The sequence below is a fragment of the Mannheimia sp. ZY171111 genome, from assembly GCF_017750945.1.
Lineage (GTDB): Bacteria > Pseudomonadota > Gammaproteobacteria > Enterobacterales > Pasteurellaceae > Mannheimia > Mannheimia pernigra.
On the sequence record NZ_CP046532.1, the window covers coordinates 865069 to 922739 of the forward strand.

At 40.9% G+C, this 57671-nt stretch carries 50 protein-coding genes, 6 tRNA genes and 3 rRNA genes (2 of these 59 only partly in view); 25 read left to right on the forward strand and 34 right to left on the reverse strand.

Features of this window, described 5'->3' with window-relative positions; translation table 11 throughout:
- Window positions 1–482 carry the 5' portion of a 1,4-dihydroxy-2-naphthoyl-CoA synthase gene (gene menB, locus GM698_RS04100; RefSeq protein WP_176812143.1) on the reverse strand. 376 nt of this gene lie to the left of the window's left edge, so the window shows 482 of its 858 coding nt (coding positions 1–482); its start codon is at window positions 480–482; its stop codon lies beyond the left edge, outside the window.
- A 179-nt stretch (window positions 483–661) separates the two neighbouring features.
- Between menB and GM698_RS04105 the strand changes: the two genes are divergently transcribed.
- From GM698_RS04105 to trpS, 6 genes are all read left to right on the forward strand, one after another.
- A complete protein-coding gene (locus GM698_RS04105) occupies window positions 662–1213 on the forward strand; it encodes an NADPH-dependent FMN reductase (protein WP_176807650.1) in 552 nt (183 codons plus the stop codon).
- A 524-nt stretch (window positions 1214–1737) separates the two neighbouring features.
- Window positions 1738–2373, forward strand: a complete 636-nt coding sequence (gene rppH / locus GM698_RS04110; RefSeq protein ID WP_176809555.1) for an RNA pyrophosphohydrolase — start codon at window positions 1738–1740, stop codon at window positions 2371–2373.
- Complete coding sequence (locus GM698_RS04115; RefSeq protein ID WP_176807652.1) at window positions 2373–3161, forward strand: sulfite exporter TauE/SafE family protein; 789 nt, start codon at window positions 2373–2375, stop codon at window positions 3159–3161. Before rppH ends, GM698_RS04115 begins: the two co-directional genes overlap by 1 nt.
- A 7-nt stretch (window positions 3162–3168) precedes the next feature.
- Window positions 3169–3966 (forward strand): prolipoprotein diacylglyceryl transferase, encoded by a 798-nt coding sequence (gene lgt, locus GM698_RS04120; RefSeq protein WP_176809554.1) that lies wholly within the window; start codon window positions 3169–3171, stop codon window positions 3964–3966.
- Between the two features lie 69 nt (window positions 3967–4035).
- Window positions 4036–4704 carry a phosphoglycolate phosphatase gene (locus tag GM698_RS04125; RefSeq protein WP_209289698.1) on the forward strand — a complete coding sequence of 223 codons (669 nt, stop codon included), beginning with the start codon at window positions 4036–4038 and terminating at the stop codon, window positions 4702–4704.
- Window positions 4705–4758: 54 nt separating this feature from the next.
- A complete protein-coding gene (gene trpS / locus GM698_RS04130; RefSeq protein WP_209289699.1) occupies window positions 4759–5790 on the forward strand; it encodes a tryptophan--tRNA ligase in 1032 nt (343 codons plus the stop codon).
- Between the two features lie 88 nt (window positions 5791–5878).
- Here trpS and GM698_RS04135 read toward each other — a convergent pair whose 3' ends face one another.
- A complete protein-coding gene (locus tag GM698_RS04135) occupies window positions 5879–6634 on the reverse strand; it encodes a M48 family metallopeptidase (RefSeq protein WP_209289700.1) in 756 nt (251 codons plus the stop codon).
- 55 nt (window positions 6635–6689) lie between these two features.
- Window positions 6690–7217 (reverse strand): inorganic diphosphatase, encoded by a 528-nt coding sequence (gene ppa / locus GM698_RS04140; protein WP_159628958.1) that lies wholly within the window; start codon window positions 7215–7217, stop codon window positions 6690–6692.
- A gap of 215 nt (window positions 7218–7432) precedes the next feature.
- Between ppa and GM698_RS04145 the strand changes: the two genes are divergently transcribed.
- From GM698_RS04145 to lpxH, 8 genes are all read left to right on the forward strand, one after another.
- Window positions 7433–7508: transfer RNA gene (locus tag GM698_RS04145), tRNA-Lys, on the forward strand.
- Window positions 7509–7531: 23 nt separating this feature from the next.
- A tRNA-Lys gene (locus tag GM698_RS04150) sits at window positions 7532–7607 on the forward strand.
- Between the two features lie 88 nt (window positions 7608–7695).
- Entirely contained in the window at window positions 7696–8745 is a 1050-nt protein-coding gene (gene mltG / locus GM698_RS04155; protein WP_176807657.1) for an endolytic transglycosylase MltG, read from the forward strand.
- 10 nt (window positions 8746–8755) lie between these two features.
- Window positions 8756–9376: a dTMP kinase gene (gene tmk, locus GM698_RS04160; RefSeq protein WP_209289701.1), complete on the forward strand. Its 621-nt coding sequence runs from the start codon at window positions 8756–8758 to the stop codon at window positions 9374–9376.
- Window positions 9376–10353: a DNA polymerase III subunit delta' gene (locus GM698_RS04165; protein WP_209289702.1), complete on the forward strand. Its 978-nt coding sequence runs from the start codon at window positions 9376–9378 to the stop codon at window positions 10351–10353. Before tmk ends, GM698_RS04165 begins: the two co-directional genes overlap by 1 nt.
- Before the next feature lie 16 nt (window positions 10354–10369).
- Window positions 10370–11158: a TatD family hydrolase gene (locus tag GM698_RS04170; RefSeq protein WP_176812138.1), complete on the forward strand. Its 789-nt coding sequence runs from the start codon at window positions 10370–10372 to the stop codon at window positions 11156–11158.
- Window positions 11159–11168: 10 nt separating this feature from the next.
- Window positions 11169–11690: a DUF1523 family protein gene (locus tag GM698_RS04175; protein ID WP_176812137.1), complete on the forward strand. Its 522-nt coding sequence runs from the start codon at window positions 11169–11171 to the stop codon at window positions 11688–11690.
- A 75-nt stretch (window positions 11691–11765) separates the two neighbouring features.
- On the forward strand, window positions 11766–12467 hold the full coding sequence (gene lpxH, locus GM698_RS04180) for a UDP-2,3-diacylglucosamine diphosphatase (protein WP_176807661.1): 702 nt from the start codon (window positions 11766–11768) through the stop codon (window positions 12465–12467).
- Window positions 12468–12661: 194 nt separating this feature from the next.
- Here the strand turns inward: lpxH and rrf are convergent.
- From rrf to GM698_RS04215, 7 genes are all read right to left on the reverse strand, one after another.
- A 5S ribosomal RNA gene (gene rrf, locus GM698_RS04185) occupies window positions 12662–12777 on the reverse strand.
- A gap of 185 nt (window positions 12778–12962) precedes the next feature.
- Window positions 12963–15863: ribosomal RNA gene (locus GM698_RS04190) — 23S ribosomal RNA — on the reverse strand.
- Window positions 15864–16080: 217 nt separating this feature from the next.
- Window positions 16081–16156: transfer RNA gene (locus GM698_RS04195), tRNA-Glu, on the reverse strand.
- Between the two features lie 199 nt (window positions 16157–16355).
- Window positions 16356–17896 (reverse strand): 16S ribosomal RNA (locus GM698_RS04200).
- The 16S, 23S and 5S rRNA genes sit together here with 4 tRNA genes alongside, the layout of an rRNA operon.
- A 195-nt stretch (window positions 17897–18091) precedes the next feature.
- Window positions 18092–18168 (reverse strand) — tRNA-Pro (locus GM698_RS04205).
- A gap of 27 nt (window positions 18169–18195) precedes the next feature.
- A tRNA-His gene (locus GM698_RS04210) sits at window positions 18196–18271 on the reverse strand.
- Window positions 18272–18299: 28 nt separating this feature from the next.
- Window positions 18300–18376, reverse strand: a tRNA-Arg gene (locus tag GM698_RS04215).
- Window positions 18377–18765: 389 nt separating this feature from the next.
- On the opposite strand from GM698_RS04215, the gene glnA reads away from it, so the two are divergent.
- The gene (glnA, locus tag GM698_RS04220; protein WP_159628951.1) at window positions 18766–20187 is read left to right on the forward strand and encodes a type I glutamate--ammonia ligase; all 1422 of its coding nucleotides are present in this window, start codon (window positions 18766–18768) and stop codon (window positions 20185–20187) included.
- 105 nt (window positions 20188–20292) lie between these two features.
- Here the strand turns inward: glnA and wecA are convergent, their stop codons facing one another.
- Complete coding sequence (gene wecA / locus GM698_RS04225) at window positions 20293–21375, reverse strand: UDP-N-acetylglucosamine--undecaprenyl-phosphate N-acetylglucosaminephosphotransferase (RefSeq protein ID WP_159628950.1); 1083 nt, start codon at window positions 21373–21375, stop codon at window positions 20293–20295.
- Between the two features lie 141 nt (window positions 21376–21516).
- Between wecA and hemL the strand changes: the two genes are divergently transcribed.
- The 3 genes from hemL (at window position 21517) to GM698_RS10675 (ending at window position 24620) form a co-directional block, all read left to right on the forward strand.
- Window positions 21517–22797, forward strand: a complete 1281-nt coding sequence (hemL, locus tag GM698_RS04230; protein ID WP_209289703.1) for a glutamate-1-semialdehyde 2,1-aminomutase — start codon at window positions 21517–21519, stop codon at window positions 22795–22797.
- Window positions 22798–23034: 237 nt separating this feature from the next.
- A complete protein-coding gene (locus GM698_RS10670; protein WP_209289704.1) occupies window positions 23035–23766 on the forward strand; it encodes a TIGR04141 family sporadically distributed protein in 732 nt (243 codons plus the stop codon).
- Window positions 23757–24620 (forward strand): DUF6119 family protein, encoded by an 864-nt coding sequence (locus GM698_RS10675; RefSeq protein ID WP_209289705.1) that lies wholly within the window; start codon window positions 23757–23759, stop codon window positions 24618–24620. Before GM698_RS10670 ends, GM698_RS10675 begins: the two co-directional genes overlap by 10 nt.
- 57 nt (window positions 24621–24677) lie before the next feature.
- Here GM698_RS10675 and rpoC read toward each other — a convergent pair whose 3' ends face one another.
- The 4 genes from rpoC to GM698_RS04260 all read right to left on the reverse strand — a co-directional run bounded on the left by rpoC (window position 24678) and on the right by GM698_RS04260 (window position 34242).
- Window positions 24678–28961 (reverse strand): DNA-directed RNA polymerase subunit beta', encoded by a 4284-nt coding sequence (rpoC, locus tag GM698_RS04245; RefSeq protein ID WP_209289782.1) that lies wholly within the window; start codon window positions 28959–28961, stop codon window positions 24678–24680.
- A gap of 174 nt (window positions 28962–29135) precedes the next feature.
- Complete coding sequence (gene rpoB, locus GM698_RS04250) at window positions 29136–33161, reverse strand: DNA-directed RNA polymerase subunit beta (RefSeq protein WP_176812133.1); 4026 nt, start codon at window positions 33159–33161, stop codon at window positions 29136–29138.
- 326 nt (window positions 33162–33487) lie between these two features.
- Window positions 33488–33790 (reverse strand): hypothetical protein, encoded by a 303-nt coding sequence (locus GM698_RS04255; RefSeq protein ID WP_176812132.1) that lies wholly within the window; start codon window positions 33788–33790, stop codon window positions 33488–33490.
- 14 nt (window positions 33791–33804) lie between these two features.
- Window positions 33805–34242, reverse strand: a complete 438-nt coding sequence (locus GM698_RS04260) for a hypothetical protein (RefSeq protein ID WP_176812131.1) — start codon at window positions 34240–34242, stop codon at window positions 33805–33807.
- A gap of 214 nt (window positions 34243–34456) precedes the next feature.
- On the opposite strand from GM698_RS04260, the gene GM698_RS04265 reads away from it, so the two are divergent.
- Complete coding sequence (locus GM698_RS04265) at window positions 34457–34717, forward strand: helix-turn-helix domain-containing protein (protein WP_176807923.1); 261 nt, start codon at window positions 34457–34459, stop codon at window positions 34715–34717.
- Between the two features lie 176 nt (window positions 34718–34893).
- Here the strand turns inward: GM698_RS04265 and GM698_RS04270 are convergent, their stop codons facing one another.
- The 9 genes from GM698_RS04270 to dprA form a co-directional block, all read right to left on the reverse strand.
- The gene (locus tag GM698_RS04270) at window positions 34894–35298 is read right to left on the reverse strand and encodes a type II toxin-antitoxin system VapC family toxin (RefSeq protein WP_176809344.1); all 405 of its coding nucleotides are present in this window, start codon (window positions 35296–35298) and stop codon (window positions 34894–34896) included.
- Window positions 35295–35534 carry an antitoxin gene (locus GM698_RS04275; protein WP_025235144.1) on the reverse strand — a complete coding sequence of 80 codons (240 nt, stop codon included), beginning with the start codon at window positions 35532–35534 and terminating at the stop codon, window positions 35295–35297. The genes GM698_RS04270 and GM698_RS04275 overlap by 4 nt, the downstream gene beginning before the upstream one ends.
- 254 nt (window positions 35535–35788) lie before the next feature.
- Window positions 35789–36154, reverse strand: coding sequence for a 50S ribosomal protein L7/L12 (gene rplL, locus GM698_RS04280; protein ID WP_005621166.1), 366 nt, complete (start codon window positions 36152–36154; stop codon window positions 35789–35791).
- A gap of 58 nt (window positions 36155–36212) precedes the next feature.
- Entirely contained in the window at window positions 36213–36704 is a 492-nt protein-coding gene (gene rplJ / locus GM698_RS04285) for a 50S ribosomal protein L10 (protein ID WP_159628947.1), read from the reverse strand.
- A 279-nt stretch (window positions 36705–36983) separates the two neighbouring features.
- The gene (rplA, locus tag GM698_RS04290) at window positions 36984–37673 is read right to left on the reverse strand and encodes a 50S ribosomal protein L1 (RefSeq protein ID WP_176807921.1); all 690 of its coding nucleotides are present in this window, start codon (window positions 37671–37673) and stop codon (window positions 36984–36986) included.
- A gap of 4 nt (window positions 37674–37677) precedes the next feature.
- The gene (rplK, locus tag GM698_RS04295) at window positions 37678–38106 is read right to left on the reverse strand and encodes a 50S ribosomal protein L11 (protein WP_159628945.1); all 429 of its coding nucleotides are present in this window, start codon (window positions 38104–38106) and stop codon (window positions 37678–37680) included.
- 145 nt (window positions 38107–38251) lie between these two features.
- Window positions 38252–38815, reverse strand: a complete 564-nt coding sequence (nusG, locus tag GM698_RS04300) for a transcription termination/antitermination protein NusG (RefSeq protein WP_176807920.1) — start codon at window positions 38813–38815, stop codon at window positions 38252–38254.
- A 1-nt stretch (window position 38816) separates the two neighbouring features.
- Window positions 38817–39230 carry a preprotein translocase subunit SecE gene (gene secE, locus GM698_RS04305; RefSeq protein ID WP_176807919.1) on the reverse strand — a complete coding sequence of 138 codons (414 nt, stop codon included), beginning with the start codon at window positions 39228–39230 and terminating at the stop codon, window positions 38817–38819.
- A 122-nt stretch (window positions 39231–39352) separates the two neighbouring features.
- Complete coding sequence (gene dprA, locus GM698_RS04310) at window positions 39353–40492, reverse strand: DNA-processing protein DprA (RefSeq protein ID WP_209289706.1); 1140 nt, start codon at window positions 40490–40492, stop codon at window positions 39353–39355.
- Between the two features lie 88 nt (window positions 40493–40580).
- Between dprA and def the strand changes: the two genes are divergently transcribed.
- The 3 genes from def to GM698_RS04325 are packed head-to-tail and all read left to right on the forward strand — an operon-like array spanning window position 40581 to window position 42364.
- Window positions 40581–41120 (forward strand): peptide deformylase, encoded by a 540-nt coding sequence (def, locus tag GM698_RS04315; protein ID WP_176807913.1) that lies wholly within the window; start codon window positions 40581–40583, stop codon window positions 41118–41120.
- Between the two features lie 39 nt (window positions 41121–41159).
- Window positions 41160–42086 (forward strand): ADP-glyceromanno-heptose 6-epimerase, encoded by a 927-nt coding sequence (rfaD, locus tag GM698_RS04320; protein WP_176809347.1) that lies wholly within the window; start codon window positions 41160–41162, stop codon window positions 42084–42086.
- A 35-nt stretch (window positions 42087–42121) separates the two neighbouring features.
- Window positions 42122–42364 (forward strand): PTS transporter subunit EIIB, encoded by a 243-nt coding sequence (locus GM698_RS04325; RefSeq protein WP_159628937.1) that lies wholly within the window; start codon window positions 42122–42124, stop codon window positions 42362–42364.
- Between the two features lie 47 nt (window positions 42365–42411).
- Here GM698_RS04325 and GM698_RS04330 read toward each other — a convergent pair whose 3' ends face one another.
- From GM698_RS04330 to iolC, 4 genes are all read right to left on the reverse strand, one after another.
- Window positions 42412–43233 (reverse strand): MurR/RpiR family transcriptional regulator, encoded by an 822-nt coding sequence (locus tag GM698_RS04330; RefSeq protein ID WP_176807911.1) that lies wholly within the window; start codon window positions 43231–43233, stop codon window positions 42412–42414.
- 137 nt (window positions 43234–43370) lie between these two features.
- Complete coding sequence (locus tag GM698_RS04335) at window positions 43371–44711, reverse strand: PTS sugar transporter subunit IIC (RefSeq protein ID WP_159628935.1); 1341 nt, start codon at window positions 44709–44711, stop codon at window positions 43371–43373.
- A 2-nt stretch (window positions 44712–44713) separates the two neighbouring features.
- On the reverse strand, window positions 44714–46054 hold the full coding sequence (locus GM698_RS04340) for an alpha-L-fucosidase (protein WP_209289707.1): 1341 nt from the start codon (window positions 46052–46054) through the stop codon (window positions 44714–44716).
- Between the two features lie 257 nt (window positions 46055–46311).
- Window positions 46312–48228, reverse strand: coding sequence for a 5-dehydro-2-deoxygluconokinase (iolC, locus tag GM698_RS04345; protein ID WP_209289708.1), 1917 nt, complete (start codon window positions 48226–48228; stop codon window positions 46312–46314).
- Between the two features lie 263 nt (window positions 48229–48491).
- Between iolC and iolD the strand changes: the two genes are divergently transcribed.
- The 3 genes from iolD to iolG all read left to right on the forward strand — a co-directional run bounded on the left by iolD (window position 48492) and on the right by iolG (window position 52457).
- A complete protein-coding gene (iolD, locus tag GM698_RS04350; RefSeq protein WP_176812126.1) occupies window positions 48492–50426 on the forward strand; it encodes a 3D-(3,5/4)-trihydroxycyclohexane-1,2-dione acylhydrolase (decyclizing) in 1935 nt (644 codons plus the stop codon).
- A 122-nt stretch (window positions 50427–50548) separates the two neighbouring features.
- Window positions 50549–51445, forward strand: a complete 897-nt coding sequence (iolE, locus tag GM698_RS04355; RefSeq protein ID WP_176807907.1) for a myo-inosose-2 dehydratase — start codon at window positions 50549–50551, stop codon at window positions 51443–51445.
- Window position 51446: 1 nt separating this feature from the next.
- Window positions 51447–52457 (forward strand): inositol 2-dehydrogenase, encoded by a 1011-nt coding sequence (gene iolG, locus GM698_RS04360; protein WP_209289709.1) that lies wholly within the window; start codon window positions 51447–51449, stop codon window positions 52455–52457.
- 57 nt (window positions 52458–52514) lie between these two features.
- Here iolG and GM698_RS04365 read toward each other — a convergent pair whose 3' ends face one another.
- The 6 genes from GM698_RS04365 to GM698_RS04390 form a co-directional block, all read right to left on the reverse strand.
- The gene (locus GM698_RS04365) at window positions 52515–52886 is read right to left on the reverse strand and encodes a hypothetical protein (RefSeq protein ID WP_159628929.1); all 372 of its coding nucleotides are present in this window, start codon (window positions 52884–52886) and stop codon (window positions 52515–52517) included.
- Entirely contained in the window at window positions 52876–53403 is a 528-nt protein-coding gene (locus GM698_RS04370; protein ID WP_159628928.1) for an ImmA/IrrE family metallo-endopeptidase, read from the reverse strand. Before GM698_RS04370 ends, GM698_RS04365 begins: the two co-directional genes overlap by 11 nt.
- Before the next feature lie 154 nt (window positions 53404–53557).
- Window positions 53558–54685, reverse strand: coding sequence for a Gfo/Idh/MocA family protein (locus GM698_RS04375; protein ID WP_209289710.1), 1128 nt, complete (start codon window positions 54683–54685; stop codon window positions 53558–53560).
- A gap of 135 nt (window positions 54686–54820) precedes the next feature.
- On the reverse strand, window positions 54821–55849 hold the full coding sequence (locus GM698_RS04380; protein ID WP_176807904.1) for an ABC transporter permease: 1029 nt from the start codon (window positions 55847–55849) through the stop codon (window positions 54821–54823).
- Window positions 55850–55860: 11 nt separating this feature from the next.
- The gene (locus GM698_RS04385; protein WP_159628926.1) at window positions 55861–57408 is read right to left on the reverse strand and encodes a sugar ABC transporter ATP-binding protein; all 1548 of its coding nucleotides are present in this window, start codon (window positions 57406–57408) and stop codon (window positions 55861–55863) included.
- A 49-nt stretch (window positions 57409–57457) separates the two neighbouring features.
- Window positions 57458–57671 carry the 3' portion of a sugar ABC transporter substrate-binding protein gene (locus GM698_RS04390; RefSeq protein WP_236650871.1) on the reverse strand. Its footprint extends 728 nt past the window's final position, so 214 of the gene's 942 nt are visible here — the last part of the coding sequence; its start codon lies beyond the right edge, outside the window — the gene reads right to left on this strand; the stop codon is at window positions 57458–57460.

Here is a 57671-nt window from a genome sequence, read left to right on the forward strand (position 1 = left end):
GAACCTACTTTCGGACCCGTTTGACCAAATTTTGCATTATCTGCCGCAATCGTTAAATCGCATAACATATGCAAAACGTGACCGCCGCCAATCGCATACCCTGCGACCATTGCTACAACTGGTTTCGGGCAAGTACGAATATCACGCTGAAAATCCAACACGTTTAAATGATGTACACCGCTTTCATCTTTATAGCCGCCGTAGTCACCACGCACTTTCTGATCGCCACCAGCACAAAATGCATATTCACCTTCTCCAGTTAATACGATCACGCCAATCTTTTCATCAAAACGTGCATCAGCAAAAGCGTCAATCATCTCTTTTATTGTATGAGGGCGGAAAGCGTTACGCACTTCAGGGCGGTTAATCGTAATTTTTGCAATACCATCTTTTGATTTATGGTAGCGAATATCAGTATAACCTTCGCTGTGATCTACCCATTCAACGGGAGCATACAAAAAATCTTCACTTGGATATAACATTGCTCAATTCCTTCAAAAATAGTCAAAAAATTGTTGCGATTATAACGGAATCGGTAGAAAAAGAAAATTTGGTTATAAATAATCTCTTTTGCAATTACAATGTGAGGTTTATTCACTAAAAAGAAAGCTGTAAAATAAGCAGACCATTAATCTTATGGACTATAAAAGGAATCTATAAAATGACAAAACAAATCGCAGTATTAATCGGCAGCAACAGCAAAACTTCATTTAGCCAATTAACCGTTCGCCATTTACAAAAAATGGCCCCAACTAGCATTCAATTAAATATTGTAGAAATTGCAGATTTACCACTTTATGATCGTGATTTAGACGAAAATAGCCCAGCACAATACACTCGTGTACGCGAGGCTGTAGAAAACGCAGACGGCATTTTATTTGTTACACCAGAACACAATGCGGGTATTTCAGCAATGTTAAAAAATGCCATTGACGTGGTTTCTCGCCCAATGGGTGAAAGCAAATGGATTGGCAAACCTGCAGGCATCGTCACGGTTGGAGCAAGTGCAGGGGGCGGTGTCCGTGTCGCAGATCAAATTCGAGCAATTACCTCTGGCTCATTTGTAAATATGCCAACACTCCCATTTGCTTTAAGCGTAGGTAATTTATTTGATGGCGTATTTAACGAACAAGGCGAAATTACCAAAAAAGCTCTCGCACTTTCAATGCAAAGCTTCATCAATGCTTATGCTGACTTTGTAGAGAAATTTTAATATTCCAAATGATAAAGCCGTTTGTCTTTGCCAGATAAACGGCTTTTTAGCACAAAAAATAACCAATAAAATACACATCTATTTATCACTTTTAATAATCACGCTAACACATTGATTTAATTATATATTTTTAAAAGTTTAAATGCTTATTCTAAGTTATTCACCCTGATTTTGAAAAACTATCACATCTTTATCCACAAATGGTGGGGATAACTCAACAGACTTTACCAAAATCACCTTTTTCTGTTTCTTGATGTTAATCTTTCAACTTATTTTGATGAGAAAAAAGTCAACTACTTGATCTTTATCCAGATCATTGTGCAAGAAAAAGATCCTATTTTAGGATCTCATTCGTGGCTCTAATTTACAACGCTCAATATAGTTATCCTCAAGTTATACTGCTAACATTCAAAAGTTATCCACAAAGTTATACACAAGCGGTCGAAATCGATCGATTTTTTGCAAATCCTGCCAAAGTATGAAACAATCTCTACATTCTAAAATTGTACAAATTAGGTGGTCGAGTGATCGATTTCGATGGCTACCGCCCAAATGTTGGCATCGTTATCTGTAATAAGCACGGACAAGTTCTGTGGGCAAAACGGTTTGGTCAAAACTCTTGGCAATTTCCACAAGGTGGAATTAACGAGGGGGAAAACATTGAAACAGCAATGTACCGTGAGCTTTATGAAGAAGTTGGCTTAAGCAAAAAAGATGTACGATTGCTTTGGGCGTCTAAATATTGGCTAAAATATAAACTACCAAAACGTTTGGTGCGTAATGAAGGAACAGGGCCTGTCTGTATCGGGCAAAAACAGCGTTGGTTTTTATTACAATTAGTGAGTGATGAAAGTCTGATTAATTTAAAAATCACGAAAAACCCAGAATTCGATAACTGGCGATGGGTGAGTTTTTGGTATCCTGTTCGTCAGGTTGTTTCTTTCAAACGTGATGTTTACCGAAAAGCAATGAAAGAGTTTGCACACGTTCTGCAAAAAAATGCCGAAGATAAACCGCTTGAAAGGCCCCGTACCGAGCGAGATGACAAATTTTCTCATACATCAAGACCATCCTTTCAAGACGCCACCAAATCTTATAAGTGGGAAAGCCGTAAACCATATCGGGCTTGGCATCAACATAACCAAAAGGGAAAACAATAATGACTATTTTGTTAATCTGCCTTTTTTTAGGAGTATTTGTCGGCTTTTTAGCTGGATTATTCGGCATTGGGGGTGGTCTGATTATTGTCCCGAGTTTGGTATTTTTACTGCCAATGGCAGGTGTCCCCCCTGAATATGTGATGTCTACCGCATTAGGCACGTCGTTCTCAACTATTATTATTACCGCTTTTTCATCGGCTCAACGCCACCATAAGTTGGGCAATGTTGATATACAAACGAGTAAATCCTTTATTCCTGCGTTAATGATTTCGGTATTCTTATCTGGTTTAGTAGTAAGTCGACTAGATCCGCAAATTATGTCTAAAATTTTTGCTATAATGGTGTTATATCTTGCGGGCAAAATGCTTTTCAGCTTGAAAAGAGCACCGAAAAATAAACCGCTTACGTTCAAAGCTACATTGCTTGGCGGAAGCGTAATTGGCACCTTGTCTAGTATGGCAGGCATCGCAGGCGGTGCATTTATTGTGCCGTTTTTAAGCGATCGAGGCTTAGATATTAAACGAGCAATCGGTACTTCGTCATTTTGTGGTGCATTTTTAGGTTTATCTGGCACAATCAGCTTTATTGTAAGTGGCTTAGGCTTAAAGGGAATGCCTGATTACTCATTAGGCTATATCTATTTACCAGCACTGATAGGCATCACCTCAACCTCATTTTTCACTTCAAAAATAGGAGCAAGTGCAGCAAATGCCTTACCTGTGCCAATACTCAAAAAAGCCTTCGCGGTACTCTTGGTCTGTATCGCTATCAATATGTTTTTAAAATAAGGAAACTATGAACGAACAATTTATTCAATTTCCACAAATTAACCCTATCGTATTTGAAATCGGACCCATTGCCCTACGTTGGTATGGATTAATGTATTTAGCAGGTTTTGCTTTTGCTTACTGGCTGGGAATGAGAAGAGCAAAAAACTCAAATGGCGTTTGGACAACCGAGCAAGTTGATAGCTTAATCTATACTGGCTTCTGGGGCGTGGTATTAGGCGGGCGGATTGGTGATGTCTTCTTTTATAATTTCGATCGCTTCTTGCAAGAACCACTCTATCTTTTCCGCATTTGGGAAGGCGGAATGTCTTTTCATGGAGGCTTAATTGGCGTAATTATAGCAATGGTTTGGGTTTCCTACCGTCAAAACCGTAGTTTCTGGCAAACCGCTGATTTTATTGCTCCACTGGTACCATTCGGATTAGGAATGGGGCGTATTGGTAATTTTATCAATGACGAACTTTGGGGGCGTGTAACTGATGTACCTTGGGCAGTTTTATTCCCAAGTGGAGGCTATTTGCCTCGCCACCCATCACAACTCTATGAAGCCTTTTTAGAAGGCGTCATATTGCTACTCATTCTAAACGGGTTTATCAAAAAACCTCGCCCAACAGGCTCTGTGTCAGGCTTATTTTTAATCGGCTACGGCACTTTCCGCTTTATTGTGGAATACTTCCGAGAAATCGACCACAACGTAAACACCACCGCAGATTTAATCACACGAGGTCAATTGCTCTCTTTACCAATGATTATCGTCGGAACCTTGATTATGCTGTGGGCGTATCAAGCCAATAAAGTAAAATAATGATAACAAGCGGTCGAAAATAGCAAAAAATTTGCCAAAAACGACCGCTTACATTTTTAAGGAAAAACAATGAGCAATAAATACAAAGTAATTGGTTTTGACTTAGATGGAACCCTCATTAACACCCTACCTGACCTAACCTTAGTCGTAAACTCAATGTTCTTAGAAGCAGGCTTGCCAACCGTGACACAGGAAAAAGTACTAACTTGGATTGGCAAAGGGGCTGACATTTTCTTCCAAAATGCGGTTGCTCACACAGGCAAAATGTTCCAAGCCGATGAATTAACCACAATGCGAATGCACTTTGATAAATACTACGCCATCTATGTGTGTGAGAAAAGCACGCTATTCCCAAATGTAAAAGAAACCTTAGAAGCCTTAAAAGCCAAAGGCTATCCGCTGGTTGTTATCACAAACAAACCAACTAAATTAGTCGAACCCGTGCTTTCTGCCTTTGACATCTACCACTTATTCGATGAAACCTTAGGTGGACAATCACTCCCTAAAATTAAACCACACCCAGACCCAATGTTCTTTATTTGTGAAAAATTCAATATCGCTCCACAAGAATTCCTATTTGTGGGCGATTCAGAAAATGACGTCATCGCCGCCAAAGCCGCAGGCTGTGATGTGGTTGGTTTAACTTATGGCTATAACTACAATGTGCCAATTGAGCAATCTGAGCCTACTTTTGTCACCGCTGAATTTAAAGATGTGTTGAAAATTGTAGGCGAATAAGACGACAAGCGGTATAATTTCCACAATTTTTTGCAATCAAAACGAGATGATAAAATGACCAAACCTATCGTATTTAGTGGCGTTCAGCCGTCTGGGGAATTGACCATTGGTAACTACTTAGGGGCATTACGCAACTGGGTAAAAATGCAAGATGATTATGATTGTGTTTATTGCATTGTCGATCAACATGCTATTACTGTGCGTCAAGATCCAGAAGCACTGCGTAAATCTACTTTAGATGTATTAGCCCTTTATTTAGCTTGTGGCATTGATCCAAACAAAAGTACGATTTTTATTCAATCCCAGGTGCCTGAACACGCTCAATTAGCTTGGGTATTAAACTGTTACACCTATTTTGGCGAGATGGGGCGTATGACGCAATTTAAAGATAAATCCGCTCGCTATGAAGAAAATGTGAATGTTGGCTTATTCACTTACCCGGTGTTAATGGCGGCAGATATTCTTCTCTATCAAGCAAACCAAGTGCCAGTAGGCGATGATCAGAAGCAACATTTGGAAATCACTCGTGATATTGCCAACCGCTTCAATGCGTTATATGGCAAAAAAGATGCCGAAGGAAATCTTATTGAGACTGTATTCGCTGTTCCCGAAGTATTTATTGCAAAGTCGGGGGCAAGAGTGATGTCGTTACTAGAACCGACAAAAAAAATGTCAAAATCAGATGACAACCGCAATAACGTCATTGGTTTACTCGAAGATCCTAAAGCAGTGGCAAAGAAAATCAAACGTGCAATGACCGATGGCGATGAGCCACCTGTAGTACGTTACGATGTGCAAAATAAGGCGGGCGTGTCTAACTTGTTAGATATTCTTTCAGCGATTACAGGCAAAACCATTGCGGAATTAGAAGCAGAGTTTGAAGGCAAAATGTATGGTCATTTAAAAACCGAAGTAGCGGATCAGGTTTCTGCGTTCTTAATCAACCTTCAAGAGCGTTACCATCACTACCGCCAAAACGAAGCCTTGCTTGAAAAAATCTACCGTGAAGGTGCAGACAAAGCCAGAGCGAGAGCCAAAGAGACTTTAGGTAAGGTTTACGAATTGGTCGGCTTTGTGCGTTACTAATTGAGTAGAAACCAAAAACAAAAATGCTCTTGAATCATCAAGAGCATTTTTGCAAAAAATTAGTAAAAATCCACCGCTTGTCATCATCTTATTTACGAGCGTTATAAACTTTCATCGCTTCAGGTACTAGACGAGCTAAATTTTCTTGGCGATCCGCATTTGACGGGTGGGTTGAAAAAATCGATAAACCTGAATCTCCGTTTGCCTTGCTCATTTTAATCCATACATTCGGAGCAGCCGATGGATTATAGCCCGCTTCTGCCATCAACATTAAGCCCACTTCATCTGCTTCTGTTTCTTGGCTGCGAGAAAATGGCTTAGTGGCAATTAAATCTACGCCAGAACTTAATAAACCCTCGGTATTTACACCCGTTGAAGCCGTTACTGCAATATCTGCAATCGCGCCTACAATGCCACCAATCATCGTGACCGTACGCCCTGATTTACCATGCTCTTTTAAAGCGTGAGCCATCTCATGGCCCATCACAACAGCAATTTCATCGTTAGATAAATTAAGTTTTTCCACCAAACCTGTATAGAACGCCATTTTACCACCAGGCATAGCCCACGCATTCAGCTCATCAGATTTTAAAACGGTAATTTCCCAGTGGAAAGGGGCACTTGTTTGGTTTACTCTTTCAGCGTAAGGCTTCATTTTATTAAATACGGTATGCACACGTTTTGCAGTAGACGATGATGCATCAATCGCATTGTGGTGACGAGCTTGCAATTTTACCTGTGCATAATGATGAGCGGCTTCTTGGTTAATACTTTCTGTTGTTGCACAAGAAACCACGATGATAGATAAAAAAATAGAAAGGCCTAGTTTTTTAATAAAGTTCATATTGATATCCCACAAAAAATGCCAAACAAATCTGCTTGGCATTCAGAGAAAAAAATTACTTTTTAGCACGCTCGAAAGATTCTAGAATTTCTTGGCGAGCTTCATTTACATCTCCCCAACCTTCAACTTTCACCCATTTACCTGCTTCTAGTGCTTTATAGCTTTCAAAAAAGTGTTGAATTTGTGCTTTTAATAATGCAGGTAAATCACCAACATCTTTAATATGATCGTACTCTTTGCTTAATTTAGTGTGTGGTACTGCAACTACTTTTGCATCGCCGCCCGCTTCATCAGTCATTTTTAATACCCCTACTGGGCGACAACGAATCACTGAGCCTGGTTGTAATGGGTATGGTGTCGGCACCAATACATCTACTGGGTCGCCATCTGATGATAAAGTATTATTTACATAACCATAGTTTGCTGGATAAAACATTGCCGTTGCCATAAAACGATCAACGAATAATGCCCCCGTTTCTTTATCCACTTCATATTTGATTGGATCTGAATTTGCAGGGATTTCAATAACAACATAAATATCATCTGGTAACGCTTTACCAGCTGGCACTAATTCTAAGCCCATTTTTGGTTTCCTTCTAAATTAAAATCGAGAGTTTAATAAACGGCGTGATTATAGCCTATTTTCAGAAAAAGATAAAAGCCCGTTTATAGACTGAATAAAATATGCTTAAATTTCCGTAAAATTGTTTATAAACCACACACTCAACATTATTTAGATAAAAAATACTTGCCAAACCTTCAGAAACCTGTATGATATGCCCTCGTTACACAAGATTTGGGTCATTAGCTCAGTCGGTAGAGCAGCGGACTTTTAATCCGTTGGTCGAAAGTTCGAATCTTTCATGACCCACCACTAATCTTCAAAAACACCTATTTGGGTCATTAGCTCAGTCGGTAGAGCAGCGGACTTTTAATCCGTTGGTCGAAAGTTCGAATCTTTCATGACCCACCACTTATTTCTTATTTACAAATTTTTCTGAAAAAACAACCGCTTTATAGTAAAATTTAACGCGTTTCTTCTTAACCATTATTCAAATTCAATGTTAAAAAAAATCCTTATTGCATTAAGTTTAGCTGGTGTTATTGCTTGTGGTGGATTATTTTATGGCTACCAAAAACTTAATTCCTTAGCAGAGCATCAAATCACCGCCCAACCAGATCAACTTTTTATACTGGAAAAAGGGATTTCTAGCCACCGATTAGCAGGTCTTTTAAAAGAACAAGGTATTATTACCCATAATGATGCGGATCTTCTCCCCTACTTAATGCGATTACATCCAGAGTTAAGCAAATTTAAAGCTGGAGCTTATTCATTAAATAACTTAGCTACCGTAAAAGATTTGCTGGCTCATTTAAATTCAGGCAAAGAAGTGCAATTAAATGTGCAATTTATTGAGGGTAGAACCTTCCAAAATGGGTACGAGCAATTATCTAAAGCAAACTATTTGCAACAAACTCTCCAAGATAAATCGGAAAAAGAAATTGCTGAATTACTCGGTATTCCATATACAAAAATCGAGGGTTGGATTGCACCAGACACTTATCGCTACACACCAAACTCTACCGATTTAGCTTTACTACAACGTGCTTATCAACGGCAGAAAACTATCTTAGAAAATGCTTGGCAAAATAGAGCAGAAAATCTACCGCTTGCCAATCCTTATGAGATGTTAATTCTTGCATCGATTGTCGAAAAAGAGACGGGCATTGCGAGCGAACGCCCTAAAATTGCTTCTGTTTTTATTAACCGCTTACGCATTAAAATGCGTCTGCAAACCGATCCAACCGTGATTTACGGTATGGGCAATCGCTATGATGGAAATATTCGCCGTAAAGATTTAGAAGAAGTAACACTATATAATACTTACCAAATTGACGGCTTACCGCCTACACCGATCGCTATGCCAAGTGAGGCTTCTATTAAAGCGGTCGCCAATCCTGATTACACACCCTATTTATACTTTGTCGCAGATGGTACAGGCGGACACAAATTTAGTAAAACATTAAAAGATCATAATAAAGCGGTGCAAGAGTGGATTCAAATTGAACGTAAACGCAAAAATAATCAAAGTAACGAACAGAAAAAATAGCGAGAAATCTATGCGTGGAAAATTTATTGTGATTGAAGGCTTAGAAGGTGCAGGCAAAACAACTGCTCACCAAGTGATTTTAAAAGAGTTAGAGCAAGCAGGCATTAGTAATATCGTGATGACTCGTGAACCGGGTAGCACTCCTCTTGCCGAAAAACTCCGTCATTTAATTAAACACGAAACCGAAGAGCCTGTAACTGATAAAGCTGAATTATTAATGCTCTATGCTGCCCGTGTTCAACTGGTGGAAAATGTGATCAAACCAGCACTTGCCGAAGGTAAATGGGTGCTAGGCGACAGGCACGATATGTCTTCACAAGCCTATCAAGGTGGGGGACGTAAACTCGATCGCAAATTACTCGAAACTTTAAAAGAATCGGTTCTTGGCACTTTTGAGCCTGATTTAACGATATACCTCGATCTCGATCCTGTCATCGGATTAGCGCGTGCTAGAGGCCGGGGCGAGTTAGATCGTATTGAGCAACAAAGTTTAGACTTTTTTTATCGCACACGAGAGCGTTACTTAGAGCTTACCAAAAATAATAACAAAGCAGTCATAATCAATGCAGAGCAATCGATTGAAAAAGTTACTGCCGATATTCAACACGCAATCAGAAATTGGCTGAAATAATGTATAGTTGGCTTACAAGCACTTACCAAAAACTCATCGACTCCTTTTTACACGGACGAGGGCATCACGCTCTGCTGTTTAAAACCGATGTTGGGCTTGGCACAAATACGTTAATCGAAAAAGTGGCTAAGTGGTTACTCTGCACAGAAAAAACGAGCGATGATCCTTGCTGTCAATGCAAAAGTTGCCAACTTACGCAAAGCAAAAACCACCCAGATTTCCATATTTTAGAACCGATTGAGGGAAAAGATATTGGCATCGATCAGGTGCGAGAATTGATCGCTAACCTACAAAATTTCGCTCAACAAGGCGGTAACACCGTCGTGTATATTCGAGGCGTAGATCGATTAACCGAAGCAAGTAGCAACGCACTTCTCAAAACCCTTGAAGAGCCACGTGAGAATGTCTATTTCTTACTTGAAGCTCCATTGCAATCAACCGTGTTAGCTACCATTCAGAGCCGAAGCCAAACCTGGGTGATTTATGCCCCACAAGCGAACGAGGTAATGCAATGGCTTCACACACAATTTCCTACAACCTCAATATCTGAGTTGGAAATTGCACTGCGTATTTGCCGCTCTCGCCCGCTTATTTGCAAAAATTTTCTCGAAAATGACCGCTTGTTAAAGCGAAAAACATTTCTACAAACCTTCTGGCGTTTTTACAAAAATCGAGATGTTGTATTGCTTTTTCAAGCTTTCGACAAAGAAAAAGGGAATGTATTACAACAACTTGAATGGTTAGAAAGTTTCTTTAGCGATGCCCTCAAAGCTAAAATGAACATTACACAAGGCTGGCTCAATCCAGACCTCCAAAACGGCATTATTCCATTTAGCCAACAGCTCACCGCCTATGGCTTACTACAAGGACAGCAAATTCTTCAACAAACTCAACAGGATCTAGTGGAGATTAATGCCGTAAATCAGGAATTGATGTTGCTGGATTGTTTAACAAAGCTGGTTTTGATTTTTGAATAAATCATAAAAGGAACAAATGAAAGACTTATTTATTATCGACTCACACTGTCATTTAGACTCTTTAGACTACGAAAACCGACACAAAAATGTGGATGAAGTGATTCAAAATGCGAAAGCACGTGGTGTACATCATTTTCTTTCAGTTTGCACTACTATTGGACGTTTTGAGGCAATGAAAAATCTAACCGCTCATCGTAACGATGTTTCTCTTTCTTGTGGCGTTCACCCATTGAATGTAGAAGATGAGCCATTTGATTACGATAAACTATTTCAATTTGCTCAAGATCCAAAAGTGGTTGCCATTGGCGAAACTGGTTTAGATTATCACTACACACCAGAAACTAAAACATTGCAACAATCACTTTTTGTGCAACAAATTGAGATTGCAAATAAGCTCAATAAACCGCTTATTATCCACACACGTTCAGCGCGTGAAGATACAATGAATATGCTAGAACAAAACGGAGCGGAAAAATGCGGGGGTGTGTTGCACTGTTTTACGGAAGATTGGACTATGGCAAAGCGTGCATTAGAGATTGGTTTTTATATTTCAATTTCAGGCATTATAACTTTCCGTAATGCCGAAGAATTACGAGATGTAGTGCGAAAAATCCCACTAGATCGCTTATTGATTGAAACCGATTCACCTTATTTAGCACCCATTCCTTATCGAGGAAAGCCAAATCAGCCCGCTTATGTGAGAGAAACTTGTGAATATGTTGCGACATTAAAAGGGGTTTCAACAGAAGAATTAGCTCGCATTACAACTGAAAATGTGCAAAAATTGTTTAACATCCAATTATAAGGAACAAAATATGAGAACAATACTTAAATATTTTCTATTTTTAGTCTCCCTTGCCCTTTTTATTGTGCTAGGCGGCGCAATCAATTACGCAATGCCAAGCTACGAAGAAACATTAGTAACAGGAATGGAAGTCCGCCGTATGGATAAAGACGGTATAATTAGCAAGTCTAATCCTGCTGATGGTCAAATACGTGATGTTTATTTCCTATTTACTGAAGATCCTAACACCAAAAAAGTAATGGTATATCGTAACGAAGATACTGGTTGGAGTTTACCACCTTACTTCAAATTTGATTCCGCCGATATTCAAGCAAAAGCACAAGCTTATGCTAACGAAAAACAACGGGTTCAAATTAAATATTACGGCTGGCGTATTAACTGGCTAAATGAGTTCAGAAATATTGTGTCTATTAAACCACTACCCGAAGCGGAAACTATAAGCAAACCAATTATGAGCTATGTACTCTATGCGGTATTAGCTTTCTTATTCTTCCTCTCCGTGCAATTTATTCGAGGCATCTTCAAAGATTAATGCTAATTAAACCTTTGACAAACGGTTCGATTTTGTAAAAAATTGAACCGTTTTCTTTTTATCACCAATATCAAAATGACATACTATTTTATTGCAGATCTCCACTTAAACGAAAATCAACCTGAAATAACCAGACTTTTTTTGCAATTTATGCAAGAAAAAGCACCGCTTGCACAAGCAGTTTATATATTAGGCGATCTATTTGATTTCTGGATTGGCGATGATGAAGAGTCTGAACTTATTTCAAACGTGAAAAATGCAATAAAAACCCTTACTACAAGCGGTACAAAATGCTATTTTATTTGCGGAAACCGTGATTTCTTAATTGGTAAACGTTTTAGTCAGCAAACAGGAATGGCTCTTTTGCCTGATTATCATATTATTAATTTATTTGGCACGCCCACATTACTTTGTCACGGCGACACACTTTGTACTGATGATAAGAAATATCAACAATTCCGTAAAAAAGTCCATCAAAAATGGCGACAAGCTATCTTTTTGATGTTTCCACTTTCTTGGCGAATTCGGATTGCGGAGAAAATTCGTGCCAAAAGTAAGCAAGAAAAGCGTGGTAAATCTGCCGAAATTATGGACGTAAACACTGAATTTACGGCTCAAATTGTAACAAAATTTAAAGTAGAACAACTTATACACGGACATACACATCGCCAAGCGATCCATAATCACAATCATTTTACCCGTATTGTATTAGGAGATTGGAAAGCCGATTATGCGTCTATTTTAGAAGTTAAAAAACAAGGAACTCGGTTTATATAATTTGTCTGCTATTTCAATCTCACACACCCAGACCGCAAGTATTCTACAAGTACAAGCGGTCATTTTACTTATATTTTTTGCCATTTTAGCTTTTTTGCTTTTTTGCTTTTTTGCTTTTTTAAAAATGAAAAAGCAAAAACCTCAAGCCTATCACTAAGCTTGAGGTTTTTGCTTTGTTTGAGATTTAAAATAAGCCCCGACGATGCCCTACTCTCACATGGCGAATCACCACACTACCATCGGCGTCACTGCGTTTTACTTCTGAGTTCGGTATGGAATCAGGTAGAACCACAGCACTATTGTCGTCGGGAAAATCTTGTTGATTTTCTGTCTTTCTATTTTTTGTTCTTTAATCTAAAAACAAGCTGTTGATTCTGAGTTTATTTATTTATTTTCTGAGTTTATTTGTTTGTCTGTCTTGTTTGTTTAGTCTTTACTTTACGTTACTTCGCTTCGTGCTTTCTTATTTTTTCTATAAAAACACTTGAGCGTTGTATAGTTAAGCCTCTCGGGCAATTAGTACACATTAGCTCAACGTATCGCTACGCTTACACATTGTGCCTATCTACGTCGTAGTCTCCAACAACCCTTACAGTCTTATAGACTGGGAGAACTCATCTCTTGGCAAGTTTCGTGCTTAGATGCTTTCAGCACTTATCTCTTCCGCACGTAGCTACTCGGCAATGCGTCTGGCGACACAACCGAAACACCAGCGGTGCGTCCACTCCGGTCCTCTCGTACTAGGAGCAGCCCCAACCAATTCTCCAACGCCCACGGCAGATAGGGACCGAACTGTCTCACGACGTTCTAAACCCAGCTCGCGTACCACTTTAAATGGCGAACAGCCATACCCTTGGGACCTACTTCAGCCCCAGGATGTGATGAGCCGACATCGAGGTGCCAAACACCGCCGTCGATATGAACTCTTGGGCGGTATCAGCCTGTTATCCCCGGAGTACCTTTTATCCGTTGAGCGATGGCCCTTCCATTCAGAACCACCGGATCACTATGACCTGCTTTCGCACCTGCTCGACTTGTCTGTCTCGCAGTTAAGCTTGCTTCTACCATTGCACTAACCTGACGATGTCCGACCGTCATTAGCAAACCTTCGTGCTCCTCCGTTACTCTTTGGGAGGAGACCGCCCCAGTCAAACTACCCACCAGACACTGTCCGAGTACTCGTTCCGAGTACTTCGTTAGAACATCAAACGTTAAAGGGTGGTATTTCAAGGACGCCTCCAACAACACTAGCGTGTCATCTTCAAAGGCTCCCACCTATCCTACACATCAAAATTCAATGTTCAGTGTCAAGCTATAGTAAAGGTTCACGGGGTCTTTCCGTCTAGCCGCGGGTACACCGCATCTTCACGGCGATTTCAATTTCACTGAGTCTCGGGTGGAGACAGCCTGGCCATCATTATGCCATTCGTGCAGGTCGGAACTTACCCGACAAGGAATTTCGCTACCTTAGGACCGTTATAGTTACGGCCGCCGTTTACTGGGGCTTCGATCAGGAGCTTCTCTTTCGATAACACCATCAATTAACCTTCCAGCACCGGGCAGGCATCACACCCTATACGTCCACTTTCGTGTTTGCAGAGTGCTGTGTTTTTAATAAACAGTTGCAGCCAGCTGGTATCTTCGACCGGTTCAACCTTCATCCGCGAGGGATTACAATCTACGCCGGCGCACCTTCTCCCGAAGTTACGGTGCTATTTTGCCTAGTTCCTTCACCCGAGTTCTCTCAAGCGCCTGAGTATTCTCTACCTGACCACCTGTGTCGGTTTATAGTACGGTTTAGTGTAATCTGACGCTTAGTGGCTTTTCCTGGAAGCGTGGTATCGGTTACTTCAACTCCGTAGAGTCTCGTCATCACTTCTCGTTGTTAATAGAAGACCGGATTTGCCTAATCTTCCCAACTACCAGCTTAAACAGGGTAATCCAACACCCTGATAACCTAACCTTCTCCGTCCCCACATCGCAATTACACCAAGTACGGGAATATTAACCCGTTTCCCATCGACTACGCTTTTCAGCCTCGCCTTAGGGGCCGACTCACCCTGCCCCGATTAACGTTGGACAGGAACCCTTGGTCTTCCGGCGAACGAGTTTTTCACTCGTTTTATCGTTACTTATGTCAGCATTCGCACTTCTGATACGTCCAGCAAGCCTCTCGACTCACCTTCTTCCGCTTACAGAACGCTCCCCTACCCAACAATGTTTCCATTGATGCCGCAGCTTCGGTGACTAGTTTTAGCCCCGTTACATCTTCCGCGCAGGCCGACTCGACTAGTGAGCTATTACGCTTTCTTTAAATGATGGCTGCTTCTAAGCCAACATCCTAGCTGTCTAAGCCTTCCCACTTCGTTTCCCACTTAACTAGTACTTGGGGACCTTAGCTGGCGGTCTGGGTTGTTTCCCTCTCCACGATGAACGTTAGCACCCACCGTGTGTCTCCTATGCATTACTCTTCGGTATTCGCAGTTTGCATCGGGTTGGTAATCCGGGATGGACCCCTAGCCGAAACAGTGCTCTACCCCCGAAGGTATTCACATAAGGCTCTACCTAAATAGATTTCGGGGAGAACCAGCTATCTCCCGGTTTGATTGGCCTTTCACCCCCAGCCACAAGTCATCCGCTAATTTTTCAACATTAGTCGGTTCGGTCCTCCAGTTAGTGTTACCCAACCTTCAACCTGCCCATGGCTAGATCACCGGGTTTCGGGTCTATACCTTGCAACTATACGCCCAGTTAAGACTCGGTTTCCCTACGGCTCCCTTATTCAGTTAACCTTGCTACAAAATATAAGTCGCTGACCCATTATACAAAAGGTACGCAGTCACAGAATAAATCTGCTCCCACTGCTTGTACGCACAAGGTTTCAGGTTCTATTTCACTCCCCTCGCCGGGGTTCTTTTCGCCTTTCCTTCACAGTACTGGTTCACTATCGGTCAATCAGGAGTATTTAGCCTTGGAGGATGGTCCCCCCATCTTCAAACAGGATATCACGTGTCCCGCCCTACTTGTTGTGAGCTTAGTACCACGGAAATATTTTCGAGTACGGGATTATCACCCTCTATGATTGAGCTTCCCAGCTCATTCCTCTAATAAATCCGCTATTACTCACTGGCTCTTTCGCGTTCGCTCGCCGCTACTAACGAAATCTCGGTTGATTTCTTTTCCTCGGGGTACTTAGATGTTTCAGTTCTCCCGGTTTGCTTCACTTGCCTATGTATTCAGCAAGTGATAGTAGATTCTTCATCTACTGGGTTTCCCCATTCGGACATCTTGGATTAAACGCCTCTTATCGACTCATCCAAGCTTTTCGCAGATTAGCACGTCCTTCATCGCCTCTGATTGCCAAGGCATCCACCTTGTGCGCTTAGTCACTTAACTATACAACCTCAAATGTTTTTGTTTTTGTATTTCAATCAAAAGGAAAGAAAAAACAACATAACAACACATTTAAAGTCTGTTTTAAACTAAACACTTAGCTGCTTTTGTTCAGCTAAGATTTTATTACATACTCAGACTTTCTTTCGAAAATCTCTCAGTTTTTCAGCTTGTTTCTAAATTTTTAAAGAACATTAAGACAATAAAAATCATCTTTAAATGGCGTCCCCACGGGGATTCGAACCCCGGTTACCGCCGTGAAAGGGCGATGTCCTAGGCCTCTAGACGATGGGGACATCATTTAAAGATGCTTTCCTTTTGCCAGTTGAGCGTTAAGTATTTTAGCGATTTTGCAAATTTCTGCAAGATTTTAACCGCTTGAATGCCTAACTTTCATTCATCTCTGTCCTGTCTACTCTATCAAACAATCTGTGTGAACACTTGCTGTCGTCGCGACGCTAAACTCTCGCCTAGCTTCGCGCTTGATTTTTTTGGTAAGGAGGTGATCCAACCGCAGGTTCCCCTACGGTTACCTTGTTACGACTTCACCCCAGTCATGAATCATACCGTGGTAAACGCCCCCCTTGCGGTTAAGCTATCTACTTCTGGTACAACCCACTCCCATGGTGTGACGGGCGGTGTGTACAAGGCCCGGGAACGTATTCACCGCAACATTCTGATTTGCGATTACTAGCGATTCCGACTTCATGGAGTCGAGTTGCAGACTCCAATCCGGACTTAGACGTACTTTGTGAGATTCGCTCACCATCGCTGGCTCGCCGCCCTCTGTATACGCCATTGTAGCACGTGTGTAGCCCTACTCGTAAGGGCCATGATGACTTGACGTCATCCCCACCTTCCTCCGGTTTATCACCGGCAGTCTCCTTTGAGTTCCCACCATAACGTGCTGGCAACAAAGGATAAGGGTTGCGCTCGTTGCGGGACTTAACCCAACATTTCACAACACGAGCTGACGACAGCCATGCAGCACCTGTCTCAGAGCTCCCGAAGGCACTCCCATATCTCTACAGGATTCTCTGGATGTCAAGAGTAGGTAAGGTTCTTCGCGTTGCATCGAATTAAACCACATGCTCCACCGCTTGTGCGGGCCCCCGTCAATTCATTTGAGTTTTAACCTTGCGGCCGTACTCCCCAGGCGGTCGATTTATCACGTTAGCTACGGGCACCAAGCTTAAAGCCCAATCCCCAAATCGACAGCGTTTACAGCGTGGACTACCAGGGTATCTAATCCTGTTTGCTCCCCACGCTTTCGCACATGAGCGTCAGTACATTCCCAAGGGGCTGCCTTCGCCTTCGGTATTCCTCCACATCTCTACGCATTTCACCGCTACACGTGGAATTCTACCCCTCCCTAAAGTACTCTAGACCCCCAGTCTGAAATGCAATTCCCAGGTTAAGCCCGGGGCTTTCACATCTCACTTAAAAGTCCGCCTGCGTGCCCTTTACGCCCAGTTATTCCGATTAACGCTTGCACCCCCCGTATTACCGCGGCTGCTGGCACGGAGTTAGCCGGTGCTTCTTCTGTCGTTAACGTCAATCGCCGATTCTATTAAAATCAACGCCTTCCTCGCGACCGAAAGAACTTTACAACCCGAAGGCCTTCTTCATTCACGCGGCATGGCTGCATCAGGGTTCCCCCCATTGTGCAATATTCCCCACTGCTGCCTCCCGTAGGAGTCTGGACCGTGTCTCAGTTCCAGTGTGGCTGGTCATCCTCTCAGACCAGCTAGAGATCGACGGCTTGGTGAGCCATTACCTCACCAACTACCTAATCTCACTTGGGCTCATCTTATGGCAGGTGGCCCGAAAGTCCCACCCTTTCCTCCTTAGAGATTACGCGGTATTAGCGACCGTTTCCAGTCGTTATCCCCCTCCATAAGCCAGATTCCCAAGCATTACTCACCCGTCCGCCACTCGTCAGCATTAGTACAAGTACTAACCTGCTACCGTTCGACTTGCATGTGTTAAGCCTGCCGCCAGCGTTCAATCTGAGCCATGATCAAACTCTTCAATTAAAAGTTTAATCGCTCAATACTGCTGACATAAAATCACTCTTTAATACTTTAATAAGAAAACTTAAAAAAGTTAAATGAATTTCTAGTTAGCACCTATTAAGACTTCAAGTTTTAAAAAATAAAAATAGTTTTAAATCAAGTCTATCAACAAGTGCCCACACAGATTGTCTGATAAATTGTTAAAGAACAAAAAATTGGTCGGCGAGATAGGATTTGAACCTACGACCCACTGGTCCCAAACCAGTTGCGCTACCAAGCTGCGCTACTCGCCGTCAGTTACTCAAAGAGTATTAATTAAATGGGGTGGCTAATGGGATTCGAACCCACGACAACTGGAATCACAATCCAGGGCTCTACCAACTGAGCTATAGCCACCATTATGTTGATAGTACCACATTGACTCTGGCGCGCTCGACAAGATTCGAACTTGCGACCTTTGGCTCCGGAGGCCAACGCTCTATCCAACTGAGCTACGAACGCTTTGATTTCAGCTAATGCGTCGCAACGGAGGCGTATATTATAGACTTCCAACTGCCTTGTCTAGATTTTTTTTCAAAAAAACATAAAAAATCTATTGTTTGGATTTATTTTATTCAAAATGTTTATAAAATAGCAAAAATATCACTAAAAATAACCGCTTGTATTCTGCTTTTATTATACCTAATCGATAAGTGTAGCACTCATTTTACTTAGCTAAATAGTAATTTCATTACTCTAAAATTTAAAAAAGATTAACAGTTGGATTTTGACAACAATTTTCAATATTACTCAAACTTCTTTTGTGTAAACTCTATTAAAAATGCTATGATAGCCAAGTTTTTTCTTATGTATGATTCCCCTAATTTTTCTCGACAAGGACTTATTTTACTATGTCAAACGCAATCGATAACGTATCTAAGTTGATTCAAGATAATGATATCAAATTTGTCTTATTAAAATTTACTGATATTAAAGGTAAAGAACATGGTGTGTCGCTGCCAGTTAGTTTAGTTGCAAATGATCTTGAAGACTTTTTTGAGGAAGGTAAAATGTTCGACGGCTCATCCGTTGAAGGCTGGAAGGCAATTAATAAAGCTGATATGCTTTTAATCCCAATTGCTGAAACTGCTGTAGTTGATCCTTTCGCTCGTATTCCTACCCTCACTATCCGTTGTTCAATCTTTGAACCTAACACAATGCAGTCTTACGATCGTGACCCTCGTTCTATCGCAATTCGTGCCGAGAATTATTTAAAATCAACTGGTGTTGCCGATAACGTAATGTTCGGGCCTGAGCCAGAGTTTTTCTTATTCGATGATGTTCGTTTCAGCACTGAAATGAACAATGTTTCATATAAAATTGATGATGTAGAGGCAGCTTGGAATACTAATCGTAAATTTGAAAATGGTAATAATGGTTATCGTCCGTTAAAAAAAGGCGGTTATTGTGCAGTTACCCCGATTGATTCCGCTCACGATATCCGTTCTGAAATGTGTTTGTTAATGGAAAAGATGGGCTTAGTGATTGAAGCTCACCACCATGAGGTTGCGACTGCAGGTCAAAATGAGATCGCAACACGCTTCAATAGCTTAACGTTAAAAGCAGATGAAACTCAAATCTATAAATACATTGTGCAAAACGTAGCTATTGAACACGGAAAAACCGCTTGCTTTATGCCAAAGCCAATCGCTGGCGATAATGGTTCTGGAATGCACTGTAATATGTCATTAAGCAAAAATGGTCAAAATGTCTTTATGGGTGATAAATATGCAGGTTTATCTGAAACTGCTCTTTATTATATTGGTGGTATCATAAAACATGCTAAAGCATTAAATGCTTTTACTAACCCAACTACAAACTCATATAAACGTTTAGTGCCAGGCTTTGAAGCTCCTGTATTGTTAGCCTATTCAGCAAGTAATCGCTCGGCATCAATTCGTATTCCAGCAGTCACTAGCCCGAAAGCTACCCGTGTGGAAGCTCGCTTCCCAGACCCAATGGCAAACCCTTATATTTGCTTTGCAGCGTTATTAATGGCTGGTCTTGATGGCGTAATTAATAAAATCCACCCAGGCGATGCAATGGATAAAAACTTATACGACTTGCCGCCAGAAGAGTTAAAAGATATCCCAACTGTTGCGTCTTCTTTAGATGATGCCCTTAATGCGTTAAGCAACGATTTTGAATTTTTAACACAAGGTGGCGTATTTAGCAAAGACTTCATTGACGCTTATATCGGTATTCGTCGTAAAGAAGTTGAGCGTGTAAACTCAATTCCACATCCTGTAGAGTTTGAACTTTATTACGCATAATTGATAAAAAATGGCTGAGAACTTCAAATCTCAGCCATTCATTCCACCGCAGCACTTTCCGCAAATCACCAATATTATAAGCCAGACAAACAATCGTTAGCCAACTCATTTACTATTATTAAAGTTGCTTTGTTTACTTCGTTTTGCACGACGTTTTAAACGACGGACAAAACGGGTAATACGCCAAGCGTGGGTAACGGAATACACATATAAGAAGAATAAGCCGATAAACATCAGCATCATTACCCATTGGTTCCAGTAATAAATCTCACCTAATACACCAATAGTTGAACAGAAACCCGCCCAAAGTACAATAACTAACAATGCTTGGCGAGAGCTCAAACCTGCCCGCATCATTAAATGATGTAAGTGCAAGCGGTCAGGTTTGAACGGACTTTTACCTTTTTTCAAACGACGAATAATAACCGCCACCATATCAATTAACGGCACAGCAATCAGCCATAAACCTGTAATCGGGCTAATTGGCGAGCCCTGACCTTGCGTACTTAATAGCAAAATCCAAATAATGGTAAAACCAATTAGCATACTACCAGAGTCGCCCATAAACACTTTCCATTTTGTACCAAACAGGCTTAAATTAAACATTGCATAAGGCAATAAAACAAATATAAGGGCAAAACACCAATAGCCTAAAGCAGGCTCATCTTTAATAAACATCAATGTGCCAAGCCCAGCAAAACTAACGCTCGAGAGCCCTGCCAATAAGCCATCAATCCCATCTACCATATTAAAGGCATTAATCACGCCAATCGTGACGAAGATAGTAAACACAATGCCTAGCCAGCCTAACTCAATACTAAATGGAGCAATAATCTGACCTAAACTATTTAATGATAAGCCATTGTAAATCATCGCTCCAGCTAATCCAGCCTGAATACCTGCTCGTAGAAGTGGGCTTATGTCAAATCTGTCATCTAGCACACCGATAATCAGCAAAATCGTCACCGCAGTGAGATAAAGCCCAGGTAGTCGCATATCTTGCCATTGCATAAAATAAAACGTGAGATTCCCAATAAATAAAGCGATGCCGCCAATTAATGGGATCAAACCTTGATGACGTTTGCGGAAATTAGGTTTATCTACCAAATTTACAAATTTCGCCACTGGTCGCATTACGATTAAGGCTAGAAAAGAGACAATAAATACTGTTAAAAAAGTAAGCCACATAGTGGGATTACCTCAAAAAAATCAGTCCAAAATTAGGTAAGAAGCATAGCATAAGGCAACAAAGTCACAAAATTTTTTAGCGAAAATAGGGGCTTTTCAGTACAATAGAGGCTAATTTTTTACAACTGAAAAGGAATTATTATGTCAATGTCAGAAAAACTGTTTGAACAAGCCCAAAAAGTGATTCCAGGCGGTGTAAACTCTCCTGTTCGCGCTTTCAAAGGAGTAGGGGGTACGCCTATTTTTATTAAGAAAGCAACAGGTGCGTATATTATCGACAGCGACGACAAGCAATATATTGACTACGTTGGCTCTTGGGGCCCGATGGTATTGGGGCATAACCACCCAGCGATTATTGATGCGGTATTAAAAGCAGTGCCAAATGGCTTGAGCTTTGGAGCCCCAACGGCTGCTGAAATCACCCTTGCGGAATTAGTCTGCAAATTAGTGCCATCTATTGAAATGGTGAGAATGGTAAGCTCTGGTACAGAAGCAACAATGTCTGCCATTCGCTTAGCTCGTGGCTACACAGGGCGAGATAAGATTATCAAATTTGAAGGTTGCTATCACGGGCATTCAGATTCACTATTAGTAAAAGCAGGTTCTGGAGCTTTAACACTTGGCCAGCCAAGTGGGCCAGGCGTGCCAGCAGATTTCGCTAAGCACACACTTACCTGTACTTACAATGATTTAGATTCAGTAAAAGCAGCATTTGAACAATATCCAAATGACATAGCTTGCTTAATTGTTGAACCTGTTGCAGGCAATATGAACTGTATTCCTCCACAAGAGGGCTTTTTACAAGGCTTGCGTGAACTTTGCACGCAATATGGAGCGGTCTTTATTATTGATGAAGTGATGACTGGCTTTCGTGTCGCACTTGGTGGGGCTCAATCTTACTACGGCGTTACACCTGATTTAACCACACTCGGTAAAATTATTGGCGGTGGTATGCCGGTGGGTGCATTTGGTGGTAAAAAAGAGATTATGGAACACATTGCCCCAACTGGCCCTGTTTACCAAGCTGGCACACTTTCTGGCAACCCAATTGCAATGGCAGCAGGCTTAGCGTGCTTAACGGAATTATCAAAAGCAGGCAATGAAACCATTTTAGCGAAAAAAACCAAAACGCTCGCGGAAGGCTTTAAAACCCTTGCTGATAAACATCACGTACCACTTACCGTACAATACGTTGGCGGAATGTTCGGCTTATTCTTCACCGAACAAAAAGCAGTAACCAACTTCCAAGAAGTAATGAAATGCGACGCGGCTAAATTCAACCGTTTCTTCCACTTAATGTTAGAACAGGGCGTCTATTTAGCTCCATCAGCATTCGAGGCAGGGTTTATGTCTTTAGCTCACAGTGATGAAGATATTGCTCGCACGTTGGAAGCGGCGGATAAGGCGTTTGGGGAGTTATAGTGAAGGTACAAGCGGTTGGATTTACTCGCTACGCTCGCTCCTTCGGAGCCGTTGGCAAAGCCAACGTTCAAACACAAGCGTTTGTTGAGGGAAATTTGCAGATTTTTGAGGGAATTTAACCGCTTGTATTAAAGATACCATTTATCAGATGGTACAAGTGCTAATTCTTGTATTATCAGAAGCAAGTTAGGTTAGTAAATTTAGGTATATATACCTATATTTAAAGGATAGATTATTATGGCTAGAACTAAAACAAATCGTATAAATATCTTTAAATTAAGATCACATTTTACTCTCGATAATTTCTCTTCTATAAATGAATACGAAAAGATTTTCTCAGACGAAAAAAGTAGTTTATTTATACAAAAAAATAAAAGAAGCACTCCTGAATGGAGTAATTTTATAACACCGTTAGCACCTGGAATATCATTCGAGAATTATTCAAATAGTTTTATCTATCTAATAAACTATAAAAATAACCTTTATGCCCTTACTGGGGGATATGGGTTTAAGATTATTCAAGAGTATATTGAAGATGAATTTGGATTAGATGTTGCCTTGCGATTAATAGATAATTTATCTATTTCTTCTATCCATCAGTTTTCTATAAAGAGCCAAACAAGGCAAATACAAAGAAGTGTAGCGAATTATAACCCTAACTTCGACAATGAAAACTATAATAAAATATTAAAAAGTATATCAGGAAAAGGGGAATTCTCAGGAAAACACTTTGTAGTGCAAGGTAAATCCTCCATTGTTCTCCGCACAGAAAAAGATATTAGAAATATAGAGAAGGTGCTTGATGAAATTAATAAAATTCTAGGACAAGAAGAAAAAATTAAGATGCCAAAATCGTATAAACAAGTTAAAAATAAGGAATTAATACACAAGTTAAATTTAAATTGTGTTATAGGAAACTATATAAGTTCTATAAAAATATCAATAGCAGCCACTCTACCTTGTACTTAGACTTACCAGATCCATTCAAACGATTTGATTATTCTGAATATGAATTATCTATTAAAAATAATAAATTCGAAATAAAGGAGCTTGATATAGATGAAATCAAAGTCCGTATTCAAGAAAATTTTCAAATGAATCTATCTCTTAAAGAACTATTAAATATACATATTATGGGAATAACAACTGAGGGAGAAAAAGATTTTTATCACAATAACTCACTAGAAAGGCTTATTGTTTGCGAAGCTTCTTTAAATAATCAACATTACGTGAAATTAGATGGCAAATGGTTTAATATTTTAGATAATATCATTTCTTTTATAGATGATAAAATAAGAAATATTACCATTGAAAATGATTATCTACCAAAATGGAATGCTGATGACATAAAAAACAAAATTATTTCCATAGAAAAAAATGAGGATAGAAAAACTTATGCTGAACAGATATATAATGATGAGGTTTCTAAACAGAAAGGTTTCTTATTACTTGATCGAAATTTAATTAAGACTGATGAAAAGTCAAAAATTGAACTTGCCGACCTTTATGATCATAGTAAACATCGTTTTATTCACATTAAAAATGTCTGGGGAGCAAAATCCTCATACCTATTTTCACAAGCATATATAGCATCTACTTTATATGCAAACTCAAAAGAATTTAGAGAAAAATGTACAAGAGCCTTCACTATTTCAGAAGAAACAAAGAAAACTGTTGTAATTGCTATTGCAATAGAATCTAATAAAATTAGTGGTTTTCCTCTTAATATGAGTTCTTTCTCGAAGATAAGTTTATTTAATACTATAAATAATATAAGGAATGATGGATATGATGTTATTTTAACTCCAATAGAAATCATATAATAAACAAAAAGCCCCCAGATCATTCGTTCTGGGGGCTTTTTATCTATACGCTACGAATTACTCTTCCTCACCCGCATTTAACAACGCAGCTAAACTTTGGGTTGCGTCATCTGCAATAAATTCAAATTCGGCTTCGATGTCTGCGTCAGTAACAAATGAGTTTTCTTTTGCAGCTGGAGCTTCGTATTCAGGAGCTACTGCGATGCCTGCTTCAAGTTGTGCACGTTTTTTCACACGAGCTTGGTGGTAAGCAAAACCAGTACCTGCTGGGATTAAGCGACCAACAATTACGTTTTCTTTTAAGCCACGTAACTCATCTTGTTTACCTGCCACTGCTGCTTCGGTAAGCACACGAGTGGTTTCTTGGAACGATGCCGCAGAAATGAAGCTTTCCGTTGCAAGAGATGCTTTGGTAATACCAAGCAATTCACGTTCAAATTCAACAAGTGGTTTGCCTTCAGCTTCACGTTTGCGGTTAGCAATTTTCACACGAGCGACTTCAACTTGCTCTCCGTCTAGGAATTCAGAGTCGTAAGCATTCGTAATGGTTGCTTTACGCAACATTTGGCGAACGATAACTTCGATGTGTTTATCGTTAATTTTTACCCCTTGTAAGCGGTAAACTTCTTGTACTTCGTTTACAATATAGTCTGTTACTGCGTGTACGCCACGTAAGCGTAAGATATCGTGTGGAGTTTCTGCACCATCAGAGATTACATCACCACGTTGTACCATTTCGCCTTCGAATACGTTTAATTGACGCCATTTTGGAATCATTTCTTCAAACGCTTCGCCTTCAGCTGGGGTAATTACCAAGCGGCGTTTACCTTTGGTTTCTTTACCAAATGAGACGATACCTGAAATTTCCGCCAAGATCGCTGGATCTTTCGGTTTACGTGCTTCAAATAAGTCTGCAACACGTGGAAGACCACCAGTAATATCTTTCGTACCCACAGATTCTTGTGGAATACGAGCTAATGCTTCACCCACTGCGATTTCTGCACCGTCATCTAAGGTTACGATTGCTTTACCTGGTAAGAAGTATTGTGCTGGAACGTCTGTACCTGGAATTAAGATATCGTTACCGTTGCTATCAACTAAACGTAGTGCTGGACGTAAATCTTTACCTGCGGTTGCACGTTCACCCACATCTTGTACTACGATTGATGATAAACCAGTTAATTCGTCAGTTTGACGCGTTACGGTTAAGCCATCAACGATGTCGCTAAATTGGATACGACCTGATACCTCTGAGATAACTGGCATTGTATGCGGATCCCAGTTTGCTACTACTTCACCTGCATTTACTTCTGCACCATCATTTTTCGATAACACTGCACCGTAAGGCACCTTGTAGTTCTCTTTGGTACGACCAAAGGTGTCGATAACGGTTAATTCTGTGTTACGTGAAGTTAATACGATTTTGCCGTCTTTGTTAGTTACGAATTTCGCGTTGGTAAGCTTAATCGTACCTGCATTTTTCACTTGAATGCTAGATTCTTTCGCTGCCGCAGATGCCGCACCACCGATATGGAACGTACGCATCGTTAACTGTGTACCTGGTTCACCAATTGATTGTGCCGCAATAACACCTACTGCTTCACCTTGATTAATTAAGTGTCCGCGAGCTAAATCACGACCGTAACATTTTGCACACACACCGTAGTCTGTGTTACAGGTTACAACAGAACGTACTTTGATCACATCAACAGATTCACGATCAACCACATCACACCATTTTTCATCTAATAAGGTATTACGTGGAATTAATACTTCACCTGTACCTGGTTTTAATACATCTTCTGCTACCACACGACCTAATACACGATCGCGTAATGCTTCTTTAACGTCTCCACCCTCAATTAATGGGGTCATCACGATACCTTCGTGTGTACCACAGTCATCTTCGATGATCACTAAATCTTGTGCGACATCTACTAAACGGCGGGTTAAGTAACCTGAGTTCGCTGTTTTTAATGCTGTATCCGCAAGACCTTTACGTGCACCGTGGGTAGAAATAAAGTACTGAAGAACGTTCAAACCTTCACGGAAGTTTGCCGTGATTGGGGTTTCAATAATTGAGCCATCTGGACGTGCCATCAAGCCACGCATACCCGCTAACTGACGAATCTGTGCTGCAGAACCACGTGCACCCGAGTCTGCCATCATAAAGATGCTGTTAAATGATGCTTGTTTTTCTTGATTACCTTCACGGTTAACCACCTCTTCCGTTGACAGGTTTTCCATCATTGCTTTTGCAACACGTTCGTTTGCTGCTGCCCAAATATCGATTACTTTGTTATAACGCTCGCCTGCAGTAACTAAACCGCCATTGAACTGTTCTTGAATTTCTGCAACCTCTGCTTCAGCCGCCTCAATGATTGAGTATTTTTGTTCTGGAATAACCATATCATCAATACCAACAGACACACCTGAACGAGCAGCGTAGGAAAAACCCGTGTACATAATCTGGTCAGCTAAAACGACAGACTCTTTCAAGCCTAAACGGCGATAGCTCTCATTAATTAATTTTGAGATCGCTTTTTTACCTAAAGTTTGATTGAACAAGCTAAATGGCATACCTTTTGGTGCGATCATCCATAAAATTGCACGACCGATGGTAGTATCCACTAATGCAGTTTTAGCAACAAATTCGCCCGCTTCATTTTTCTCATATTCAGTCACACGCACTTTTACACGAGAGTGTAATTCTGCTTGACCAGTGCGGTATGCTTTTTCCGCTTCACGTGGGTCAAGGAAATACATTCCTTCACCTTTGCCGTTTACTTTCTCACGAGTCATATAGTAAAGACCGAGTACAACGTCCTGAGATGGAACGATGATCGGATCACCACTTGCAGGAGAAAGTACGTTATTGGTAGACATCATTAACGCTCGAGCTTCTAACTGGGCTTCAAGAGTTAATGGAACGTGTACCGCCATTTGGTCACCATCGAAGTCCGCATTGAATGCTGCACAAACAAGTGGATGTAATTGGATCGCTTTACCTTCAATCAATAATGGCTCAAACGCTTGGATACCTAAACGGTGAAGCGTTGGTGCACGGTTAAGTAGGATTGGATGTTCACGGATAACTTCTGCAAGAATATCCCATACAATCGGCTCTTCACGCTCAACCATTTTCTTTGCTGCTTTAATAGTTGATGCAATGCCACGAGATTCTAATTTAGAGTAGATAAATGGGCGGAATAACTCCAATGCCATTTTCTTCGGTAAACCACATTGATGTAAGCGTAAATATGGACCTACGGTGATTACAGAACGGCCTGAATAATCCACACGTTTACCTAATAGGTTTTGACGGAAACGACCTTGTTTACCTTTTATCATATCCGCAAGTGATTTTAACGGACGTTTGTTAGAACCCGTAATTGCACGACCACGACGACCATTGTCTAATAACGCATCCACAGATTCTTGTAACATACGTTTTTCGTTACGTACGATAATGTCTGGTGCAACTAAGTCTAACAAGCGTTTTAAACGGTTGTTACGGTTAATTACACGGCGGTATAAATCGTTTAAATCAGAGGTTGCAAAGCGACCGCCATCAAGCGGTACTAATGGACGTAAATCTGGCGGTAATACTGGAAGAACGGTCATTACCATCCATTCTGGCTTGTTACCCGATTGTAAGAATGCTTCCAAGGTTTTTAAACGCTTAGTAATTTTTTTACGTTTAGTTTCTGAATTGGTTTCTTGTAATTCTTCACGCAAAATTTCACATTGGTGTTCTAAATCTAAGTCACGAAGCAATGCCTGAATACCTTCTGCACCCATTTTCGCTTCAAACTCATCACCCCAACGCTCTTCAGCTTCCATAAACTGCTCTTCGGTTAATAGCTGATTTTTTTCTAAATCAGTCATTCCTGGCTCAGTTACTACATAGCTTTCAAAGTAAAGCACACGTTCAATATCACGCAATGGCATATCTAAAATTAAACCAATACGGGACGGCAGTGATTTTAAGAACCAAATGTGTGCAACTGGGCAAGCTAATTCAATATGCCCCATACGCTCACGACGTACTTTAGTTTGTGTCACTTCAACACCACATTTTTCACAGATTACACCGCGGTGTTTTAAACGTTTATATTTACCACACAGACACTCGTAGTCTTTTACTGGCCCGAAAATACGTGCACAAAATAAACCATCACGCTCTGGTTTGAAGGTGCGGTAATTAATGGTTTCTGGTTTTTTCACTTCACCAAAAGACCAAGAACGGATCTTATCTGGTGATGCTAAGCCAATTTTAATCACATCGAAATCATCGTTTGATTTTGTTTGTGCTTTTAAAAACTTCACTAAGTCTTTCACTTTTTTGCCCCTAGGGTAGGTTTTTAAGTTCGCCTCGCTTAAAGCAAAGCGAGTAAATTTGTGTGCAAGCGGTCTAATTTGTAAAAAATTTTGCAAAATTGACCGCTTGGAGTTTGTCTCAAAATCATCTGTAATAGCATACCCACGCCATTACACATTTTGCGAATAACGAAACTACGCTTCGTCTAACTCCATATCAATCGCTAATGCACGGATCTCTTTGGTAATTACATTAAATGACTCAGGAATACCTGGCTCCATATAATGTGTGCCATCTACGATATTTTTGTACATCTTCGTACGACCGTTCACATCATCGGATTTCACTGTAAGCATTTCTTGAAGTGTGTAAGCCGCACCGTATGCTTCTAATGCCCAAACCTCCATCTCACCGAAACGCTGACCACCGAACTGAGCTTTACCACCCAACGGTTGCTGAGTAACTAGGCTATAAGAACCAGTTGAACGTGCGTGCATTTTGTCATCCACTAAGTGGTTTAATTTGAGCATATACATATAACCGACGGTTACTGGACGCTCAAATTTCTCCCCTGTGCGGCCATCATAAAGCGTGATTTGACCTGAAGTTGGTAATCCACCTAATTCTAATAAGCCTTTGATTTCAGTCTCAACAGCACCATCGAATACTGGGGTTGCAAGCGGTAAACCTTTACGTAAATTTTCAGCTAAACGCATCACTTCTTCATCAGAGAAAGTACTTAAATCAACAACCTGTGATCCGTGGCCTAAATCGTAGGCTTTTTGCATATACTCACGCAATTTTGCTACTTCTTGCTGTTGTTTGATCATTTTATCAATTTGATCACCAATACCACGAGCCGCTAAGCCTAAGTGGGTTTCTAAGATCTGACCGATATTCATACGAGACGGTACGCCTAGCGGGTTTAATACGATCTCAACTGGCTGACCGTTTTCGTCATATGGCATATCTTCAACAGGATTGATCTTCGAAATAACACCTTTGTTACCGTGACGACCTGCCATCTTATCACCTGGCTGAATTTGACGTTTCACCGCAAGATAAACTTTAACTACTTTTAACACGCCTGGTGCTAAATCATCGCCTTGAATGATCTTGTTACGTTTAATTTCAAGTTTGCGTTCAAATTCTTTGCGTAACTCTTCGTACTGTTCTGCTAACTGCTCTAATTGATTTTGTTTCGCTTCGTTTTCAAGAGTTTGCTCTAACCATTTTTCACGGGCAACGCCATCTAATGAAGACTCTTTCACACCACATTCAATTAAAAGGCTACGAACACGAGTGAATAAACCAGCTTCTAAGATTTCTAGCTCTTCCGCGAGGTCTTTCTTCGCTTCACGAAGTTGCATTTCTTCGATTTCTTTCGCACGTTTATCTTTCTCTACGCCATCACGGGTAAATACCTGAACATCAATAACCGTACCTGAAGTACCGTTTGGCACACGAAGAGATGAATCTTTAACATCAGAGGCTTTTTCACCAAAGATTGCACGCAATAATTTCTCTTCTGGTGTTAATTGAGTTTCACCTTTAGGGGTGACTTTACCAACTAAGATATCGCCACCTTTTACCTCAGCACCAATATAAACAATACCTGATTCATCTAATTTGCTTAATGCAGATTCACCTACATTTGGAATATCCGCCGTGATCTCTTCTGCCCCTAATTTGGTATCACGAGCGACACAAGATAACTCTTGAATGTGAATTGTGGTGAAACGATCTTCTTGAACAACACGTTCAGACACTAACATTGAGTCTTCAAAGTTATAACCGTTCCAAGGCATAAATGCCACTCGGATATTTTGACCTAACGCTAATTCACCCAAGTCTGTTGAAGGACCATCTGCTAAGATTTCACCACGTGCCACTGGCTCGCCTAGGTTCACACAAGGTACTTGGTTAATACAAGTATTTTGGTTAGAACGGGTATATTTGATTAAGTTATAAATATCAATACCTGCTTCGCCTGAAACAGTTTCATCTTCATTTACTCTAACCACGATACGAGAAGCATCAACATACTGAACCACACCACCACGTTTTGCAACAATAGCTACACCAGAGTCAAGTGCAATTGGTTTTTCCATACCCGTACCAACTAATGGCTTATCGGCACGTAATGTTGGCACTGCTTGACGTTGCATATTCGCACCCATTAATGCACGGTTCGCATCATCGTGTTCTAAGAATGGAATTAGTGCAGCTGCAACAGATACGACTTGCTGTGTTGAAATATCCATATATTGCACTTCCTCAGGCTTGAATAAACCTGATTCACCTTGCTGACGACAAGTTACATAAGTGTCAGTAAAGTAGAAGTTCTCATCTAAATCTGAGTTCGCCTGTGCGATAACATTGTTGCTTTCTTCGATCGCTGATAAATATTCAATCTCTTCTGTTACTTGACCATTTACTACTTTACGGAATGGCGTTTCTAAGAAACCGTAATTGTTGGTACGTGCATAAACAGAAAGCGAGTTAATTAAACCGATATTTGGACCTTCAGGGGTTTCAATCGGACATAAACGCCCATAGTGAGTTGGGTGTACGTCACGCACCTCAAAGCCTGCACGTTCACGCGTTAAACCACCTGGGCCTAATGCAGAAATACGGCGTTTGTGCGTTACTTCTGAAAGCGGGTTATTTTGATCCATAAATTGCGAAAGTTGTGAAGAACCAAAGAATTCTTTCACTGCCGCAGAAATTGGTTTCGCATTAATTAAATCTTGTGGTGTTACGCCATCTAAATCGCCTAACGATAAACGCTCACGCACCGCACGCTCAACACGCACTAAACCAATACGGAATTGGTTTTCTGCCATCTCACCTACGCTACGAATACGGCGGTTACCTAAGTGATCGATATCATCTACTTCACCACGACCGTTACGGATTTCAATTAATTTTTTCATTACACCGATGATGTCATCGTTGCTTAAAATGCCTGTACCCACTCCCTCTGCAATTTCTAAAGAGCGATTAAATTTCATACGTCCTACAGCAGATAAATCATAACGCTCTGCTGAGAAGAACATATTGTCAAATAACGCCTCTGCTGCCTCTTTTGTTGGTGGCTCACCTGGACGCATCATTCGATAAATTTCAACTAATGCACTTAAACGGTCATAGGTTGGATCAACACGTAAAGTTTCAGAAATGTATGGGCCGTGATCTAAATCATTGGTAAATAATACGTCAATCTCTTTGTAGCCTGCCGCTGAAAGGTTCGCAAGCATCTCCATTGACATTTCCATATTCGCAGGGCAAATCAACTCACCTGATGATAAATCAACGTAATCTTGGGCTGCTACTTTACCTACGATATATTCCACAGGCACTTCAATTTGACTAACGTTGTCTTTCTCTAATGCACGAATATGGCGAGCAGTAATACGACGCCCCATTTCAATATATACTTTGCCATTTGCTGAAATATCAAATGTTGCCGTTTCGCCTCTTAAACGCTCAGGCACTAACGTCATTAATAATTTATTATCGGCAATTGTAAATTTAGTTTTCTCAAAGAATAAATTTAAGATTTCTTCGGTGGTGTAGCCTAATGCACGTAAAATGATAGTTGCTGGCAATTTACGGCGGCGGTCAATACGAGCAAATAAGTTATCTTTCGGATCGAACTCAAAATCTAACCAAGAACCACGATAAGGAATAATACGTGCGTTATAAAGCACTTTACCTGAAGAATGGGTTTTACCTTTGTCAGAATCGAAGAATACGCCTGGGCTACGGTGTAATTGTGAAACGATAACACGCTCAGTACCGTTGATTACAAAAGTACCGTTATCGGTCATTAATGGGATTTCGCCCATATACACGTTTTGCTCTTTAATATCTTTGATTGTACCAGCCGCAGCTTCACGATCGTAAGACACTAAACGCAATTTCACGCGTAATGGTGCAGCATAGGTTGTACCACGAATTTGACATTCACGCACATCAAACACTGGCTCGCCTAATTCATAAGAAACGTATTGTAATTCAGTTGCACCGTTGTTGCTCACAATCGGGAAAACTGAACGGAATGCCGCTTCTAAACCTTGTTGCCCTTCAGGATCTTTTTCGATAAATTTTGCAAAAGAATCAAGCTGAATTGTTAATAGATAAGGTACATTCAGAACTTGTGGACGCTTACCAAAGCTCTTACGAATACGCTTTTTCTCGGAATATGAATATGCCATTTTTTAAGATAGCCTCTGAAATATATTTTGGTTGAGATTACACAATCCGACACGAAAGACTCGGTTGGAAGTGGCATTATAAAAACTGTACGAGATGTCATTTTCCAATCGCCAATCAAGCAGTCAAAAATCACTACTGCAAGCGGTCAAATTGGGCAGGAAATTTGCAATTTTTGCTGATTAAAATGACAAAATCAGCCATTGCGTTCAAGCATAAAAGGCTGACCGGTCAAGCCGTCAGCCAATTTTTGCTAAAAAAGGTTAGGAATTATAGCGGATTTTACAAAATTTGACAACAATTTGACCGCTTGTTTTTATGGGGAAAATTATTGGGTTTTCTCTTCATCTTGGGCTAATTTACTACCAAAAAATAGGCTTGCAAAACCGATAGCGAAGATAGAAATTAAGAAATAATAGCCCCATTCAACATAATTAATGGTTGCTTCTAAACCTTGGATATTCACTACATTTCCCAAAGTAAGAGCATATCCACCACTAATACATAAAACAACAATCACTTTTCCGACTTGCACTGAGCTGATTTCAAAGTCAGATATTTTACCTTGAGCTAAATACAATCCAAATCCAGCGATAATAAATAATCCAGCTAAAATAACAAAAAACACCATAATGACTAATCCTATTAGTTTTTAGCAGTTTTACATGCGTTAACGATCAAATCTGATTTAGAAAATTTTTGTCCCAACTTACCATCTACACAAGCCTTTTTTATCAAAGGTATTCCTTCATGGAAATTACCTTTATGACCTAACGCATATAAGTATCCTGTAACAAACTTACCTAAAGTATCATTTTTAGCAACCGCTCTTTGAGCATAATTATACGCATCATCAAGTTGCTTGGATTCAAAATACGTATAAGCCACATATCCTAGAGAACTAGGCTGTCCTTTTTTTACTGCTGCAATTAAATCGTCAACAGTATAAGTCATAGTTTCAAGACCATCATAAATTTGATTATATGTTGCATTCTTAGGAATTGGCTTAGCACTCACCACAGTCGAAAGAGAAAAGGTTGCAACGGTAACTAATAAAATAGATTTAAGAAATTGTTTGTACATAATAAATCCTTAGAAATGGTTTAATTAGAGATGTTTTACTTCCTATGTTAATAGGAAGTAAAGGGAGTATACTCCCTTGAAAAATTGATTTTTATTTGTTCAATTTTCCTTAAAATATTCTAGCGAGAAATTAGAATAATGATATAAACGATAGGCTACATTTAGTATTCATTAGTAGATTGATAGGTTTATCCCTAAAAACAATACTAGGAGAATGAAAAATGAAACGCTGACCAGCCACCCGATTCGACATACTTTCGCCAATAATCTTAGAAAAATCCGCCGATTAAAGGATATTTCTCAAGAGGCATTAGCATTTGACGCCGAACTGAGCCGAGCTTATATAAGTGATGTCGAAAGAGGGAAAAGAGCCATCTCAATTGATGCGATGGGGAAAATAGCCGACGCTCTAAACGTCAGCCTAATTGACCTACTGAAAAGCGACTATTCAGTAGATGATTTAATTCAAAAATAAAAAAACAAGCGGTCGTTTTTCTACCATTTTTTGCAAATAATCCCAACGTAGACTGGGGCTTGCCCCACCACTGCGATTTTAATTAAATCATTGCGACAACGTAGGGGCGAAACATCTTTCGCCCTATTCAAATATCAAATACCAAAAAGGGCAAAAAATATTTTGCCCCTACATTTTTAACACGTCCAATCTTGCCAATTTAATGCTTCAATTCGCTCGGACTCTTTGACATTATGCGTTACTAATATCGCATTACAAGCTAAAGCGTGACAAGCAATCCATAAATCATTTCCACCAATGGGCTTGCCTTGTAACTTCAATTTATTTGCCCAAACACCATAAAATTCACAGATTTTTTCATTTGGGTAAACAACTGAAATACGTTGTTTCAACTTTTCGATATTCGCTAAGGCTTTTTCCGGATTAGCACTGCCATTTGCTCCTTTAAGTAACTCAGCGTAGGTAATAAAGCTCATAACTAATTGATCACTTGGCGTAAGTTGTGCCACACGTTCTGCCACTGCAAGCGGTCGATTTTTCATTAAATAAATCAAAATATTGGTATCAAGCATATAGATCATAAATCATCTCGCTCTTGTGGTGGAGATGTATCACGATCTTCCAATGCCTGAATAAAATCATCATCAAAATCGGAAAATAAAGCCAGAAACTCCATATCGGCTTGAGGTTTCACCGGACGCAAAATAACATCACCATTCTGCCCCTGTAGAATCTCGACGGTATCTACATCAAAACGGAAATCAAACGGAATCCTCACCGCTTGGCTATTACCACTTTGGAAGACTTTTGTTCGCATACCACACCTCAATATATACATTAAATATCGAGAGTATATACTATGCTTATTTTTCATTGATTGCAATAGCCGGTTTTATGCACAATAGATATGTTTATACAATAAACATATCTATTGAAATCTAATAACAAGCAGTCGTTTTTCTGCCATTTTTTGCAAAAAATCGGATAAAAATCACCGCTTACAAAAACAAAACCCCGATGTTTCCATCGGGGTTTGTTGAACTTGAAGTTCGGGGAAAGTTAAATCAAAAATTATTTGATTTCTACTTTCGCACCAGCTTCTTCTAATTCTTTCTTAAGTGCTTCAGCTTCACCTTTAGAGATGCCTTCTTTTAAGGCTGCAGGTGCAGATTCAACTAAGTCTTTAGCTTCTTTTAAGCCTAAACCTGTTGCACCACGTACTGCTTTGATTACTGCAACTTTGTTAGCACCAGCTTCTGCTAAGATTACATCAAACTCAGTTTTCTCTTCTGCTGCCGCTGCTGCTGGAGCTGCTGCTGCAACTGCTGCCGCTGCTGAAACGCCGAATTTTTCTTCCATCGCTGTGATTAATTCAACGATTTCTGATACTGATTTAGAAGCAATCGCTTCAATGATTTGTTCGTTAGTTAATGACATAACAATCGATTCCTAAAGTAAAATAAGTTGTTAAACGAATAAAGAAGAGTGCTTAAAATTAAGCTGCTGCTTCCATTTGATCGCGTAATGCTGCAAGAGTGCGAACAAGTTTGCCTGCCGCAGCTTCTTTCATTGTGCCCATTAAACGTGCAATTGCTTCTTCGTAAGTTGGTAAGGTTGCTAAGAATGCAACATCTTGTGTTTTACCTTCAAAGGCTGCACCTTTAACTTCAAACTCTTTGTTTGTTTTCGCAAATTCAGTGAATAAACGTGCTGCTGCACCTGGATGTTCATTCGAGAATGCGATAAGAGTTGGACCTGTAAACGTATCTTTTAAGCATTCGAAATCTGTGCCTTCCACTGCACGACGTAATAAAGTATTACGCACTACCTGCATTGTAACGCCAGCTTCACGTGCTGATTTACGTAACTCAGTCATTTTTTCAACTGTCACGCCACGAGAATCCGCAACAACAGCTGAAAGTGCACCTTTGGCAGCTTCGTTTACTTCAGCAACAATCGCTTGTTTGTCTTGAAGATTTAATGCCATTGGTTTTAGCTCCTGATACACTCTGCCTTTTCAAGCAGAATTTACAAAAAATCCCAAAAATATCACCGCTTGTAATAAGCGGCAATCTTCTGAGCCTAAGGTGTACAGAAGCAGAAAATTCTGTCTGTTCACCATCTATGTAGGATTATTAAGTTTTCACCCCTACAGTCTTAGACGGGGCTTAGATAGGCTAAGCACCATCAGCTTGCTCTCGCAAGTTAAGGTCGCAAATTATACAGATAATCTGCGACCCTGTAAAGTTTTAACTTCTGTCAGAAATTAAAGTGATGCCTGATCAACTGCAACACCCGCACCCATAGTAGTAGAAATGCTTACTTTCTTGATGAAGATACCTTTTGCCGTTGTTGGTTTAGCTTTAGTTAATGCAGCTAATAACGCTTGAAGGTTTTCTGTTAATTGCTCAGGTGAGAAATCTGCTTTACCAATAGTCGTATGGATAATACCATTTTTGTCGTTACGGTAGCGGATCTGACCTGATTTAGCATTTTTAACGGCGTCAGCCACGTTTGGAGTCACTGTACCCACTTTTGGGTTTGGCATCAAGCCACGTGGACCTAATACTTGACCTAATTGACCTACAACACGCATTGCATCTGGAGAAGCGATAACAACATCAAAGTTCATTTCGCCTTTTTTGATTTGCTCTGCAAGATCTTCCATACCCACTAAATCTGCACCAGCTGCTTTCGCTGCGTCTGCATTTGCACCTTGTGTAAACACTGCAACACGAGCTGTACGACCTGTACCGTGTGGTAACACAGTTGCACCACGCACATTTTGGTCTGATTTACGAGGGTCGATACCTAAGTTTACTGCAACATCAACACTTTCAACGAATTTAGCGGTTGCGAATTGTTTTAATACTGCAATCGCTTCGTTGATTTCGTACGCTTTAGTAGAATCTACGCCAGCTTTAATTGCTTTCATTTTTTTAGTCAATTTAGCCATTGTATTATTCCTCTACGATTAAGCCCATTGAACGAGCAGTACCAGCGATTGATTTCATTTTCGTTTCGATAGTTGAACCTGTCATATCTGCTGCTTTAGTTTCAGCAATTTGACGGATTTGATCTTGAGTTACTGTACCTACTTTATCTTTATTCGGTTTACCAGAACCTGATTTGATACCTACCGCTTTTTTCAGTAATACTGCTGCAGGAGGTGTTTTGGTAACGAATGTGAAAGATTTATCAGCGTAAACGGTAATCACAACAGGAATTGGTAAACCTTTTTCTAAGCTCTCAGTACGAGCGTTGAATGCTTTACAGAATTCCATAATGTTAACACCTTGTTGACCTAATGCAGGACCAACTGGTGGTGATGGGTTAGCCATACCCGCTGCAACTTGCAGTTTAACGTAGGCTTGGACTTTTTTTGCCATTTTAGTTTCCTTTGTTGTGGGTTATAACGCTGAAAATCAGCTCCCCTGTGTTTTACATAAAAAATACGAGCTAAATTAAACAGCTCGTATGAAGTCGCGATTATAAAGAACTAACGTTCGTTTTTCAAGCACTATTTATCGCTAATTAACTCTGTTTTTCAACCTGACCGAACTCAAGCTCAACGGGTGTTGCACGACCGAAAATAGACACAGACACTTTCAAGCGGCCTTTTTCGTAATCGACTTCTTCCACGGTTCCAGCAAAATCTGCAAATGGACCTTCCGTGACTCGAATGCTTTCACCTGGTTGGAACTCTTTTCTATGACGTGGTTTTTCTGCCGTTTCTTGAACACGGTTTAGAATGCGATCTGCTTCACGCTTGGTAATGGGTGCAGGGCGATCTGCTGTTCCGCCAATAAAGCCCATTACACGAGGCACGCTTTTTACTAAGTGCCAAGTGTCATCATTCATTTCCATTTCAACTAACACATAGCCTGGAAAGAATTTACGCTCGGTTTTACGGCGTTTGCCACCCACATTTTCTACAACTTCTTCTGTTGGCACTAATACTTCGCCAAATTGCTCTTCCATTTTATGAAGTTTGATGTATTCGCGTAATGTTACTGCCACACGGTTTTCAAAACCTGAAAATGCTTGTAATACATACCAACGTTTTGAGCTGCTTTCGTTTACTTCTACTTCACTCATTTTAGAACCTTAAATTTGTTAAAAATGTAATCAATGCCACAATAATTGAATCAATACCCCATAGCACTAATGCTACCACCACGCACATTGCAAGTACGATTAACGTGGTTTGGGTTGCCTCAGAGCGAGTTGGCCAAATAATTTTGCGAAGCTCTGTACGAGAATCTTTTATAAAATGAATTGCTTTTTGACCTTGATTAGTCATAGCTGCTAGTGCTACTGCCCCAATCAATAAAACCACCAATAAAAGCACTCGAACAATTAATGAAAAGTGTGATGCAAAATAAGTATTTCCTACCGCTGCTACAACTAAAAGAGCAATGGATAATACCCATAATACTGTATTCACGCCTTTACTTTTTAACCCTTTGTGTTCAACTTGTTCAAGGGACTTTGTTTTAATCTCAGTAGCCATATATAACCTAGAAATGAATAAAAAATCGAACATTTATTTTTAAAGCGTTAAATTCTATCATTTTCTACAAAAGTTGCCACGATCTTTTATATATTTTCGCTAAATTTCTTTATAAACAGCGATTAGTTTACCACATACCCTCCACTTATCTGCTTAATCACGCCTAATAATTCTAACCCGAGCAATTCCACTAATAATGTTTCTACTGGCATTTCTGTTACCTTTGCTAGATCATCAATAGAAATTGGATCTAAGCTAATATGTTGATAAATGCTCTGCTGACAAGCGGTTAAATTTGGCGTATTTTTTGCAAAAAAATGCTCTTTTTTCACCGCTTGTAAAGGTTTGCTTACCACTGTTTGAGACGCTTTAAACAAAGGGATTTGCTGGGGTTGGTATTGGTGAGCAACAGCTTCTAAAATATCCTCAACAGTTTCAACTAACAACGCCCCTTCTTTAATTAATTTGTGACAGCCTTGAGCATACGGATTTTGCACTGCATTCGGTAAGGCAAAAACCTCTCTGCCTTGTTCCAACGCATAACGAGCGGTAATCAGTGAGCCACTATTAAGCGTTGCTTCAATAACTAAAGTGCCGAGCGACAAACCACTAATAATTCGATTACGACGAGGAAAATTTTCTGCCACCGGCGGCTGATTAGGCAAGAACTCCGACACCAATGCACCACCTAAATCAACAATTTGTTCGGCTAATTTTTTATGGCGAGCAGGATAGACTTGATTTAATCCACTCCCTAACACGGCAATCGTTATGCCTTGTTCCATAACGATTTTTTGATGGGCAAAACCGTCAATACCAATGGCTAAACCGCTGGTAATGATAATATTATGGCGAGCTAATTCGGCAGCAAATTGCCCAGCCCAATATTCACCATAATGAGAATAGTCTCGGCTGCCAACAATCGCAATTTGTGGCAGAGAAAGGCTTTCCACATTTCCCTTTACATAAATTAACGGTGGCGCAGTCGAAATTTGTTTTAAGAGAAACGGATAATTTTCATCAAAGAGTGTCACAATTTGCTGATTTGGCAATTCTGACCAAGTCATCGCCTGATCAATCCATTTTTGATCAGGATTAAACCAACGTTGAATTTGCTTTTCATTCCAACCTATTTGTTTGAGTTGAAGTTTGTCATAGTGGCAAAATTCAGCAAAATTGAGTTCCGCCAATAATCGCCCTATACGTTGAGCCCCCATTTGCGGCACTTGTAATAATCGTAATAAATCGTAGTGATATGCCATATTTTCATCCTCAAAATTTCCCTAATAATAAGAAAAGGTTTAAAATAGCCAAACGAATTTTTTAAACTTTTCGAGAGAGATCACAAAAATGGCAGTATTAGATGTTGTACTCTATCCTGATGAGGGGTTAGCAACGATGTGTGAACCTGTAGAACAGGTTGATGAAAAATTAAATCGTTTCATTGATGATATGTTTGAAACAATGTACGAACACGAAGGCATTGGGCTTGCAGCACCGCAAGTGGGCGTATTAAAACGTGTGATTACCATTGATATTGAGGGCGATAAAACCAACCAAGTGGTGCTAATCAACCCAGAAATTTTAGAAAGTAGCGGCGAAGCAGGCATTGAAGAGGGCTGCCTTTCTATTCCAGGACACAGGGCATTAGTACCACGCAAAGCGAAATTAAAAGTCAAAGCCCTCAACCGAAAAGGCGAAGAAATTATCTTTGAGGCAGACGACTTATTTGCAATTTGCATTCAACACGAAATCGACCACCTAAATGGCGTGTTATTTGTAGATCATATCTCAGCTCTCAAACGTCAACGCATTAAAGAAAAAATGCAGAAGCTGAAAAAGCAGATGAAAAAGCAAAGCAACCAATTACAAGCGGTTAAAAAAGCATAAAAATTTGCAAATTCAACACAACAAAGAAAGGATAGAAAAATGATTATTGTAACTGGTGGCGCTGGAATGATTGGCAGTAATATTGTCAAAGCGTTAAATGAAATTGGCCGTACTGATATTTTAGTGGTAGATAACCTAAAAAACGGCGAAAAATTTATCAACCTAGTTGATTTAAATATTGCCGACTACTGCGATAAAGAAGACTTTATCGCCTCTATTATTGCTGGCGATGATTTTGGCAATATTGATGCTGTTTTCCATCAAGGGGCTTGCTCTGCAACAACTGAATGGGACGGAAAATACTTAATGCAAAATAACTACGAATATTCAAAAGAGTTATTGCATTTCTGCTTAGATCGCCAAATTCCATTTTTCTACGCGTCTAGTGCGGCAACCTATGGCGGACGCTCTGATAATTTTATCGAAAAACGTGAATTTGAAAGCCCATTAAATGCTTACGGCTACTCCAAGTTCTTGTTTGATGAATATATTAGACGTATTCTGCCAGAAGCGGAATCGCCGGTTTGCGGATTCAAATACTTCAACGTTTATGGCCCGCGTGAACAGCACAAAGGCTCAATGGCAAGTGTGGCTTTCCATCTCAACAACCAAATGCTAAAAGGCGAAAACCCTAAATTATTTGCAGGATCGGAGCAATTTTTACGCGATTTTATCTATGTAGAAGATGTAGCAAAAGTAAACATTTGGGCATGGCAACACAACATTTCAGGCATTTTTAATCTTGGCACAGGTCAAGCAGAATCCTTCCAAGAAGTTGCAAATGCAGTAATTAAATATCACGGTAAAGGGGAAATAGAAACCATTCCATTCCCAGATCATTTAAAATCTCGCTACCAAACCTTTACTCAAGCCGATTTAACTAAGCTAAGAGCGGCAGGCTATACAGATAACTTTAAAACGGTCGCAGAAGGAACCGCCGAGTATATGGCTTGGCTGAATGGATAATTTTTTCTAAAATGTTCTTTCCAAAAGGAGGAGAGATGTCTAATACAGATATTATCACTAAAATCATAACTGCTCTTGGTAATAAAGAGAATATTAGAACCTTAGATGCCTGTTTAACTCGCTTGAGGGTGGTATTAAATAACAACAATTTACTTAATAAACCCGCATTAAAAAAGATGGGGGCGATAGATGTGGTAAAAGTTGGCAATACTCAACAAATTATTTTTGGTACGAAATCTGCCGAATATTGTGATGAGATCAAAGCTCTAATTAGCTAATAAATAAAAATAGACCTGCACTCTACAGGTCTATTTTTATTGAGTTATTAAGCTTTTTTCAGTGCAAGTGAAACCGCTATTGTTTGAGCTAAAGTCATAGTGGCACACTGAGAGCGAAAGCCACTGACTTGGGCTTCTTTAATAATAAAAGAAACATCACTAAAAGAAAGTAGTGGGCTAAGCTGGCTATCTGTAATTGCAATATGCTTTACACCAGAGCGTGAAGTTGCTGTCACAATGTTTAATGTCTCATTAGCATAAGGTGAAAAACTTACCGCTATAACGGTATCTCCCTCACGAATTCGGCTAAGTTGCTCATCAAACATTCCACCAGAACCATCGATCATAAATACATCATAATCTAAATGATGCAACGCATAATTTAAATAGTTAGCAATACTAAACGATCGCTTTAAGCCAACAATAAAAATGCGATTGGCATTATGCAAAATCTCTACTGTTTGTGCTAATTGCTCTTGGCTAATTTGTTCAGACAATTGTTGCATCGCTTGAGTATTGCCTTGTACAAACACATCAAGAATATGATTAAGTTCATTATCCTCATCAAGCGGTTCAATTTGACGAAAAAGTTGCACTCTCTCGGTGTAACGAGAGGTACCTTCCATCATATTTTGACGATAAAGCTGTTTGATTTCATTAAACCCACTAAATCCCATCGCATTCGCAAAGCGAATAAGCGTTGATGGCGGCACGCCAGCTCGCTCAGCAATGACAGAAACTGTATCAAATACTACACTATTTCCGTTATCTAAAATATATTGTGCCACTTGCTTAAGGCGTTTACTCAAACCGTCATACTGCTTACGGATCTCCTCTTGAAAATGGGCAAGTTGGGTAGGTTCATTCATTTCTTTTTCCTAGTTATTAAAATAATTGGCTAAATGCACCTCACTATTTTAGCAACAAGCGGTTGAAATTTCGAAAAAATTTGCAAAAAAATGGCTATTCACTTGGAATAGCCATTTCATTTTTTGCTTTTTAAACGTTATTGTGCCGCTAATTTTGCTTTTTCAATCAACTCTTTTTGCTCTTCTTCGCTCAGAGTTTGTGATTTTTCTTTCTCTACACAAATTTTTTCATACATTTTGAAGAATGGGTAGTAGATGAAAATATCCAAAATAATCAAAGCGATACTTAAAATTGGTGCCCAAATATCACCCGCGGAAACTAAGTATGCTCCGATGGGTGCTGGTGTTGTCCAAGGAGCCATCAAGTAAATGCGATGGATTAGGTCAAAATCTAAAATGAGATAAGCAATTACTGCATTTGCTAATGGAGCTAAAATCAACGGGATAAAAAATAGCGGGTTCACCACCATTGGCACGCCGTACACAATTGGCTCACCGATAGAGAAGAATGACGGTACCAAACCAATTTTACCAATTGAACGCAAGTGTACAGATTTACTACGAACAAGTAAGAAGGCTAACGCAATTACTCCACCTGATGCGCCATGGACAATATAAAAATCCCAGAATGAGTTAGTGATGATAAACGGTAATGGCTCTCCTGCTTGGAATGCTGCTAAATTTGCCGCCATATTTTGTAATAAGAATGGTGTCCAGAGTTGCATTAATACTAGCGAACCATTAATCCCCAAGAACCAGAGCAAGTGTGTTGCAATAACAAAGAGACAAATTGCTCCTAAGGAATCACTCACAGCAATAAGCGGAGCCATAAAGTCCATAATCAACTGTGGAATATTTCTACCAGTTTCACTTTCTACCCAAATTGAGAACGGGTAGAGCGTAAGTAAAATGGCTAAAATTGGAATTACAATATTAAGTGATTCAGCCACTGCGTGTGGCACTTCTTTTGGTAAGCTTATCTTAATTTTTAAGAACTCTAACAAGCGGGTCATTTCCACTGAATAAATGGCAATAAAGATTGCAGAGAAAAGCCCGATGCCGCCAAAGAATTTGATGTCCATCATTCCATCTTTCACTGGCGCTGCTACTAATAAAAATGCCATCACAGAGAGGAATGCAGCAGGTAGAGGTTCCCGTTTATAGGCTTTAGCAAGGTTATAAGCAATACTGGCTGAGGTAAAAAGCGAAATAGCATTAAAGGACATTTGGAAGAAATTCCAACCATAAGGACTTGCCCAATTAGAGAACCTCCACCAAGCTTGACCGAATGCATTAGTTGTATTTTCATCAAACGGAGGAATCAGCAAAATCATAATAAAGCTACCAACAATCAAAAATGGTAGCACAACAATAAAGCCGTCACGAATGGCGGAAATGTGCGGTTGATTTTCCATACGGCGTGCTACTGGGGCAACGTGCGTATTCATAAAATCAATAAAACGTTGTGAAATGCTCATAGTTATTTTCCCTCATTAGCAATTTTAAAGCCCAATACATACCAATCTGGTTGGTAATTTTGAATATGTAGTACTCGACCTTGTAGACCTAGTTCTACTTCAAACTGTAATTCAGGATTAAGAGCGTGCAGCTCGCCATATACCGATAACGGCAACTTAGCCTCCCTCTTGGTTAAACCATCAATATAGAGGTAGAGATCTTGTCCGACATTAGTATAGCGATAAGTTACATCACCCACTTTCTCAGTTGGCTGTTGGCTACAACGGGATTTATAAATACCCTCTCCGTTAATATCTAACCAAGCTCCTAAGGCTAACAAACGTTCAACCTGCTCCTCTGGGATTGTACCATCCGCTTTCGGACCTATATTCAGCAATAAGTTGCCATTATCTGCAACTGTTTCAACCAACAATGAAATTAGATCTTTCACTGAAATTAGATGGCTTTCATCTTCTACTTGGTTATAACCAAACGACAGTCCCATTCCACGACACATCTCCCATTTTTTCTCACGAGAAGCTACACCGTGTTTGTACTCTTTAGAAGTGAAATCGCACCAGAGTTTGTTCCAACGATCATCAACTACGCCACCTTGAACAGTGTTGTAATAATGGGCAAACAAATGTGGTAGCATATGCTCGCCGACCAATGGCCAACCAATATCATTCCATAATACTTCTGGTTTATAACGATCAATTAACTCAATAACTTGTTTGTACGCATAGTCTGCATATTCATAGGTTGGGCAAGCATTTGAGAAATTTTGGCTCTCGGTAAAAATAGGAGCAGAGGAATAAGTCCAATCAATAATGCCAGAGTAGTACGCCCCCATTTTTAAACCTTGACCACGTATATGGTCAGTTAACTCTCCCATAATATCGCGTTTTGGCCCCTGCAAAGTGGCATTGAAATCGGTGTATTTGCTTGGGAACAAACAGAAGCCATCGTGATGTTTAGTCGTTAATACCACATATTTTGCCCCTGCCTTAGCAAACAACTCTGCCCACGCTTTCGGCTGCCATTTTTCAGCTTTCCACTGAGGAATAAAATCATTGTAGGCAAAATCTTCGCCGTAGGTTTTCAAATGATGTTCGTAAGTCGGGCCTTTCTTCACATTAATAGAATTTGCATACCATTCTGCATAGGGGTTATTGCAGAACCACTGTTCATCAATATCAATTTCGCCTAACTGGCAAGTTGGCGGGGCAAAAGCAGGCACAGAATAGATCCCCCAGTGGATAAAAATACCGAATTTTGCATCCTCATACCATTCTGGGGCTTGATGTTGCTTTATTGATTCCCAACTGGCATGAAATCGAGTTGGCGAAGCGTTTTTATTCATACATAGACTCCTATTCAAACAGAATGAAACTGAAATATATTTTTCATTATCTGCAAAAATAAAACCATTTATTTCATAAAATGAACGGGAATTTATATCTAGAATGTGAACTGCTTCACATTTACTCCATTTTGCGAAAAGAGGAATTTGCCCGATATTTCTCTTTTTAAGAAAATTCGGGCATCAAGCGGTCCTATTTCAGCAATTTTTACAAAAGAAAACCCCTCACATCAGCGAGGGGTTTAGGTAGGATGAGATTAGCGTTTTTGCCAGAGGTCAATTAAGGTTCTATATTTTTCTGATACAGCTTGAATCAATGCATGATCATCTAATTGTCCTGCAAGCCATTTTTCTGACGGTTCACCGAAAATAGTTCTGCCTACCGCAAAACCTTTTACTTTTTCACAGCCTCTGGCTTGTTCAAAGGTGGCTTTAAATACATCAAGCGGTGCATCTAAACCTAATATCAGAATACCACGGCAATCTGGGTCATTCTCTTCAATAGTCGCAGAAATTGCTTGCCATTGGGCTGTTGAAACACCTGGTAATTTCCACCACTCTGGTTTAATACCAAGTTGATAGAAATGGGTAATCGCTTCGTTGTAATACTGTTCGTCCTGCGGCATATCGGCTGGCAGAATAATTTCTAACAACAATTCGTGACCAGTACGGCTGCACGCTTGATACACCTCTTTCAATTTGCGATCTTGGCGAGCTTTTAAACCGCTTTCATCGGTTGGGTGGTAGAACGCCAAGCATTTGATGACGTGATCACGAGGGAACGAAGCCAACTGAGTGCCGAGGTCGCCATACTCCAATTCGAGCGGACGAGAAGATGGCTCTTCAATTGGGCGTGCAATCCAGTAATTTGTTCCAGTAATCTCATTTAACGCATCTTGCCCGAAAGTAGTGTCCGCTAAAATCCCTGCTTGATTTTGCAGAAGTCCTGCCTCCGCTGCGGTCTGCACCATCGCTTTTAACAGAAGTTGTTTGAGCTTCGGAATACGATCGACATCTGCCCCGACTTTGTTCGCCATATCCACCAGCTGTTTGCGGTGGTCGAACGCAAAAATACAAAGATTTTCCCATGATTTTTTGCGGGTAGTGACGCGGTGCAAGTGGTTAAGGCGTTCATCTAAATCAGGACGAGGCACGCTTTCTGCACGAGTGAGATAATCATCTAGCTCACGCTTAGTTGGCATTGCCGGAGAACAACCGTGACGAGAAACCACTAACGCACCACAAGCATTCGCATATCGACAAGCTTGCTCCCAACCTTCATTATTCAAGTAACCACGCAATAAACCAGACATAAAGGCATCACCTGCTCCCAGCACATTTAGCACTTCAACACGCACGCCATACACATTCAAACCACCATCTAGATCATCAGGTAATTCCCCCTCAAATACCGAGCAACCTAATGCTCCACGTTTGCACACTAATGTTGCCTTCGACACTTTACGTACATTTTTCAATGCTGTGAGCGTATCCGTTGAGCCACCTGCAATATGGAACTCTTCTTCCGTACCGACAATCACATCGAAATGATGTAACACTTCTTGTAAAGATTTCGTTACTTCTGCACTATCAATATAACGGGTCTCTCCATCGCCGAGTGAGGTCAATCCCCATAGCACAGGACGATAGTCAATATCTAAAGCACGTTTTACCTCATTTCTACCTGCATATTCTAAGGCAGTCAACACTGCTTCACGGGTCTTTGGATTAGAAAGGTGCGTACCAGTGATTGCCAATGCACGACTAGAAGCAATATACGCCTCACTAAAATCATCTTTGGTAATTGCCATATCCGCACAGTTATCACGATAAAAAATTAAAGGAAAGGTCTCTTTATCCTTGATTCCTAATATCACCAATGCGGTTAAACGTTCTTTATCGGTAATTAAATGGCTGGTATCGACGCCAACACTTTGCAATTCTTCACGCAGGAAACGCCCCATATGCTCATCGCCCACACGAGCCAACATTGAAGAACGCAAACCTTGAACCGCGGTACCATAAGCGACATTACCCGATGAACCGCCTAAATATTTGGCAAAAGTTGTCATCTCTTCTAAACGAGAACCGATTTGCTGCCCGTATAAATCGACAGCTATTCGCCCTAAACAGATTAAATCCAACGGACGATCTTGATGATTAACAGTCGTCATAAAGTACTCCTTTCAATGAAAATTTGTTTCAACTTTACTTATAATACAAAAACGAAATTTTTATTTCAATTTTATTCTATTTAAATTATCATTTCTGTGATCTTACTCTCACTTTGCACTAAAATGCCGCGAATTAGTAAAAATGTGAGGCTGCTCACATCTTTTTTTTAATTTTGCTGATAAAATAATGAAATAAAATTTTCATTTTGCAAGTTTTTACGAAAAAATAACCGCTTGTAGCGGTTACCATACAAGGGGGCTTTATGGAAACAACTCGTTTAACCGTCGCACAAGCACTAATACAATTTTTAGATAATCAATATCTTGAAGTCGATGGTAAAGAGATCAAATTTGTTCACGGAGTTGCCGCAATCTTTGGACACGGCAATGTATTAGGAATCGGGCAGGCACTTGCTCAAAATGCAGGTGAACTAACACTGTATCAAGGTAGAAACGAACAAGGTATGGCTCATTTGGCGATGGGCTTTGCGAAACAAAATTTACGTCAAAAAACCATCGCTTGCACCTCGTCTGTCGGACCAGGTGCGGCAAATATGATCACCGCAGCCGCAAATGCCACAGCAAACCGCATTCCACTACTATTATTACCAGGTGATGTGTTTGCTACTCGCCAGCCAGACCCCGTTTTGCAACAAATCGAACAACCTTACGACTTAAGCATCAGCACCAATGATGCCTTCCGCTCTGTCAGTAAATATTGGGACAGAGTACAACGCCCAGAACAGTTAATGAGTGCCTGTATCAATGCGTTCCGTGTTTTAACTGATCCTGCGGAAACTGGAGCAGTAACAATTGCATTGCCGCAAGATGTGCAAGCGGAAAGTTTCGACTTCCCGAATAGCTTTTTACAAAAACGTGTACATCGCCTAGAACGCACCTTGCCGACGGCAGCAATGATTGATGATGCAGTGAAACTAATTACCGCCAAGAAAAAACCACTGATCGTCTGCGGTGGTGGAGTACGTTACTCACAAGCGGGTCAAATTTTGCAAAAATTTGCAAAACAATTTGGAATTCCGTTTGCTGAAACCCAAGCAGGTAAAAGTGCGGTGGTGTCTGACTACGAATTAAACGTGGGTGGCGTGGGTGAAACGGGCTGTTTAGCTGCAAACCGTTTAGCGAAAGAGGCAGATTTAGTCATCGGTATCGGCACACGCTACACCGATTTCACCACATCTTCGAAATGGATGTTCCAAAATCCCGACGTACAGTTCTTAAATATCAATGTGGCTCGTTTCGATGCCTATAAATTAGACGGCATACAAATTGTTGCCGATGCAAAAACCGCATTAGAAGCGTTAAGCCAAGCGATTCCAAGCGGTTATCAAGCACAATGGGGCAATGAAATTCGGGCAGCCAAAGCAGACTTTGCAGCAGAAATTCAACGTCTGCGTAGTATTCAATATAGCCCAGATTTCACCCCTGAAATCAATGATAACCTCGATCACAAAGCCGTGCATAACGAATTTATCCAACTCACTGGCTCGCAATTGACCCAATCACAAGTGCTGGGGATTGTAAATGAAACTATTGAAAACGATGGCATTATCGTCGCTGCCGCGGGTAGCTTGCCAGGTGATTTACAACGTACTTGGTTAAGCAAAGGCGAAGAGACCTACCACCTCGAATACGGCTACTCCTGTATGGGCTACGAAGTGAGTGCGGCGGTCGGCGTGAAAATCGCCAGACCTGAGCAAGAAGTTTATGCTCTACTCGGTGACGGCTCTTACTTAATGGCTCACACCGAATTAGTCACCTCCGTGCAAGAAGGCAAAAAAATCAACGTGGTGCTGTTTGACAATATGACTAACGGCTGTATCAACAACCTGCAAATCGGCAACGGTATGGATAGCTTCGGCACGGAATTCCGTTTCCGTAATGCCCAAAGTAACCAGCTAAATGGTGGTTTAGTGCCAATTGATTTTGCGAAAAACGCCGAAGCCTACGGTTGCAAAACTTACCGTGTGACCAACGAAGCCGAACTACGTGCGGCACTTCTTGATGCAAAACAGCAAACTGTTTCCACGCTAATCGACATTAAAGTGTTGCCGAAAACGATGGCTCACGGCTACGGCTGTTGGTGGCACGTGGGCGTGGCGGAAGTCTCTGACAGCGAGCGTATTCAACAAGCCCGCCAACGCTCCGAAGAGCAGTTAGAGAAGGCTCGGAAGTATTAGTTAAAAAACAATCCTCTCTTTGCTAAAGAGGGGAGAACATCAAGCGGTCAATTTTGCAAATTTTTTTACAAAATCTTACCGCTTGTACTCTTAATTATCTCTACAAACCAAGAGGTTTCTCTATGAAAGCAGAAAACATTCAACTAGGCATTGCCCCTATCGGCTGGACAAACGATGACTTGCCGGAGCTCGGTGCAGAAAACACTTTCGAACAGTGCGTGAGCGAAATGGCGTTGGCGGGCTACACTGGCTGTGAAGTGGGTAACAAATATCCACGAGATGTTGAAGTACTAAAACACAAATTAGACGTACGTGGCATTCAGATTTGTAATGCGTGGTTCAGCACTTTCTTTGTCGATGGCAAACGTGAAGAGACCATCGCTGAGTTTATCAAACACCGTGATTTCTTACACGCTATGGGTGCAAAAGTGATCGGCTGTTCCGAGCAGAGCCACAGCATTCAAGGCACAACCAAATCAGTCTTCAAAGAAAAACCAGTGTTTGACGATGCTGACTGGAAACGTATGGCAGAAGGCTATAACGAGCTGGCAAAACTGGCAGCGGAAAAAGGGATGAAAGTCTGCTTGCATCATCATATGGGCACGGGCATTCAAACCCCAGAAGAGATTGATCGCTATATGGCAGAAGTGAATGATGATGTTTATCTGTTATTCGATTCAGGCCACCTTTACTACTCCGAAGGCTGCCAAAAAGCGATGCTCGGCGTGTTGGAAAAATACATTGACCGCATTATTCACGTGCATTTAAAAGATGTGCGTGACGAAGTGGTCGCCGAAGTAAAAGCGAAAGATTTGAGCTTCTTAGAAGGGGTGAAAAAAGGCACATTTACCGTCCCAGGCGATGGCGTAATCGACTTCAAACCGATTTTCGAGATCCTCGAAAAACACGATTACAAAGGCTGGATGGTGGTGGAAGCCGAACAAGACCCAGCACTCGCTAACCCGTTTGAATACGCCCTCAAAGGCAGAAAATATATTCGTGAAACCGCAGGAGTTTAAGATGTTAAAAGTAGGTATTATCGGTGCAGGCCGTATCGGTCGTGTACATTCTGAAAGTATCAGCAAATATGTGAAAGGCGCAGAAATCAAGGCGATTTCAGACGTTCGTATTACCGATGAGCTGACCACGTGGGCGAAATCAATGGGCATTTTGCACGTTTATGACGACTACAAACAAATCCTGCAAGATCCGGAAATCGATGCAGTGTTAGTCTGCTCATCCACCAACACTCACGCCCCAATCTCAATTGAAGCTGCCCTTGCTGGCAAACACGTTTTCTGTGAAAAACCGGTTGATGCAGACCCAGCAAGAATTCACGAAGTGTTAGCTGCGGTGGAAAAAGCAGGCGTGAAATTCCAAGTAGGTTTCAACCGCCGTTTTGACCACAACTTCAAAGCGATTAAAGATCGTGTTGCCGCTGGCGACATCGGCGAACCGCACGTGATTCGTGTCACCTCTCGTGACCCAGACGCACCACCAATTGAGTATGTAAAAGTCTCTGGTGGAATGTTCTTCGATATGACCATTCACGATTTCGATATGATTCGTTACTTATCCAGCAGCGAAGTCGAAGAAGTGTTTGCGGTGGGAACCGTGCTAGTGAATCCAGAAATCGGCAAAGCGGGCGATATCGACACCGCCGTGATTACGCTGAAACTGAAAAACGGTGCAATCGGCGTAATCGACAATAGCCGTAAAGCCGCTTACGGCTACGACCAACGTGCTGAAGTCTTCGGTTCAAAAGGGGCAATTCACATCACCAACGACACTGGCTCAACTGCCGTGTTCTCTGGAGAAAATGGCGTGATTGCAGAAAAACCGAAATACTTCTTCTTAGAGCGTTATATGCAATCCTTCGCCGACGAAATCAGCTGCTTCGTAGATTCCGTCGTGAATGACAAACCAACGCTGGTAAATGGCAACGACGGCTTACAACCTGTGTTAATCGCTCTTGCAGCGAAAAAATCACTGGACGAAAACCGCCCAGTTAAATTAAGCGAAGTAGGGTAATATCACTGTCAAATTAAATACATATAATAAAAGAGTAAATCCAAAAGGATTTACTCTTTATTGTTTCTTAAATAAATATTTTGTAATAACAAGAACCAGCCCGAAAAGCTCTAAAAGGGTTCCTGAGATATATAAATGCAAAATAAAATCACTATATTCCATCCATTTTAAACCAACACAGGCAAAGACAATATTCATTATCAACAGTTGCCCAATCATAACTCCAATAAGCCATGTGGCATATCTCTTCTTTAAATCAATATCTGTTTCAAAATCATCATTTTTTAGCTTATGGGCACGTTTTCTTTCATCATCTGTTGGTGCGTCTTGAGACTCGCTAGAGACTAACTCCTCTGCTCGTTGCAGGATAGGGGCAGTATTTCGTAAATGCTCGTTCAAATCTTCTAGAGGATTATTTTCATTGTGCATATTTAACCTGCACACCAAGATAGTTTAATCTATATTTCAAAGCCTCTAATGAGACATCCAATATGGATGCGATTCTTATACATTGCTGTTGAGTTAATTCTCTACCATTTTCTAGAATAACATCTTTTGGCATCAATAATGCTGCAGCAAAACCATTAGCAAAAATTTCTTGGGGATCACGGCCCATTCTTGACGATTGACCACGGTAATCAATCTTCTCATATGCCTCTTCTAATTTCAGCACAAAAGTATTATACATATAATGTCCTAATTCATGAGCCACTGTAAAACGTTTCCTTACATCGGATTCACTAGAATCAACCATTATCATAGGAAAATCCATATTCTCAGTTTTAACTAATGCACCAGATACATCTCTTGGTAGATCATCATATACAACCTTTATACCAAAACGTCTCGCGATTGCAACAGGATCTACTGGATAAACATTTTCATCCCAATAGCTAGCCAATACGGAACTAGCAAATTGAGATGATAATTCTCTCTCATTATTCATATTGACCTCCCATGCCTAACTTAAAAGATACAACAAACTCTACAGATTAGAATGGTTTCTATGAAACCATTCTAATCTGTAGAGTCATGATACTGTAAATAATATCAGAAAAAAACTATTTTTGTACTAATTTTAGAATAAACTAGTAATCTTATTAAAATACTTCCACCCACCGCTTCTCTTCCGCCGATTTCGCAATGGCTTCCAACACGCGGGAGATTTTGTAGCCCTCTTCAAAATCAGGGAACATTCGATCATCGGCTGCGATGCCGTTGATCAGATCTCGGATTTCCACTGCTTTTTGATCGTTAAAACCGATACCGTGGCCGGCACTCACGCAGAAGACAGAATAGTCGGGGTGTTCTGGTCCAACTAAAATGGTTTTGAAACCTTGGCGGGACTTGTCGTCATCGTGTAAGTAGAGTTTCAGTTCTGCCATTCGCTCTTGGGTGTAGGTCAGAGTGCCTTTGGTTCCCGTAACCACATAGGTGAGCCCCATTTTACGTCCGCAGGCGATGCGGGAACTTTCAATCGTACCCATAACGCCCTTGGCAAAACGGACGATGGCGGTGGCTTGGTCTTCGTTTTCAACCTTCACTTTTTCCGCCAAATTGTGTGGATTTGGGCGTTCGGTGATCACGGTTTGCATATCGCCGACCACGCTCACAATCTCTTCGCCGACTAAATAGTGAGCCATACTCACGATGTGTGCCGCCAAGTCACCGAGCGTGCCTAAGCCCGCTTTGGCTTTGTAGCAGTGCCAGTCAATCGGGGTGTTTGGACTGGCGAGATAGTCTTCGTTGTGCGTGCCGTAAAAATGCACCACCTCGCCAATTTCGCCGTTTTGGATAATTTGTCGAGCCAGTTGGGTAGTCGGGTTTTTGATGTAATTGAAGCCAACCAAGGTTTTTACTCCCGCTTTTTTCACCGCCTCGACCATCTCTTTGGCATCAGCGGCGGTTAAGGCGAGCGGTTTTTCGGAATAGACGTGTTTGCCGTGTTTAATTGCTTCGAGTGCGATTTCTTTATGCAGGAAATTGGGCGTGCAAATATCGACTACATCAATATCTGGATCGGCAACCAGCTTTCGCCAATCGTCAGTTGCCCGAGCAAAGCCAAATTCTTGGGCTTTCTGTTCAGCAAGTTCTTGGTTAATTTCGGCGAGATATTCGAGTTGCAGTTTGCCTTTGAGAGGGAAAAGTGTGGGTGCTTGTGCGTAAGCAATAGCGTGGCAGCGACCGATATAGCCCGTGCCGACTAAGCCGATTTTGATGGTTTTCATAGTTAATTCCTTAACACAGAGAAGAGAAATGACATTCTGCCTCCGAAATTGGAGGCAGAATCTTACATCAATAAAAACAAACAAGCGGTCTGTTTTTGCAACTTTTTTACGAAATCAGACCGCTTGCGTGATGGGTTATAACGCCCCTCTTCTGCTCTTCGCATAAGTGTCGAAGGCAACGGCGAGGATAATGATTAAGCCCATAATGATTTGTTGGTAGTAGGCTGAAACATCCATCAGTACCAAGCCGTTAATCAACACGCCCATAATAATTGAGCCGAAGATCGTGCCAGTGACACGCCCATAGCCACCCATTAAGGAGGTTCCACCGATAACCACCGAGGCAATGACACGTAACTCAAAAGAGACGCCAGCCACAGATTCTGCACTGCCTAAACGGGCGGAGAGGATAAAGCCCGCTAAACCTGCCAATGCACCGATCACCACATACACACTCACTAACGTGCGGTTGATATTCACCCCAGCAAGGCGAGCCGCTTCTGGGTTGCCACCCACGGAATAGACGTAGCGTCCCCAGCGTGTTTTGTGTAAAGCGAAGTAACCAATAATTGCTACAACAGCGAAGATGATGACTGGAACTGGTAAGCCTAAAATATCACCACGTCCCCACCAGCGGTAGCCTTCATCAAAACCAGCGATTGGTGAGCCGTTGTTCAGTACTAAAGTTAAACCACGCCAAATTGTCATACCGCCAAGGGTGATGATAAATGGTGGGAGCTTGAGTTTAGTGACACCTAAGCCGTGCAGCCAGCCAATCAACGTCCCTAAACCTAAACATATCACCAAGCCAATCAGCCAGCTCATTCCGCCCCACGCACCAGCTTCCACCGTAACGGTATTATCGCCTTTGATAATGTAGGCGGCAAACATTGCTGTCACTGCTAAAATCGAACCAACAGAAAGATCTATACCTGCGGTTAAGATGACGAAGGTCATTCCCACCGCCATAATGCCGAAAATCGACACTTCAGTTAAAACGTTATAGATGTTGCGTTGCGATAAAAATGCACTGTTTTGTATAGTGAAGAAAATCACTAATAGAATTAAGAAAATCAGTACACCAAAACGCTCAAAGAAGGCGATAAAATCAATTTTTCCTTTATCATCAACCATTCCTAGGTTTTTCAAAAATTGTGTTGTCATACAAACCTCGCTTACGCTGCGTGCTCACGCTGAACACCGACAGCCATCATTGACATTAATTTTTCTTCGGTTGCCTCATCGCCGTGAATTTCGCCTGTCACACGACCTTCGGATAAGGTAATAATTCGGTCGGAAATCGCCATAATTTCTGGGAGATCGGAAGAAATTACCAGCACTGCCACGCCCTGTTTTGCCATATCAAACAAGACTTGATGCACTTCCGATTTCGCTCCTACGTCAATTCCTCGTGTCGGTTCATCGACGATCAACACCTTCGGATTGAGTGCCATACAGCGAGCCAAAATCACTTTCTGCTGATTACCACCCGAGAGCTTGCGAGCTTCCAGTTCTCTACTTGCCATTTTGATGCGTAACGCTTGGCGGTAAGTTTCGATCAGATCATCTTCCCGTTTATCATCAACGAACAGGTTACCTTTGAGCAATTTGCCTAAGATCGGCAAGGTCATATTGGTTTTGATCGGCAAACCTAACACTAAGCCCTCTTTTTTACGGTCTTCTGGCACCAGTGCCACGCCTTTTTCTAACGCATCAAGCGGGGAGCTTGCTGCATACGGCTTGCCGTCTAGGCTGATTTCATCGGCGGTGTAGCTTTCCACACCGAATAAGCAGCGAGCGATTTCGGTACGCCCAGCCCCCACCAAGCCTGCAATGCCCAACACTTCACCTTCGTGAATGTTGAAAGAGACACCGTGTAAAGCAATGCCGTGTGGGTCAAGTGCTGGTTTTTCACGGTGGAGATTTTTCACAGCTAAACGAACTGGGCGATGGGTATGATGAGTTTCTTCTGGCGGACGGCGAGTAAATGCCACTTCACGCCCCACCATCATTCGAATAATGTCATCAACATTCACATTCTTTACTTCACCCTCGCCCGAATAACGCCCATCTTGGAAAACGGTAAAGCGGTCGCACAATGCAAAAACTTCGTTGAGACGATGGGTGACGTAAATAACGCTAATGCCACGGCTTTTCAGATCACGCACGATTTGGTGAAGGGTTTCCACCTCTTTATCACTAAGAGCAGCGGACGGTTCATCCATAATAATCAGCTTGGCGTTTAGGGTCATTGCTCGGGCAATTTCAACCATCTGTTGTTGTGCAACACTTAAACGAGAAACTTGGGTATCGGGTTTGATGTTTAAGCCAAGATTATCTAGCACCATTTGTGCTTCGTCATTCACAGCTTTTTCATTAACAAACAAGCCGTTAGTTGGCTCTCTTCCTAAGAAGAAATTTTCCGCCACCGTCATATTCGGCAGCAAATTGAATTCTTGGTAAATTGTCACAATGCCTTTGAGCTGACGATCAAACGGAGAGTCATTTAAACTCAGTGTTTCACCATTAAAAATAATCTCGCCACTGGTTTGCGGCTGAGCTCCAGAAAGCGCTTTTAATAAAGTGGATTTACCCGCACCATTTTCGCCGAGTAGAGCGTGAACTTCACCTTGCCCTACGGTCAGTTTCACGCCGTTGAGTGCCATCACACCGGAGAAACTTTTTTTCAAATCTCGAACTTCAAGTAAAGGAGTAAAAGACATACAACCTCCGTTAAAAACACCTCCTCACGTCTGTGAGGAGGCAAAAAAATTATTCACTCACTTCTGCAAAGCGTTCTGCTTCTTGCAGGTTCTCTTTCAGAATAATTTTCGGCGGATAGTCTGCACCGCTCACTTCTTTATTATCACGAATATTGCCAACTACTTGCTCTAATGCGTTCGATACTGCAAAGCCTGGACGTTGGTCAGCAGTTAAGAATAACCAGCCATCTTTCACACGAGCAAGTGCTTCTGGGGTCGCATCA

Excerpts from the sequence above, each read along its gene's own strand:
- GM698_RS04260 (WP_176812131.1), bottom strand. The coding sequence starts at position 34,242 with ATGTACAAACAATTTCTTAAATCTATTTTATTAGTTACCGTTGCAACC.
- GM698_RS04255 (WP_176812132.1), bottom strand. The coding sequence starts at position 33,790 with ATGGTGTTTTTTGTTATTTTAGCTGGATTATTTATTATCGCTGGATTT.
- iolC (WP_209289708.1), bottom strand. The coding sequence starts at position 48,228 with ATGACGACTGTTAATCATCAAGATCGTCCGTTGGATTTAATCTGTTTA.
- GM698_RS04380 (WP_176807904.1), bottom strand. The coding sequence starts at position 55,849 with ATGACAACACAATTTTTGAAAAACCTAGGAATGGTTGATGATAAAGGA.
- rplA (WP_176807921.1), bottom strand. The coding sequence starts at position 37,673 with ATGGCTAAATTGACTAAAAAAATGAAAGCAATTAAAGCTGGCGTAGAT.
- GM698_RS04115 (WP_176807652.1), top strand. The coding sequence starts at position 2,373 with ATGACTATTTTGTTAATCTGCCTTTTTTTAGGAGTATTTGTCGGCTTT.
- rfaD (WP_176809347.1), top strand. The coding sequence starts at position 41,160 with ATGATTATTGTAACTGGTGGCGCTGGAATGATTGGCAGTAATATTGTC.
- GM698_RS04175 (WP_176812137.1), top strand. The coding sequence starts at position 11,169 with ATGAGAACAATACTTAAATATTTTCTATTTTTAGTCTCCCTTGCCCTT.
- GM698_RS04165 (WP_209289702.1), top strand. The coding sequence starts at position 9,376 with ATGTATAGTTGGCTTACAAGCACTTACCAAAAACTCATCGACTCCTTT.
- lpxH (WP_176807661.1), top strand. The coding sequence starts at position 11,766 with ATGACATACTATTTTATTGCAGATCTCCACTTAAACGAAAATCAACCT.
- hemL (WP_209289703.1), top strand. The coding sequence starts at position 21,517 with ATGTCAATGTCAGAAAAACTGTTTGAACAAGCCCAAAAAGTGATTCCA.
- GM698_RS04370 (WP_159628928.1), bottom strand. The coding sequence starts at position 53,403 with ATGAATAATGAGAGAGAATTATCATCTCAATTTGCTAGTTCCGTATTG.
- GM698_RS04135 (WP_209289700.1), bottom strand. The coding sequence starts at position 6,634 with ATGAACTTTATTAAAAAACTAGGCCTTTCTATTTTTTTATCTATCATC.
- wecA (WP_159628950.1), bottom strand. The coding sequence starts at position 21,375 with ATGTGGCTTACTTTTTTAACAGTATTTATTGTCTCTTTTCTAGCCTTA.
- GM698_RS04340 (WP_209289707.1), bottom strand. The coding sequence starts at position 46,054 with ATGAATAAAAACGCTTCGCCAACTCGATTTCATGCCAGTTGGGAATCA.
- tmk (WP_209289701.1), top strand. The coding sequence starts at position 8,756 with ATGCGTGGAAAATTTATTGTGATTGAAGGCTTAGAAGGTGCAGGCAAA.
- GM698_RS04325 (WP_159628937.1), top strand. The coding sequence starts at position 42,122 with ATGTCTAATACAGATATTATCACTAAAATCATAACTGCTCTTGGTAAT.
- GM698_RS04170 (WP_176812138.1), top strand. The coding sequence starts at position 10,370 with ATGAAAGACTTATTTATTATCGACTCACACTGTCATTTAGACTCTTTA.
- glnA (WP_159628951.1), top strand. The coding sequence starts at position 18,766 with ATGTCAAACGCAATCGATAACGTATCTAAGTTGATTCAAGATAATGAT.
- GM698_RS04385 (WP_159628926.1), bottom strand. The coding sequence starts at position 57,408 with ATGTCTTTTACTCCTTTACTTGAAGTTCGAGATTTGAAAAAAAGTTTC.
- GM698_RS04125 (WP_209289698.1), top strand. The coding sequence starts at position 4,036 with ATGAGCAATAAATACAAAGTAATTGGTTTTGACTTAGATGGAACCCTC.
- iolD (WP_176812126.1), top strand. The coding sequence starts at position 48,492 with ATGGAAACAACTCGTTTAACCGTCGCACAAGCACTAATACAATTTTTA.
- ppa (WP_159628958.1), bottom strand. The coding sequence starts at position 7,217 with ATGGGCTTAGAATTAGTGCCAGCTGGTAAAGCGTTACCAGATGATATT.
- iolE (WP_176807907.1), top strand. The coding sequence starts at position 50,549 with ATGAAAGCAGAAAACATTCAACTAGGCATTGCCCCTATCGGCTGGACA.
- GM698_RS04335 (WP_159628935.1), bottom strand. The coding sequence starts at position 44,711 with ATGAGCATTTCACAACGTTTTATTGATTTTATGAATACGCACGTTGCC.
- rplL (WP_005621166.1), bottom strand. The coding sequence starts at position 36,154 with ATGTCATTAACTAACGAACAAATCATTGAAGCGATTGCTTCTAAATCA.
- secE (WP_176807919.1), bottom strand. The coding sequence starts at position 39,230 with ATGGCTACTGAGATTAAAACAAAGTCCCTTGAACAAGTTGAACACAAA.
- GM698_RS04275 (WP_025235144.1), bottom strand. The coding sequence starts at position 35,534 with ATGCGAACAAAAGTCTTCCAAAGTGGTAATAGCCAAGCGGTGAGGATT.
- GM698_RS04270 (WP_176809344.1), bottom strand. The coding sequence starts at position 35,298 with ATGATCTATATGCTTGATACCAATATTTTGATTTATTTAATGAAAAAT.
- GM698_RS04375 (WP_209289710.1), bottom strand. The coding sequence starts at position 54,685 with ATGAAAACCATCAAAATCGGCTTAGTCGGCACGGGCTATATCGGTCGC.
- GM698_RS10670 (WP_209289704.1), top strand. The coding sequence starts at position 23,035 with ATGGCTAGAACTAAAACAAATCGTATAAATATCTTTAAATTAAGATCA.
- rplJ (WP_159628947.1), bottom strand. The coding sequence starts at position 36,704 with ATGGCATTAAATCTTCAAGACAAACAAGCGATTGTTGCTGAAGTAAAC.
- nusG (WP_176807920.1), bottom strand. The coding sequence starts at position 38,815 with ATGAGTGAAGTAGAAGTAAACGAAAGCAGCTCAAAACGTTGGTATGTA.
- rpoB (WP_176812133.1), bottom strand. The coding sequence starts at position 33,161 with ATGGCATATTCATATTCCGAGAAAAAGCGTATTCGTAAGAGCTTTGGT.
- def (WP_176807913.1), top strand. The coding sequence starts at position 40,581 with ATGGCAGTATTAGATGTTGTACTCTATCCTGATGAGGGGTTAGCAACG.
- lgt (WP_176809554.1), top strand. The coding sequence starts at position 3,169 with ATGAACGAACAATTTATTCAATTTCCACAAATTAACCCTATCGTATTT.
- GM698_RS04265 (WP_176807923.1), top strand. The coding sequence starts at position 34,457 with ATGAAAAATGAAACGCTGACCAGCCACCCGATTCGACATACTTTCGCC.
- GM698_RS04365 (WP_159628929.1), bottom strand. The coding sequence starts at position 52,886 with ATGCACAATGAAAATAATCCTCTAGAAGATTTGAACGAGCATTTACGA.
- rplK (WP_159628945.1), bottom strand. The coding sequence starts at position 38,106 with ATGGCAAAAAAAGTCCAAGCCTACGTTAAACTGCAAGTTGCAGCGGGT.
- GM698_RS04330 (WP_176807911.1), bottom strand. The coding sequence starts at position 43,233 with ATGAATGAACCTACCCAACTTGCCCATTTTCAAGAGGAGATCCGTAAG.
- mltG (WP_176807657.1), top strand. The coding sequence starts at position 7,696 with ATGTTAAAAAAAATCCTTATTGCATTAAGTTTAGCTGGTGTTATTGCT.
- GM698_RS04105 (WP_176807650.1), top strand. The coding sequence starts at position 662 with ATGACAAAACAAATCGCAGTATTAATCGGCAGCAACAGCAAAACTTCA.
- dprA (WP_209289706.1), bottom strand. The coding sequence starts at position 40,492 with ATGGCATATCACTACGATTTATTACGATTATTACAAGTGCCGCAAATG.
- trpS (WP_209289699.1), top strand. The coding sequence starts at position 4,759 with ATGACCAAACCTATCGTATTTAGTGGCGTTCAGCCGTCTGGGGAATTG.
- iolG (WP_209289709.1), top strand. The coding sequence starts at position 51,447 with ATGTTAAAAGTAGGTATTATCGGTGCAGGCCGTATCGGTCGTGTACAT.